General features: G+C 66.9%; 49 protein-coding genes and 1 tRNA gene (1 of these 50 cut by a window edge). 11 read left to right on the plus strand and 39 right to left on the minus strand.

The features are described from left to right. Positions 1 to 276 (minus strand): hypothetical protein (locus tag BN423_RS11775; protein WP_222859241.1); only part of this gene is annotated, 276 nt, incomplete at its 3' end. 253 nt (positions 277 to 529) lie between these two features. Between BN423_RS11775 and yhbY the strand changes: the two genes are divergently transcribed. Next, complete coding sequence (gene yhbY / locus BN423_RS05000; protein ID WP_019239168.1) at positions 530 to 829, plus strand: ribosome assembly RNA-binding protein YhbY; 300 nt, start codon at positions 530 to 532, stop codon at positions 827 to 829. 46 nt (positions 830 to 875) lie between these two features. On the opposite strand, the gene BN423_RS05005 is transcribed toward yhbY, so the two are convergent. The 5 genes from BN423_RS05005 to rplM all read right to left on the minus strand — a co-directional run bounded on the left by BN423_RS05005 (position 876) and on the right by rplM (position 6,825). Then, complete coding sequence (locus BN423_RS05005; RefSeq protein ID WP_019247022.1) at positions 876 to 3,944, minus strand: BTAD domain-containing putative transcriptional regulator; 3,069 nt, start codon at positions 3,942 to 3,944, stop codon at positions 876 to 878. Between the two features lie 574 nt (positions 3,945 to 4,518). Continuing rightward, positions 4,519 to 5,250 carry a glucosamine-6-phosphate deaminase gene (gene nagB / locus BN423_RS05010; RefSeq protein ID WP_019239170.1) on the minus strand — a complete coding sequence of 244 codons (732 nt, stop codon included), beginning with the start codon at positions 5,248 to 5,250 and terminating at the stop codon, positions 4,519 to 4,521. A 57-nt stretch (positions 5,251 to 5,307) separates the two neighbouring features. Further along, complete coding sequence (locus tag BN423_RS05015; RefSeq protein ID WP_019239171.1) at positions 5,308 to 5,802, minus strand: PTS sugar transporter subunit IIA; 495 nt, start codon at positions 5,800 to 5,802, stop codon at positions 5,308 to 5,310. A gap of 180 nt (positions 5,803 to 5,982) precedes the next feature. Beyond that, on the minus strand, positions 5,983 to 6,378 hold the full coding sequence (rpsI, locus tag BN423_RS05020) for a 30S ribosomal protein S9 (protein WP_019239172.1): 396 nt from the start codon (positions 6,376 to 6,378) through the stop codon (positions 5,983 to 5,985). A gap of 3 nt (positions 6,379 to 6,381) precedes the next feature. After that, positions 6,382 to 6,825 (minus strand): 50S ribosomal protein L13, encoded by a 444-nt coding sequence (gene rplM, locus BN423_RS05025; RefSeq protein WP_019239173.1) that lies wholly within the window; start codon positions 6,823 to 6,825, stop codon positions 6,382 to 6,384. A 724-nt stretch (positions 6,826 to 7,549) separates the two neighbouring features. Between rplM and BN423_RS05030 the strand changes: the two genes are divergently transcribed. Further along, positions 7,550 to 8,707: a hypothetical protein gene (locus BN423_RS05030; protein WP_019239174.1), complete on the plus strand. Its 1,158-nt coding sequence runs from the start codon at positions 7,550 to 7,552 to the stop codon at positions 8,705 to 8,707. A 233-nt stretch (positions 8,708 to 8,940) separates the two neighbouring features. Here BN423_RS05030 and BN423_RS05035 read toward each other — a convergent pair whose 3' ends face one another. Both BN423_RS05035 and hisS read right to left on the minus strand, forming a co-directional pair. After that, complete coding sequence (locus BN423_RS05035; RefSeq protein WP_019239175.1) at positions 8,941 to 11,715, minus strand: phosphoenolpyruvate carboxylase; 2,775 nt, start codon at positions 11,713 to 11,715, stop codon at positions 8,941 to 8,943. 40 nt (positions 11,716 to 11,755) lie between these two features. After that, positions 11,756 to 13,078 carry a histidine--tRNA ligase gene (gene hisS / locus BN423_RS05040; protein ID WP_019239176.1) on the minus strand — a complete coding sequence of 441 codons (1,323 nt, stop codon included), beginning with the start codon at positions 13,076 to 13,078 and terminating at the stop codon, positions 11,756 to 11,758. A gap of 123 nt (positions 13,079 to 13,201) precedes the next feature. On the opposite strand from hisS, the gene BN423_RS05045 reads away from it, so the two are divergent. Further along, positions 13,202 to 14,278, plus strand: a complete 1,077-nt coding sequence (locus BN423_RS05045; RefSeq protein WP_019239177.1) for a threonine aldolase family protein — start codon at positions 13,202 to 13,204, stop codon at positions 14,276 to 14,278. 187 nt (positions 14,279 to 14,465) lie between these two features. On the opposite strand, the gene pyk is transcribed toward BN423_RS05045, so the two are convergent. Continuing rightward, a complete protein-coding gene (pyk, locus tag BN423_RS05050) occupies positions 14,466 to 15,926 on the minus strand; it encodes a pyruvate kinase (RefSeq protein ID WP_026089010.1) in 1,461 nt (486 codons plus the stop codon). A gap of 236 nt (positions 15,927 to 16,162) precedes the next feature. Here pyk and BN423_RS05055 point away from each other — a divergent pair, with 236 nt between their 5' ends. After that, positions 16,163 to 16,867, plus strand: coding sequence for a copper homeostasis protein CutC (locus BN423_RS05055; RefSeq protein ID WP_019239179.1), 705 nt, complete (start codon positions 16,163 to 16,165; stop codon positions 16,865 to 16,867). Between the two features lie 253 nt (positions 16,868 to 17,120). On the opposite strand, the gene BN423_RS05060 is transcribed toward BN423_RS05055, so the two are convergent. After that, the gene (locus tag BN423_RS05060) at positions 17,121 to 17,972 is read right to left on the minus strand and encodes a class II fructose-bisphosphate aldolase (RefSeq protein WP_019239180.1); all 852 of its coding nucleotides are present in this window, start codon (positions 17,970 to 17,972) and stop codon (positions 17,121 to 17,123) included. Between the two features lie 417 nt (positions 17,973 to 18,389). On the opposite strand from BN423_RS05060, the gene BN423_RS05065 reads away from it, so the two are divergent. Further along, the gene (locus BN423_RS05065; RefSeq protein ID WP_019239181.1) at positions 18,390 to 19,175 is read left to right on the plus strand and encodes a DeoR/GlpR family DNA-binding transcription regulator; all 786 of its coding nucleotides are present in this window, start codon (positions 18,390 to 18,392) and stop codon (positions 19,173 to 19,175) included. Between the two features lie 55 nt (positions 19,176 to 19,230). Here the strand turns inward: BN423_RS05065 and BN423_RS05070 are convergent, their stop codons facing one another. From BN423_RS05070 to BN423_RS05120, 11 genes are all read right to left on the minus strand, one after another. Beyond that, complete coding sequence (locus BN423_RS05070; RefSeq protein WP_019239182.1) at positions 19,231 to 20,166, minus strand: hexose kinase; 936 nt, start codon at positions 20,164 to 20,166, stop codon at positions 19,231 to 19,233. 75 nt (positions 20,167 to 20,241) lie between these two features. Then, positions 20,242 to 20,955: an SIS domain-containing protein gene (locus BN423_RS05075; protein WP_232385508.1), complete on the minus strand. Its 714-nt coding sequence runs from the start codon at positions 20,953 to 20,955 to the stop codon at positions 20,242 to 20,244. 103 nt (positions 20,956 to 21,058) lie between these two features. Beyond that, complete coding sequence (gene nagA / locus BN423_RS05080) at positions 21,059 to 22,222, minus strand: N-acetylglucosamine-6-phosphate deacetylase (RefSeq protein WP_019239184.1); 1,164 nt, start codon at positions 22,220 to 22,222, stop codon at positions 21,059 to 21,061. A gap of 124 nt (positions 22,223 to 22,346) precedes the next feature. Further along, positions 22,347 to 23,513 (minus strand): SIS domain-containing protein, encoded by a 1,167-nt coding sequence (agaS, locus tag BN423_RS05085; RefSeq protein WP_019239185.1) that lies wholly within the window; start codon positions 23,511 to 23,513, stop codon positions 22,347 to 22,349. A 47-nt stretch (positions 23,514 to 23,560) separates the two neighbouring features. Continuing rightward, a complete protein-coding gene (locus tag BN423_RS05090) occupies positions 23,561 to 24,292 on the minus strand; it encodes a GntR family transcriptional regulator (protein ID WP_019239186.1) in 732 nt (243 codons plus the stop codon). 57 nt (positions 24,293 to 24,349) lie between these two features. Beyond that, positions 24,350 to 24,775 (minus strand): PTS sugar transporter subunit IIA domain-containing protein, encoded by a 426-nt coding sequence (locus BN423_RS05095; RefSeq protein ID WP_019239187.1) that lies wholly within the window; start codon positions 24,773 to 24,775, stop codon positions 24,350 to 24,352. Positions 24,776 to 24,984: 209 nt separating this feature from the next. Next, a complete protein-coding gene (locus BN423_RS05100) occupies positions 24,985 to 25,650 on the minus strand; it encodes a hypothetical protein (protein WP_019239188.1) in 666 nt (221 codons plus the stop codon). 203 nt (positions 25,651 to 25,853) lie between these two features. After that, positions 25,854 to 26,696 carry a PTS system mannose/fructose/sorbose family transporter subunit IID gene (locus tag BN423_RS05105; RefSeq protein WP_019239189.1) on the minus strand — a complete coding sequence of 281 codons (843 nt, stop codon included), beginning with the start codon at positions 26,694 to 26,696 and terminating at the stop codon, positions 25,854 to 25,856. Next, complete coding sequence (locus BN423_RS05110) at positions 26,677 to 27,567, minus strand: PTS mannose/fructose/sorbose/N-acetylgalactosamine transporter subunit IIC (RefSeq protein ID WP_019239190.1); 891 nt, start codon at positions 27,565 to 27,567, stop codon at positions 26,677 to 26,679. Before BN423_RS05110 ends, BN423_RS05105 begins: the two co-directional genes overlap by 20 nt. Positions 27,568 to 27,657: 90 nt before the next feature. Beyond that, complete coding sequence (locus BN423_RS05115; RefSeq protein WP_019239191.1) at positions 27,658 to 28,122, minus strand: PTS sugar transporter subunit IIB; 465 nt, start codon at positions 28,120 to 28,122, stop codon at positions 27,658 to 27,660. Between the two features lies 1 nt (position 28,123). Then, positions 28,124 to 29,926: a glycoside hydrolase family 35 protein gene (locus tag BN423_RS05120; RefSeq protein ID WP_019239192.1), complete on the minus strand. Its 1,803-nt coding sequence runs from the start codon at positions 29,924 to 29,926 to the stop codon at positions 28,124 to 28,126. 443 nt (positions 29,927 to 30,369) lie between these two features. On the opposite strand from BN423_RS05120, the gene BN423_RS05125 reads away from it, so the two are divergent. From BN423_RS05125 to BN423_RS05140, 4 genes are all read left to right on the plus strand, one after another. Then, positions 30,370 to 31,500: an aldose epimerase family protein gene (locus BN423_RS05125; RefSeq protein WP_019239193.1), complete on the plus strand. Its 1,131-nt coding sequence runs from the start codon at positions 30,370 to 30,372 to the stop codon at positions 31,498 to 31,500. 78 nt (positions 31,501 to 31,578) lie between these two features. Continuing rightward, on the plus strand, positions 31,579 to 32,766 hold the full coding sequence (locus BN423_RS05130; RefSeq protein ID WP_019239194.1) for a galactokinase: 1,188 nt from the start codon (positions 31,579 to 31,581) through the stop codon (positions 32,764 to 32,766). A gap of 14 nt (positions 32,767 to 32,780) precedes the next feature. Beyond that, a complete protein-coding gene (locus BN423_RS05135) occupies positions 32,781 to 34,430 on the plus strand; it encodes a UDP-glucose--hexose-1-phosphate uridylyltransferase (protein WP_019239195.1) in 1,650 nt (549 codons plus the stop codon). Between the two features lie 111 nt (positions 34,431 to 34,541). Next, positions 34,542 to 34,617, plus strand: a tRNA-Thr gene (locus BN423_RS05140). A 148-nt stretch (positions 34,618 to 34,765) separates the two neighbouring features. Here the strand turns inward: BN423_RS05140 and BN423_RS05145 are convergent. From BN423_RS05145 to BN423_RS05220, 16 genes are all read right to left on the minus strand, one after another. Next, positions 34,766 to 35,956, minus strand: coding sequence for a SurA N-terminal domain-containing protein (locus tag BN423_RS05145; protein ID WP_019239196.1), 1,191 nt, complete (start codon positions 35,954 to 35,956; stop codon positions 34,766 to 34,768). A gap of 29 nt (positions 35,957 to 35,985) precedes the next feature. Further along, entirely contained in the window at positions 35,986 to 37,068 is a 1,083-nt protein-coding gene (locus tag BN423_RS05150) for an isocitrate/isopropylmalate dehydrogenase family protein (RefSeq protein WP_019239197.1), read from the minus strand. A gap of 3 nt (positions 37,069 to 37,071) precedes the next feature. Continuing rightward, positions 37,072 to 37,770, minus strand: coding sequence for a hypothetical protein (locus BN423_RS05155; RefSeq protein WP_019239198.1), 699 nt, complete (start codon positions 37,768 to 37,770; stop codon positions 37,072 to 37,074). A gap of 61 nt (positions 37,771 to 37,831) precedes the next feature. Then, complete coding sequence (locus BN423_RS05160) at positions 37,832 to 38,929, minus strand: NAD(P)-dependent oxidoreductase (RefSeq protein WP_019239199.1); 1,098 nt, start codon at positions 38,927 to 38,929, stop codon at positions 37,832 to 37,834. A 140-nt stretch (positions 38,930 to 39,069) separates the two neighbouring features. Next, on the minus strand, positions 39,070 to 40,020 hold the full coding sequence (locus tag BN423_RS05165) for a DegV family protein (RefSeq protein WP_019239200.1): 951 nt from the start codon (positions 40,018 to 40,020) through the stop codon (positions 39,070 to 39,072). Positions 40,021 to 40,094: 74 nt separating this feature from the next. After that, complete coding sequence (hpf, locus tag BN423_RS05170) at positions 40,095 to 40,679, minus strand: ribosome hibernation-promoting factor, HPF/YfiA family (RefSeq protein ID WP_019239201.1); 585 nt, start codon at positions 40,677 to 40,679, stop codon at positions 40,095 to 40,097. A gap of 251 nt (positions 40,680 to 40,930) precedes the next feature. Then, positions 40,931 to 41,869: a substrate-binding periplasmic protein gene (locus BN423_RS05175; protein ID WP_232385509.1), complete on the minus strand. Its 939-nt coding sequence runs from the start codon at positions 41,867 to 41,869 to the stop codon at positions 40,931 to 40,933. Between the two features lie 527 nt (positions 41,870 to 42,396). After that, positions 42,397 to 43,236, minus strand: coding sequence for a ComF family protein (locus tag BN423_RS05180; protein WP_019239203.1), 840 nt, complete (start codon positions 43,234 to 43,236; stop codon positions 42,397 to 42,399). 32 nt (positions 43,237 to 43,268) lie between these two features. Beyond that, positions 43,269 to 44,897 carry a PSP1 domain-containing protein gene (ricT, locus tag BN423_RS05185; protein WP_019239204.1) on the minus strand — a complete coding sequence of 543 codons (1,629 nt, stop codon included), beginning with the start codon at positions 44,895 to 44,897 and terminating at the stop codon, positions 43,269 to 43,271. Then, on the minus strand, positions 44,885 to 46,030 hold the full coding sequence (gene holB, locus BN423_RS05190; protein ID WP_019239205.1) for a DNA polymerase III subunit delta': 1,146 nt from the start codon (positions 46,028 to 46,030) through the stop codon (positions 44,885 to 44,887). Before holB ends, ricT begins: the two co-directional genes overlap by 13 nt. A gap of 289 nt (positions 46,031 to 46,319) precedes the next feature. After that, entirely contained in the window at positions 46,320 to 48,047 is a 1,728-nt protein-coding gene (gene ilvD / locus BN423_RS05195; RefSeq protein WP_071784283.1) for a dihydroxy-acid dehydratase, read from the minus strand. Positions 48,048 to 48,133: 86 nt separating this feature from the next. Next, a complete protein-coding gene (locus tag BN423_RS05200) occupies positions 48,134 to 49,204 on the minus strand; it encodes a class I mannose-6-phosphate isomerase (protein ID WP_019239207.1) in 1,071 nt (356 codons plus the stop codon). Between the two features lie 100 nt (positions 49,205 to 49,304). Then, on the minus strand, positions 49,305 to 50,168 hold the full coding sequence (locus BN423_RS05205; protein WP_019239208.1) for a ketose-bisphosphate aldolase: 864 nt from the start codon (positions 50,166 to 50,168) through the stop codon (positions 49,305 to 49,307). Between the two features lie 150 nt (positions 50,169 to 50,318). Continuing rightward, positions 50,319 to 51,449, minus strand: a complete 1,131-nt coding sequence (locus tag BN423_RS05210) for a PTS fructose transporter subunit IIC (protein ID WP_019239209.1) — start codon at positions 51,447 to 51,449, stop codon at positions 50,319 to 50,321. A 20-nt stretch (positions 51,450 to 51,469) separates the two neighbouring features. Then, positions 51,470 to 51,793, minus strand: a complete 324-nt coding sequence (locus BN423_RS05215; protein ID WP_019239210.1) for a PTS fructose transporter subunit IIB — start codon at positions 51,791 to 51,793, stop codon at positions 51,470 to 51,472. Next, positions 51,790 to 52,266 carry a PTS sugar transporter subunit IIA gene (locus BN423_RS05220; RefSeq protein ID WP_019239211.1) on the minus strand — a complete coding sequence of 159 codons (477 nt, stop codon included), beginning with the start codon at positions 52,264 to 52,266 and terminating at the stop codon, positions 51,790 to 51,792. Before BN423_RS05220 ends, BN423_RS05215 begins: the two co-directional genes overlap by 4 nt. Before the next feature lie 204 nt (positions 52,267 to 52,470). On the opposite strand from BN423_RS05220, the gene BN423_RS05225 reads away from it, so the two are divergent. Then, the gene (locus BN423_RS05225) at positions 52,471 to 53,619 is read left to right on the plus strand and encodes an iron-containing alcohol dehydrogenase (protein WP_019239212.1); all 1,149 of its coding nucleotides are present in this window, start codon (positions 52,471 to 52,473) and stop codon (positions 53,617 to 53,619) included. A 229-nt stretch (positions 53,620 to 53,848) separates the two neighbouring features. Then, on the plus strand, positions 53,849 to 54,964 hold the full coding sequence (locus BN423_RS05230; RefSeq protein WP_019239213.1) for a GntR family transcriptional regulator: 1,116 nt from the start codon (positions 53,849 to 53,851) through the stop codon (positions 54,962 to 54,964). 204 nt (positions 54,965 to 55,168) lie between these two features. Here BN423_RS05230 and tmk read toward each other — a convergent pair whose 3' ends face one another. Next, the gene (gene tmk, locus BN423_RS05235) at positions 55,169 to 55,813 is read right to left on the minus strand and encodes a dTMP kinase (RefSeq protein WP_019239214.1); all 645 of its coding nucleotides are present in this window, start codon (positions 55,811 to 55,813) and stop codon (positions 55,169 to 55,171) included. 104 nt (positions 55,814 to 55,917) lie between these two features. After that, positions 55,918 to 57,373: the 3' portion of a zinc-ribbon domain-containing protein gene (locus BN423_RS05240; RefSeq protein WP_020424316.1), read on the minus strand. Its footprint extends 1,325 nt past the window's final position; only the last 1,456 of its 2,781 coding nucleotides appear in the window; its start codon lies off the right edge, out of view; the stop codon is at positions 55,918 to 55,920.

The following is a 57,373-nucleotide window of genomic DNA, read 5'->3' on the forward strand; positions in this document are numbered from 1 at the left end:
CGCTCGCGGGCGGCGCGGGCGCCTGCTCGGGTGCGGGCGCATCCGGTGCGGGCGCCTCGGCCGCATCCGGCACAGGCGGCATCGGCAGCGGCTGCTCCGGCGCGGCGCCTCCGGTACCGGCTCCGGCGCAGGCACCGGCTGCTCGGACACCGGCGGCATCGGCAGCGGCTCGGGTGCGGCCGGCGCTCCCTGCACCTCATCGACCGCGCCGGCGGCGGGCGCATCGGCCTGTGGCTGCGCCGCAGGGGGCACGCCCTGCTGTTCCTGTTCGCTCATGATGGTTCCTCCCCTCCGCGCCAAGGCGCAAAGACACGTTGCGCCCATTATATAGGAGGGGCGGGTACGTTATCCCGCCATCAGCCGCCGCGCTGTTTCCATCTTGTTTCACGCAGCCCGCCCATCCATCGCACCTCCTTCCGTTCGCGTCGCGCCGCCCGGCACCCTTCCCTTGCGAACCCGCGCTCGAATACGGTATCGTGGTCACGTTTCCGATGCCCGGAACCCACGTCGAGAAAGGCAAGCGATCGCCATGGCACTGACCGGTAAGCACGTCCGTCACCTGCGCAGCCTCGCGCACCACCTCAATCCCAGCATCATCATCGGCAAGGCCGATGTGAACGACGGCGTGGTGGAGCAGGCCAACGCGGCGCTCGAGGCCCACGAGCTCATCAAGTGCTCGGTGCTCGACACCTCCGCCCTCGACGTGCGCGAGGCCGCCGAGGAGCTCGCCGAGCGCTGCCACGCCGAGGTCGTCCAGGTAATCGGCCGCAAGTTCTCCCTGTACCGGGAGAGCAAGCGCGACGACATCGAGCACATCAAACTCCCCTAGCCCACCCGCCCCGCGCGGCCACGCGCATCCCGCGCACCTGCGGCCATCACGCCCCGAAGCGCAGCCTCCTGTTCTCGATCTCCCGGTACACCCGCTCCGTCTCGAGCTCGGGCCCCCGGTCCGCGTGCTTGAACAGGTAGTCCCGGTGCATGCGGTACACGTCCTCCACGTCGCCGTACCTGCCCGCCATCTCGTACACCTGGAGGGCGCGGCGCACGACGTCCTCGCGACCCGTCTCGCTGCGGAACGCCGCCTCCACCATCCAGAGCGCCGAGTTCACGTCCTCCTCCTCGATCGCCACGTCGATCCCGCGCAGCATGCAATCGATGAACTTCGCCTGCAGCGTGTGGCGCATATGCTTGAAATAGGGGATGTTGCAGCGGTCCGGGACCACGAGCGGGCCCACATAGAGCCCCTCGACCTTCAGGCAGAGGGCGATGAGCTGCGAGGCGCTCATCTTGAGGTGCCCGAGCAGGATCTCGCGCGCGAGCTCGTTGAACCTCACGACATCCGAATCGACGTACTCGCTATTGAGGCAGAGGCCGTCGCCCTGCGTCATAAGGTATTGCGGGCCGTCGCGGCGCTGCCCGAGGGCGTGCCGCAGCGTCGAGAGCGTCGAGTACAGGTTCTCGCGCGCCCGCGTGTAATCCAAGCCCGGCCAGAGTTCCTCGGTGATGGTGCGGCGCGTGACGAACGACCCGCGCTCGACGGCAAGCCGTGCCGCGAGCACGCCGATCTTGCGCCGGCGCCAAATCGTGTCGGCGAGCACGTGCCCGTTCTTCGTGACGGAGAAGCCGCCCAGCAAGCGGATGGACACCTTCCCCACCTCCTCGGGGTACTCCGGCGGGATGAGCGTGAAGAGCGGCTGCTCCTCGTCTTTCGGCTCGCCCTCCATGATGTAGTACGGCGCGAGGGTGGCGGGCAGCAGGCGGCGCAGGGCATCGGCGCGCGGGCCGAGCACCGAGAGAGCGAGGCGCGCGAACAGCCTGAACGAGGGCTCGAGCAGCGTCTCCTTATGCAGGGAGTACCAGGCCGAGAGCTCCGCGTCGTCGCGCGCGGCGGCGAGGAAGCACGCGCTCACCCATGCCTCGGCGGGCGTCAAGTCCGTGCGCGCGAGGTCGAGCATGCCCGCCTCCTCCCGCACGGCTCCCCGCGACATGCCGTGGAGATGCGAGACGCGCTCGAGGAAGAACGCGAGCTGCTGCAGGTAGGGCTGGTCGTCGTCGACGAGCTTCAGCACCTGCTGCGCGCGGAAGCGGGCGTTGACCGCCTGCCCCTGGACGAGTTCCTGCCAGCCCGCGAAGACCGTGGCGAGCAGCTGGAGCGATAGGTCGGATGCCCGAAGCGCCGCCGTGCCCGCGTCGGTGAAGGCGCGCTCGTCGATGAGCGGGGCGCCCGCGAACAGCCTCCGGGCGGAGCGCACGAGGCGCGCATAGCTCACCACGGGCGCCAGCTTGCGCTCGCGCAGGTCGCGGTCGGCCAGCGCGAGCTCGGCGTCATCCTTCCCGATATGCCCGAGCGACCCCATGAGCGCCTCGGCGAGCAGCACGTCGCAGCGAAGGAGCACCAAGGGGATATCGACGGCGTCGTCCACGCCGCCTGCGTCCCGCACGTGCTCCAGCAAGCGCTCCGCCTCGCCCGTCCAGGTGCCCTGCTCGATGAGCGCGGCACGACAGCGCGCATGGAGCTCGAACGCCTCGAAGTCCACGCCGAGGCTCGTGCCCCCACGGCCCTTCTTGTCGGGGAGCTCGGGCAGGTCGAGCCCGCGCGCGTGCCCCATCGCATGCGCGAGCACCCGCGCGCCCTTCCAGGCACGGCGCTCCGCGGCCGAGGACACCTCGCCGGTACGGCTCCTGAGCTCGCCGCAGACCGCCCGTGCCAGGCGGTAGTCGCCCACCGTGAGGGCGGACGCGTAGACGGCGAGCTCGAGGGGAAGCGATGCCCGGCCGCTCGCCCTCGCCTCCTTGCGGCGCGCGACGACCCCGCTCACGAACGACGCATGCCCGCGCACCGCGAGCAGCAGCGGGGCGGCATCGACGCTCGCGGCGGCATCCTTGGGCGCGAGGCACTCGTCCACGAGCGTCACCGCCTGGTCGCTGCGCCCCGCCCTGAGCAGGGCGCGTGCCACGCGGCGTGCGGTCGCGGGATCCTCCTGCGCCAGGGACTCGCGCATCTTGCGGCGCGCCCCGCCCTCCGTCCCCAGGCAGGCGAACGTCCCCGCCGTGCGGTCCTCGCCGAACACCGGGTAGGCGCGCAGCAGCCCGCGCAGGGCGGGCGCGGTGACGTCGACGCCCGCGCGCGCAAGGTCGCGGAACCTCCCGCTGCCCGCCAGGAGCAGGGCGACCGCGAGCGTATAGCGCTCCTCATCCGTCTCCCGCAGCTCCGCGAGGATGGCGTGGTAGAGGTCGACCGCATATCCCTCGATGGGCTGGGGCAAGGGCACCGTCTGCTCCGTCATGCCCTGGAGTGCGGCGACGAGCACCGGTATGCCCTGCGTCAGGGCATAGACGTCGAGCGCGCCCGAGATGGAGAGGACGCGCGACCACTCCGCATATTCCCGCGGTCGCACGATGAGCTGGCCAGCCCCGAACTTCGCCGCGTCGCCCAGCTTGCGCACCAGACCCTCCGCCGCCGGCGTGCAGGCGATCACGATTTCCACGCCGGATGCCCGCAGCCCCCTGAGCAGCTCTGCGAAGGCCTCCGCGTCGGCATCCGGGAAGGCGGGGACGTTGTCGATCGCGAGCGCCGGACGGACGGCATGCGCGAGCTCCCCGGCGATGCCCTCGAGCTGGATGGAGAGCTCGGAGAGCACGGCGTGGTCCGCATCGACGAGCCGGGCCACACCGCGCTGCGGATCGTTTACGACCTCGTCCACGTATTGGATGAGCAGGGCGGTCTTGCCGAACCCCGGTGGCGCGCACAGCACGGCGATCCCTGCTGACGATGCCTGCTGGGCCAGCTCCTGGATGAGCCGCGTGCGCCTCACCATGAAGCTCGGCCCCGTGGGCAGCTGATGGCCGCTGCGCGATGCGGCACCGTCGCCACCGGGCGCGCGCCTCCCGCCGCCCGGCCGCGTTCCCACCCATGTCGATGCATGCGCTGAAATCGTGATCATCTCGTCCCTCGCAATCATCTCATGCCAAACGATACGAGGGGATCTGCAGGTATGCCGTTACGGGCACCGATATTACCCAGACGGTGCCAGTGCCCTGCAAGGTTTAGGGCAAGGTTTGTGACCATGTGAAAAACCAACTTCTGTCCGCGCATGCGCCTGCGCATCCCCGCAGGATGCGCCCGATACCGGCATGCTGGGCTTGCACGGGGACGTATCAGCCCCACCTTCGTAGGCGTCGCGCGCGATACCGTCCGCGAACGCGATCCCACCGCCTACGGATACGATGGCGCTCCCCGCTAAAAACTAGGATAGGGGACACATTATTTCTTTTGTATCGCCTTATGGCAGAAATCGGTCAGATTTATGCAAGATTGCCGGGTGGTACGTGGAAAGTTTCAACGCGCCCGGCAGCGACGCCGTGCCCCTCCGCGCGCATCCACACCGCTCACCGCGGGCACACCCCGTGCCGAGCCGCCAAACGCAAACGGGCGGACTCCATCCGGAACCCGCCCGCAAGCGCACATCTATGCAGTTGAAAAACCGACGCGCAGCCCGTCATGCCGTGTGCGAAACCCTACTCGCAGAGCGAGAGCGCCTCCGCATCCGCCACCACGACGACGTTCGGGTGCAGCTGCAGGATCGACGCCGGGCACTGCGGCGTCACCGGGCCGAAGCACATGTCGTGCACGGCCTGCGCCTTCGCCGCGCCGTTCGCCACCACGAGGATCATGCGCGCGTACATGATGGTCTGCACGCCCATGGTGTACGCCTGGCGCGGGACGTCCTCCTCGCGCTCGAACAGGCGGCTGTTCGCCTTGATCGTGGACTCGGTGAGGTCGACGCAGTGCGTGCCCTTCGAGAAATGGTCATCGGGCTCGTTGAAGCCGATGTGGCCGTTGTTGCCGATGCCCAGCAGCTGCAGGTCGGGGTAGCCGGCCTCCTCGACCATCTTGTCGTAGGCGCTGCACGCCGCCTCGGCATCGGGGTTCGAACCGTCCGGCACATGCGTGTTCGCCAGGTCAATGTTGATATGGTCGAAGAAGTTGTCGCGCATGAAGTAGTGGTAGCTCTGCGGGTCATCGTGCGTGAGGCCGCGATACTCATCGAGGTTATAGGTGCTGACCTGCGAGAAGTCCACATCGCCCTTGTTGTACCAGTCGATGAGCTGGTGATAGGCGCCAATAGGCGTGCTGCCCGTCGCCAAGCCCAGCACGCAATCGGGCTTGAGGATGACCTGCGCGGAGATGATGTTCGCCGCCTTGCGACTCATATCTGCGTAGTCGCGCGCCTTGACGATCTTGAACATAGGACCCCTTCCAACAACTGTCCGAGCGGGCGGCGCCCGCCTTGCTACCAAGATCCGCTACATGCGAGCGGTGATGAGCTTCTCCAGCTCGCCGACCGTGTTCCCCACCTTGCCCTTGATGCTCGAGAACTCCGCGGCGTTGCACACGAGGATCGGCGCGGTGAGGTCGTAACCCTCGCGCGTGATGGCGTCGCGGTCGAACTCGATGAGCACGTCGCCCTTCCGCACGGTATCGCCCACGGAGGCGTGCACGGTGAAGTACCGCCCCTCGAGCTTCTCCGTATCGAGCCCGATATGCACGAGGACGTCGAGCCCCTCGTTCGTGTGGAGCGCGACGGCATAGCCGCTCGGGAAGATCGCCTTCACCTTCGAATCGGACGGGGCGACCACCTTGCAGCCCGTCGGCTCGATGGCGACGCCCTCGCCCAGCGAACCGGACGAGAAGACCGGGTCGCGGACGTCGGAGAGCGGGATGACCTTTCCGGCGAGGGGCGAGAGCAGCACGCTGCTGCGCCCGTGGATGCCCAATGAGTTGAGAAGCGACTTGATCATGTCTTCCTTACAAGCCAACGTGCTCGACCAGACGATGCACGACGGGACATGCCATGTGGTATATCGTACACCCAAATGCGCCCGGAACGAACGGGGCGCGCGGGTGCGCCGATGCGAGGCCGGTACAAAAAGAGCCCGCCACGAAGGCGGGCTCCAAAGATGCAACTCGTGCAGCAGCGATTAACGCTTGGAGAACTGCGGAGCGCGGCGAGCCTTCTTGAGGCCGTACTTCTTGCGCTCGACCACGCGGGCGTCGCGGGTGAGGTACCCGGCACGCTTGAGGTCGGCGCGGTAGTCGCCGGCGTTCAGCAGGGCGCGCGCGATACCGAGGCGCAGCGCACCGGCCTGGCCGGAGATGCCGCCGCCATCGCAGAGGGCGATGACGTCGAAGGTGCCCATGGTGTCGGTCACCTTGAAGGGGGCGAGGGCGCCATCGAGGAGCTGCTGACGGCCGAAGTACTCGGCGGCGTCGCGCTTGTTGATGGTCACCTTGCCGGTACCGGGAACGAGACGGACACGGGCCACGGCGTTCTTGCGGCGCCCGGTGCCCTGATAGACAACGGTGTTCTCAGCCATAGCTTATGCCTCCAGCTCGATCTTCGTGGGGTTCTGCGCAGCATGCGGATGCTCGGGACCGGCGTAGATCTTCAGCTTGCCGAGCTGCTGGCGGCCGAGCGTGGTCTTCGGCAGCATGCCGCGGACGGCGCGCCGGACGACCTCCTCGGGATGACGCTCCATAGCAGTGCGGAAGCTCTCGGCCTTGAGGCCACCGTTGTACCCGCTGTGGCGATAGTAGGTCTTGTGGTCGGCCTTGTTGCCGGTAAGCTGGACCTTATCGGCGTTGATGACCACCACGAAATCGCCGCAGTCGGAATTCGGCGTGAACTGGGGCTTGTTCTTGCCGCGCAGGATCATGGCGATCTGCGTGGCCAAGCGGCCCAGCACCTTGCCCTCGGCATCGATGAGGACCCAGTTGCGGGCAACCTCACCCTGCTTGGCGTAGTGAGTCGACTTCTGAATCACTTGACTCCTCCATGTACCGTACGTGTCTTACAGAGATTCACGGGGCTCTGCAAATGACTGTAGAAGTATACCGCGTTGAGCTGCGGGGTCAACCGGATTTCTCAGACTCTCCGCATCAGGTGGGACGGGGCGTTCGGGGCGAGCGAATGCGCGGGGTGGCAGGCCGCACGAGGGCGACGCGCCGGCGCTCGCGGCAGGTCGCGTGCACTCGCAGCAGGTCGTGGCAGGTCGTGGCTGCTTGCGTGCACTCGCGGCAGGTCGTGGCCGCTTGAAGGCACTCACGGCGGCTCGCGATCTCCCGCGGGCACTCGCGCGCACGCGCGGCGGCTCGTGGCCGCTTGCAAGCACTTGCAGCAGGCGCTCGCCGCCCCTTCCAGTAATCCCTTCCGGAGCGTTCTCTCCCTTAGGAGCCAAAACCGAGCATGTTTCTCCGCAAAACTTGCTTCTTTTTGGCTCCCAACCCTTCTTTTTGCTTCTTTTTGGCCCCTAACCCTTCTAGCTCCTTCATTTTTGCTCCAGACCCTTCCCGCGGCCGCATGTAGTCAGGCGCGGGTCGATGCCACGGTCCCTCGTTCGCGCGCCTCCCTCATCCCTGCCGGCTCAATCGCAACGCGATGCCGTGGCGCCCTCGCCGGAGCCCTTCCCTCGCCCGCGCGGGCGCGCATGTCCCCTCGGGCGCGTATCATGGATGCACGCGAACACCCTCTGAGCGATCGGGGGCACCATGAGCAAGCGAATCGAGCACCATATCTCGCAGCTTCTCGATGAGGCCGAGCAACGCGGCGCATGCCTCGCGAGCACCGACCCCTCCCTGCGCCGGCACCTCATGAAGCGCGTCAGGCAGCGCGCGCTTATCCGCCCGTTTCGCTCGCTCTACATGCGCGCGGGCACCTGGAAGCAGCTCTCACTCGACGAGCGCGCCCTCCACGTTCTCCGCGGCCTGCAGGCGCTCCATCCCGATTGGGTCTTTTGCCACGATTCCGCCGCCATTGCCTGGGGGCTCCCCCTGCCGGCGGAGCGGACGCGCGCCGTCCACGTCGCCTCGACCACGCATGCCCGGGGCAACACCCCGAAGACGCTCGTATATCACAAGTTCGCTGACGGCATCCCCGTGGCCACGGCGAACGGCATCCGCGTGACACCGTTCATCGAGACGGTCTATGACGTGCTCGCCCGCTCGATCTTCCCGGTGGGCCTCGCCGTCGCCGACCGCGCCCTGCGCCTCTGCGCGCCCACCGCCACGAACGCGTCCACGACGGCGCGGCAACTCAAGGCAGGCTTGCGCGAGCTGGGGACGCGCCATCGAAACGCGCGGCGCGTCGCGGGCGTCATGGGATATGCGAGCCCGCGCAGCGAGAGCTGGGCGGAATCGGTCGCGCGCGCCCTCATGATCATCCACGGCTTCGCGTCTCCCCGGCTGCAGGTCCCGTTCGACAACCCCCTCGAGTCGGGCAAGACGTTCCGCGTCGACATGCTTGTCGACCGCGCGGATGGCACGAACGTCATCATCGAGGTCGACGGCATGCTGAAATACGAGGACAAGCGCCTGCTCCAGGGCGAGACCTCGGCGCGCGTGCTCGCGCGGGAGCAGCACCGCGAGGCGGCGCTCACGCTGTTCCGCATGCCCATCGTCCGGCTCTCCTACCCCGACCTCATGGACAGTGCCCGCTTCATCCGAAAGCTCGAGGCGTACGGCGTGCCCCGAAGCGACGCCGCGGCCCAGGCCGTCAGTGCGCTCGGGCGCTCCGCGCCTGGCACGGCCCTCGGCTTCTGCCTCGTCCACATCTCGGACGATGTGATCGCCCGGCAGCTCGCCCAGCGGGATGCGCGGGCGCCGCGCGGCGATTCCCCCGCGGACGAGCTCAAAGATACGCGCCACTGACGCGAAAGGAGCCAAAAAGAGGCATGTTTCCAAGCGAAAACGTCCTCTTTTTGGCTCCCAAGCTGAAGCATGCGAGCGGGCGATGCAGCTCGCCATGGATGGGAACGGGCGCGGCGGCCCGCCATGCATGCGAACAGGCGCGACCCGCCCCGCACCATGCATGTGCGAGGCCGCGGCGCCCCGCCCGCGACCATAAGCGCAGCCGGGCTCGTCCCACAGCACGACGGCGGGCATCACCCCGTGTTCTGGAGGCCGGCGGAGACGCCGGTCACGGTCGAGAGGATGAGCGCGAGCAGCTCGGCCTTCTGCTCCTCGGCGAGCTCCTCCTGCTGCGCGCGCACCACGCGCAGCGCACGCACCTGCGCGAGCGACAGCGCGTCCACGTAGGGGTTGCGCACGCGCACCGCGCGGCCGAGCACGTGCCGGTGCTCGAGCGGCCAGGCGTCGCCCACGATGGCGAGCGTCCAGCGGCGCGTGAGCTGCATCTCGTCGTAGACCTTGCGCGCGAGGTCCTCGCGGTCACCGAGCGCCAGGTACATCTTGGCGATGCGCCCGTCCGTCTTGGCGATGGACATCTCGATGTTGTCGATGAACGTCGTGAAGAGCGGCCACTCGCGGTACGCCCGCTGCAGGAGCTCCAGGTCGCCCAGGGTCTCGCAGGCCGTGCCCAGGCCGTACCACGCGGCGAGGTTGATGCGCGCCTGCGACCACGAGAACACCCAGGGGATCGTGCGCAGGTCGTCGAGCGACTGCGCGCCCAGGCCGCGCTTGGCGGGACGCGAGCCGATGGGCAGCAGGCCCACCTCGGTGAGCGGCGTCACGGTCGAGAACCAGGGCGCAAAGCCCTTGGTGTTCAGCAGGTCGAGGTAGCGCTCGTGCGAGGCGCGGTTGAGTGTGGAGGCCATGTCCGCGTAGCGCTCCGTGGTCTCGGTGTTCAGGCGCTCCACGGAGGGCGCGGAGTTGAGCAGGGTCGCCGCCGCGACGCTCTCGATGTGCCGGCGCGCCAGCAGCGGGTTGCCGTAGCGCGCGAAGATGACCTCGCCCTGCTCCGTGACCTTGAAGAAGCAGTTCACCGAACCCTTGGGCTGCGCGAGCACCGCGCGGTTCGCGGGGCCGCCGCCGCGGCCGACCGCGCCGCCACGACCGTGCATGAGCACGAGGTCGATGTCGTGCGCCTCCGCCCACGCGGCGATGCGCGCCTGCGCGGAGTGCAGCGCGAGCGTGGCCGTGGTGGGGCCGGCGTCCTTCGAGGAGTCGGAGTAGCCGAGCATGACCTCCATGCGGCGGTTCGTCTGCGCGAGCCGCGCCTGCACGGCGGGCAGCTCGAGCATCTCGTCGAGCACGTCCACGCAGCCCTCGAGGTCCTCGAGCTGCTCGAAGAGCGGGATCACGTCGAGCGCGGGCACGTCCTCCGCATGCGCGAAGGCCAGGTTCGCGAGCTCGTAGACATCGGCCACGTGCTGGGCGCTCTTGGTGAACGAGATGATGTAGCGGTGCGCCATCTTCTCGCCGTAGCGCTTCTGGATGGAGCCGATGGCGCGGAACGTGTCGAGCACCTCGCGCGTCATGGGCGCGAGCTCGCCGTGGATGCCGTGCTCGCGGATGTCTGCCAGGGCGCGCTCGTGCACGAGCGAGTGCTGGCGGAACTCCATCTCCACCATGTGGAAGCCGAAGGTCTCCACCTGCCAGATGAGCGTCTGCACGGGGCCGTACGCGGCACGGGGCGCGCCCGCCTGCGCGAGCGAGCGCTGCACGACGCGCAGGTCGGCCAGGAACTCGTCGGCGCTGCGGTACATGGTGTCGGCGTTGCGGCGCACGGTGGCGGCCAGGCGGTCGGCCATGACGAGCATCACGGCGCGGTGCGGCTCGAGCGCGGAGATGGCGCTCGCGCGTGATGTGAGCACCTCGCTCATCTCGACCTGGTGGTTCCACAGGTTGAGCAGCTCATCCGAGGGCTTGGTGTGCTCCGCCTCGAGCGTGAGGTTGCGGCCCACGCGGCGGCACTTCCGCTCGAGCGCCTGCACCATGTGCGTGGCGAACTTCGCGGCGACCTCGCGCGAGACCTTCGCCGTGACGTTGGGGTTGCCGTCGCGGTCCGAGCCGATCCAGCTGCCGGGGTGGAAGAACGCCGGGCACACGGGCGGCACCGAGCCGGCGTACTCGCCGAGCACCCAGTCGTCGAAGCGGCGGTACACCTCGGGCACGGTGTCGAAGAGCGTATTGTCGAAGATGTCGATGATCGTGTCGGCTTCCTCGATGGGCGTCGGCTTCTTGGGCGCCGTCGGGCTCGTGCGCACGAGGGCGTCGATCTCCTGCAAGAGGTGCCGCTCGTTCTCCACGAGCGCCGAGCCGCCCAGGTTCGCGTGATCGGCGAGCAGCCGCGAGATGCGGCGGATCTTGCCCTCGACCGCGCGGCGGCGCGCCTCGGTGGGATGCGCCGTGAACACGGGGTGGAACTCGAGCGTGGAGAGCAGCTGCGTGGCGGGGCCGCCGCCGAGCTCGCGCACGAGCTGGTCGTAGGCCACGGTGAGCTCGTTGGTGGGATCGACGGCGGCGTCGATCGACACGGCGCGCTCGCGCTCGAGGAGCGTCTCCACGCGGTAGTGCTCCTCCGAGAGGTTCGCGAGGTGGAAGAACGACGTGAACGCGCGCACCACGACCTGCGCATCGTCGAGCGAGAGCCCGTCGATGAGGGCGACGGCGTCGCGGAACGCGGCGGCGCTCGGCCCCGGGCCGGTCGGGATGCCCTGGGCGTCGGTCTCCTCGCCCGCCGCCATGCCGCCGGGATCGCCCTCGTTGGCATGGATCACGCTGTTGAGCAGGCGGTCGAACAGGTCGCAGATATGCGGGTCGTAATCGCGCAGCACCGAGCGCTCCAGGCGCAAGAACAGCGCCAGGCTGTCGCGCAAGCGCTCGGGCAGCTCGATCTCGGCGTAGCTCTGGAATACCGCGTCGGTATCCATCGCGCCGAGCTTGTGCCCCTGATGGCTTGCCTCTCTTTCGGTCATGGTACCTCCTCCATGGGAAATGGTGTCAGTCACCTATCTGTCACGCGGTCTGCAGGCGGGAGCGCACCGCGGCGGCGACCTCGTCGCGCGGCACGAGCGCCTCGTCGTGCGTCGTCATGTCGCGCAGGCGCACGGCGCCCTGGGCGAGCTCGTCGCCGCCCACGACGGCGATGAGCGCGCAGCCGAGCTTGTCGGCCTGCTTGAACTGGCTCTTGAGCGATCGTCCCTGATAGTTCGCCTCGCAGCGGATGCCTTCGGCGCGCAGCTCGTGGGCGATCGAGAACACCGCGTCGCGCGTCTCATCGCCCGCGTTCGCCACGTAGATACTCGGCGCGACCTCGTCGGCCATAGAGACGCCGAACGCCTCGAGGGCGAGCAGGGCGCGCTCGAAGCCCACGGCGAAGCCCACGCCGGGGGTCGGCTTGCCGCCCTCGAGCTCGACGAGGCCGTCATAGCGCCCGCCGCCGCCGATGGAGCCCACGCCGGCGCCCGGCGCCTCGACCTCGAAGACCGTGCGCGTGTAGTAGTCGAGGCCGCGCACGAGCGTCGGGTCCTCCACATAGGCGATGCCGGCGGCGTCCAGGTAGCGCTTGACCTGCTCGTAGTGGTCGCGGCACGCGTCGCACAGCTCGTCGCGCATGAGCGGCGCGCCCTGCATGACCTCGCGGCAGTGCTCGTTCTTGCAGTCGAACGCGCGCAGCGGGTTGAGCTCGGCGCGCTCGCGGCACTCGTCGCACATCTCGTCCGCGTGGTCGAGGATGAACGAGCGCACGCGGTCGCGGTAGGCCGGGCGGCACGCCGGGTCGCCCATGGAGTTGATGAGCAGGCGGAGCTTCGAGAGGTCGAAGCCCATGCGCCGGTAGAGCTCCATGAGCATGATGATGCACTCGGCGTCGGCCGCCGGGTCGGGCGCGCCGAGCCACTCGATGCCCACCTGGTGGAACTGGCGCAGGCGCCCCTTCTGCGGGCGCTCGCCGCGGAACATCGCCTCGGCGTAGTAGAGCTTCACGGGCGAGCCACCCTGCGGCACGAGGTTGTTCTCCACCACGGAGCGCACGACGCCCGCCGTTCCCTCGGGGCGGAGCGCCAGGCGCTGCTTGGGCTTGAGCCCCGCATCCGTCCCCTCGGCGAGCGCGCGCTCGAGGTTCGCGCCGGAGAAGACGCGGAACATCTCCTTGCGCACGACGTCCGTCGACTGGCCGATGCCGTGCACGAACACGTCGAGCTGCTCGATGGCCGGCGTCTCGATGGGCTCGAAGCCGTACGGCTCGAACACCTCCGCCGCGATGCGCTGCATGCGCTGCCAGGCGCGCATCTCGCGCCCCATGAGGTCGCGCGTACCCTCTGCCTTCTGTGCCTGCATAGTGCGCCCTTTCACCTTCTCTGATCCACCCGAATACAATGTAAAATAACCCCTGGGGTAATTTTACACCGAGCGTGGTACCGTTATGCCAGGTGTAAACATACCACGAGCAGAGGAAGCCCCATGCATCAGTTACGCAATGATTACAGCGAGGGCGCGCATCCGCGCATCCTGGACGCGCTCGTGCGCACGAACCTCGAGCAGACCGTGGGCTACGGCGCGGACGAGCACTGCGCGCGGGCGGCGGAGCTCATCCGGGCCGAGATCGGCCAGCCGGATGCGCACGTGAGCTTCGTCCCCGGCGGCACGCCCGCGAACATCCTCGCCATCACGGCGCTCACCGAGGAGTTCGAAGGGCCGCTCTGCGCGGCGGACGCCCACCCCACCGCGCACGAGACGGGCGCCATCGAGGCGCACGGGCGGCGCCTGCTCGCCACGCGCGACCCCTTGGGTCGGCTCACGTGCGCCGGCATGGAGCCCCTGTGGCAGGCGGCCTGCGCGATGGGCGCGGCCACCACGCGCCCCGGCATGCTCTACTTCTCGCACACGAGCGAGCTCGGCTACGTGTACACGCGCGCGGAGTTCGACGCCCTCTGCGACTGGGCGGAGGCGCGCGGGCTCGCGGTCTACGTGGACGGTGCGCGCATGGCGAGCGGCTGCACCGCGCAGGGCGGCGACCTCACCATCCAGCACATCGCCGCGCGCGCCGACGCCTTCACCCTGGGCGGCACGAAGAACGGCATGCTCTTCGGCGAGGCGCTCGTGCTGAACCCCCGCACCGCGCGCGGTCGGCGCGCCATCGAGCGCATCCCCTACCTCACGAAGCGCGCCGGGCAGCTCAGCGCCAAGGGCCGCGTCATGGGCGTGATGTTCGAGGCGGCCTTCGACCCCGCGACGCGCGACGAGACGGGCGCGGCGCTCTACTGGCAGATGGCGCGGCACGCGAACGCCATGGCCTGCCGGCTGGCCGCCGGGCTTACGGCCGCGGGGCTCGAGCCCGTCATCGAGACCACGGGCAACCAGCAGTTCTTCTGGGTCGAGCCCGAGGTGGCCGAGCAGCTCTCTGCCACCCTGGGCTGCGAGCTCATGGCGGGCGACGACCCTGCCGGACGCGGGCGCGTCATCGTGCGCTTCGTGACGAGCTGGGCCACGCCCGAGGCGGGCATCGACGAGGCCATCGCGTTCGCGCAGGGGCTCTAGGAGGCGGGGCGCGGCAGGCGGATGAGCAGCCGGGAAGCACGCCCCGCAGCCGCCGCGCCAGCGCGCACCTCGTCCCGCGCACGCCCTCACGCCGCAAAAAACGAGGCGGAAGCCCACCTGGAGCTTCCGCCTCGTCTGCGTTGCAAACCCTCTGTGCAGCCCGCGGGCACGCCCGGCGCCGCGCGCCTTAGGGCACCTGGGCGACGTACACGACGTTCGTCGAGACTTCCTTGCCGTTGTACTCGACCTTCACCGCCGGGTCGCCGGCCGTCACGACCACGAGGTCGCCCTGCTTGGCGATGCCCGTCATCTTGGCCTCGACCATGGCGTTGTCCACCACGTAGGCGAGGCTGCCCACCGAGCGGCCGGAGAGCATGGGCTCGACGCCCCAGTACACGGTCATCTTCGTCACGGCCCACTCATTCGGCGTCACGGCCTGGATGGGCAGGACGGGGCGGAAGTTCGAGACGAGGCGCGCGGAGCGGCCGGAGTTCGTGGGCGTGAGGATCGCCTTGGCGCCCACGTTGAAGGCCGTGGTCACCGCGGAGAGACCCACGGCGGCGTTCACGAGGTTGCGGCCGGGGACGATCGCCTCGAAGTCGAACGGCTTGTGCTCGGGCATTGTGGCCTCGGTGGTGAGCGCGATCTGCGCCATCATCTTCACGGCCTCGAGCGGGTACTTGCCGGCCGCGGACTCACCGGAGAGCATGGTGGCGTCGGTGCCGTCGTCGATCGCGTTCGCCACGTCCGTGACCTCGGCGCGCGTCGGGCGCGGGTTGCGGATCATGGAATCGAGCATCTGCGTGGCCGTGATGACCGGCTTGCAGGCGGCGTTGCACTTGCGGATGATCTCCTTCTGGATGGTGGGGCACACCTCGGGCGCGACCTCGACGCCCAGGTCGCCGCGGGCCACCATGATGCCGTCGGACTCCTTCAGGATCTCATCGAAGTGGTAGACCGCGAGCGCGCACTCGATCTTCGGGAAGATGTCGACGTGCTTTCCGCCGTTCTCGCGGCAGAGCTTGCGGATCTCGCGCACGCCCTCGGCGTCGCGGATGAACGACGCGGCGATGAAGTCGATGCCCTCCTCGAGGCCGAAGAGGATGTCGGCGCGGTCCTGCTCGGTGATGCTTGGCAGCGACAGGTGCGCGTTCGGGACGTTCACACCCTTCTTCTCGCCCAGGCTGCCGCCGTTCTCGACCGTGCAGTAGATGTCCTGGCCCTCGATCTTGTCGACCGTGAGGCCGATGAGGCCGTCATCGATGAGGATCGTGCCGCCCACGTGCACCTCGCGCGGGAGCTCGAGGTGGTCGAGGTAGAAGTGCTCGGAGGTGCCCAGGAGCTCCTCGCTCGTCTCGGCGGCGGTCACCACGACCTTGGAGCCGGTCTCGAGCTGCACCTTGCCGTGGCCCTCCAGGAAGCCCGTGCGGATCTCGGGGCCCTTCGTGTCGAGGAGGATGCCGACGGGGATGCCGAGCTCGTGCGAGATGCGCTTCACGCGCTCCATGCGCTCGTGGTGCTCCTCGTGGCTCCCGTGGCTGAAGTTGAAGCGGGCGACGTTCATACCCGCGAGGATCATCTCGCGCAGGATGTTCTCGTCATCGCACGCCGGTCCCATCGTGCACACGATCTTGGTGCGTTTGTTCATGCATGCCTCCATCTCGGTCCACCTTCGAAATCGCGCTCCTATACGACACATCGCACTCCAGTCTAGCAAAGGTGTCGGCGAATCGCGGCAACCCCTGACGATTGCCTAACAAAATGCAGCATGAGGGAAACAATATTGCCCTGATGCGGGCATGGAGGGCGGCCATGCGGAGCGTGGTGCCGCGTGATGCGTGGTACCCTAGCACCCGGTATCGGGTTGATAGACGGGGGTATCCAATGGAGCTGCTCAAGGAATTCTGCGCCGAGAACATGGCGCGCGTGCCCGCCGCGATCGAGGCGGGGGCGCGGCGCATCGAGCTCTGCGACAACCTGGCGGTGGGCGGGACCTCGCCGAGCGCGGGCGTCATCGCGGGCGCCGTGGCGTGGTGCCGGCCGCGGAACGTCGCCGTCATGGCGATGGTACGGCCGCGCGGCGGGGATTTCGTCTACACGGGTGCCGAGCGCGACATGATGCGCCTCGATGCGCGCGTGGCACGGGCGCTCGGCGTGACGGGTGTGGTGTTCGGCTGTCTCACGGGCGACGCGGAGACGGGCTACCGGCTCGACGACGCCTTCTGCGCCGAGCTCGTGGCGCTCGCCAAGGCGCCGCTCGCGCAGGCGGACGCGCTCTTCCCGGGAGCAGCGACCGAGCCCGTCGCGGTCACCTTCCACATGGCCTTCGACGAGCTCGACACCGCCGAGCAGCTGCGCGCGATCGACGTCCTGGCGGGCCTGGGGGTGGAGCGCATCCTCACCCACGGCGGACGCGCGGGCACGCCCATCAGCGCGAACTATGCGCGCCTGCGCGAGCTCATCGCGTACGCGGACGGGCGCATCACCATCCTGCCCGGCGCGGGCATCACCTTCGAGAACGTGGACGAGGTGGCGCGCGAGCTCGGCGTGACGGAGTGCCACGGCACGAAGATCGTGCGCATCGGGTAGCGGCGGCGCGCCCCTCATACTGCGGCGGCGAACAACCGCGGCATACAGCAGCAGCCGGGTGGATGCGCGCGATCGGCATCCACCCGGCTGCTTTGCGTTGGCTCTTGGTGCTTGTGGGCCAAAACTGAGCAGTTTTCAGCCTGAAATGTGCTCGCTTTTGGCTCCTAAGGTGCCTGGTGCGGCGTTTCGGCTGCCTGACGCGACCCTTAGGACGCCCGGCACAGGGTTTCGGCCTCCCGTTCCCGTGCCCTGCTTACGCGCGACCCACGGAACCGAGGTTCTCCATGCGGACCTTCACGATGTTCGTGATCTCGGCCATACCCTGCTTGGCGGGCTTCTTCGGGTCGAACACGCCCGGGTTCTCGGCCATGAACGCCATGTAGCCCTTAGTGTAGGCCTGGCGCAGCTCGGTGGCGTAGTTCACCTTGCAGATGCCGTTCTTCACGGCCTCGGCCACCTGCTCGTCCGGCACGCCGGAGGTGCCGTGCAGCACGAGCGGCACGTCCACGGCGGCGCGGATGGCCTTCACCACGTCCTGCTCGATGTGCGGGGTCTCGGTGTAGACGCCGTGCGCGGTGCCCACGCCGATGGCGAGCGAGGTGCAGCCGGTGCGCTCGACGAACTCGCGCGCCTCGTCCGGGTCGGTGTAGGGGTTCTCGCCCTCGACCGCCGGGCCGTCGTCCTCCTTGCCGCCGACCTTGCCGAGCTCGGCCTCCACGGGCACGCCCATGGCGGCGCCCACCGCGGCGACGGACTTGGTGAGGGCGATGTTGTCCTCGAAGGACTCGTGGCTGCCGTCGATCATGACGGAGGTGTAGCCCACGCGCAGCGCCTGCATGCAGCGGTCGAAGCCGTCGCCGTGGTCGAGGTGGAGGGCCACCGGCACGCTCGCGCGCGCGGCCGCGGCGCTCACCATGCCGTAGAAGTAATCGAGGCCGGCGGTCTTGATGGTGCCGGGCGTCGTCTGCATGATCACGGGCGACTTCGTCTCCTCGGCGGCAGCGAGCACCGCCATGACGAACTCGAGGTTCTCGACGTTGAAGGCACCGACGGCGTAGTGGTTCTTCTGCGCGTCGAGCAGCATATCCTTAGTCGTAACGAGCATGGTGTCTCCTCTCCTCTGCCCGCGGTACGCCTGCACCCCGGGCTGACCGATGGCTCTATTTTAGGGGGTTACCTGCATGAATCCAGAGCCGAGTTATCGGCGTGCGGGCGAAAATGGCAAGCAAACGCAGACGATGCGCACGGCCGGATGGGACGCGGCGCGCCCGGGTGCTTCCGCTTTGCAGCGCGGACGTCGGCCGATCGCTCGAAACTTTCCAAAGGAAAGCAAAGACAATGTGCTACCTTATCTTTAACGATAGAAAAGACAACATCGTTTCTTCACATTAGTGGTCGAGGCGACTTGTCGGGACGGCGCCGCTCGCTGCGGCACGCGTCGAAAAGGAGCTGAGCGCGGCGCGCGCCCGGCACCCACCGAAGCCGCCCCCGTACCGCGCCCGCCGAACGCAGAGGAGAATGCATGCCCACCATCCCCCACGCAACGCCCGAGGAGCGCCAGGCCGCCATCCTCTCCATGCTCGCGGAGTCGGCGTCGGTGCAGGTCGCGCAGATCTCGGAGGCCTTCGGCGTGTCCCGCGTCACCGCCCGCGCCGACCTTGACGCCCTCGCCCGCGCCGGTAAGCTCCGCCGCACGCACGGCGGTGCCATCTCGCTTTCCAAGACGCTTACCGTCTCAATCCAGGACAAGCGCGTGAACGTGAACGCCGAGGCGAAGCAGGCCATCGCACGGGCGGCCATCGGCTTCGTAAGCGACGGCGAGTCGGTGCTCGTCGATTCGGGCACCACCGCGCTCGAGTTCGTCCGCGCGCTCGCCGCACAGCATACCGGCGTCACCGTCGTGACCGACGATTTCAGCATCGCGGATTACATCGACCGCTCCGCGCCGTCGCTCGAGGTGATCATCCTGGGCGGTAGCCTGCGCAAAGGGCACCGCTACATCACGGGGCCGCTTACCCTGCGCATGCTCGAGATGCTCCACCCGGACAAAGCGTTCATCACGCCCACCTCGTACGTGCCCGGCCGCGGCCTCATGACGAACAACCAGGAGATGGCCGAGCTCAAGCGCTCGTTTCTCACCTGCGCCAAGGAAACCTATGTGCTCATGGACGCCTCGAAGATCGACGCGCCGGGGCTTCTGTGGTTCGGCACGCTCGAGCAGGTGGATACGATCATCATGGACGCCGACCCGAACGGCATCGTCGCCGCTGAGGCCGAGGAGGCGGGCAGCCGGCTCCTTATCGCATGAGCGGTAACCCGAAGCCCGGCGAAACCTGGCATCGGGCTACCGCCCAGCACAACCGTTAGACCTCGGCGACCTCGACCGAGGCGTAGACCTCGTCCCACTTGTCCATGACGAGGTGGCCGGTCTGCGAGTCCATGGCGTTGAGCTTGCCGCAGGTGTTGCCGCAGGCGAGCACCGCGACGTCGTCCATGCCGGCGGCGATGGCGTGCGCGAAGCCCGCGACCGTCGAGTCGCCGGAACCGGTGGCGTTCACCGCTTGGATGGGCGGCGTGGTGACGCGGTAGCGGTGCCCGTCGTGGAAGGCCACGGAGCCGGCGGCGCCCATGGTCACGACGACCCACGCCACGCCCTGGAAGCGCGGGTCGGCCGCCACGGCATCGCCGAGCGCGGCGGCCTCGTCCGTGGTGAAGACGGTGCCCAGGAGCGCGTTGATCTCGGTGAGGTTCGGCTTCACGAGCGTGGGCTTCACCTCCGCGGCGAGCGCGGCGTCGAGCGCAGCGCCCGAGGTGTCGAGCAGCACGGGCTTGCCGGCGCGCACGGCCGTTTCCACCATGCCCGCATAGCACTCGGCCGGCACGCCCTTGGGCAGGCTGCCCGAGATGGTCACGCAGTCGGCCTGCTGCACGAGCTCGGCATAGTTCGCGAGGAACGCCTCGAGCTCCTCAGTGCTCACGGTAGGGCCGCTCTCCAGAAGCTCCGTCTGGTTGCCGTCGTGCAGCAGCGCGATGCACGTGCGGCTCTCGCCCGCGATGGGCGTGAAGCGGTGCGGGATGCCGTCGGCGTCCATGAGCTCGCCCAGGTACGCGCCCGCGTGCCCGCCCAAAAGCCCCGTCGCCAGCACGTCGTCGCCCAGCTGCACGAGCACACGGCTCACGTTGAGCCCCTTGCCGCCCGCCGTCTTCTGCGGCGTCACGCGGTTCACGTCGTCGATCACCAGGTGCTCGACCTCGTAGCGCGTGTCGATCGACGGGTTCATGGTCACGGTGAGAATCACGGTACCCTTCCTTTCCAAGCGCGCGGGGCGCCCGGCGATGCGCTCGCGCCCGCCGCGCCCCCGCCTCAAACCCCGCTAGTACTCCGCGAGCCTGTCCTTGAACTGATCGAGCAGGCGCTGGTTGAACTCCGGGCCGCCGTCCACGTTCGCGCTCATGTAGAGCGGCGGCACCACGCCGCGCTCGAGCAGGATGTCGAGCGACTCCATCACCACGCAGTCGAGCAGCAAACAGCCGGTGTAGAGTGACGTGCCGCCCACCTTCGTGGGGATGCCCTCGACCTCGAGCGCCGCGTCGCCGAAGGAGCTCTTGTTGTCGAGCACCACGTCGGCGCACTCGAAGAGGCGCTTGCCGCTCTTGCTGCGCGACGTGCCCGCGGCGGAGACCTCGCGCGCCGTCACGGCGATGACGGGGATACCCGCCTCCTGCGCGTGCATCGCGAGCTCCACGGGCAGGGGGTTGCGCCCGGAGTTCGAGATGAGCACGAGGCAGTCCTCCGGGCGCACGTCGAGCTTGAGCCAGAACTGGTCGCCCACGCCGTCGAGCATCTCGTAGATGCCGAGCGCCGGCTCGCGCACGATCTTCGTCTGGATGTAGCCGCCCGCGCGGCCGCAGATCTCGAGCGCGTTGGCATGGCTGTGGCCCGAGCCGAACGCGCGGATGATGCCCCCGCGCTCGATGACATCGGCGAAGATCACGGCGGCCTGGTGGATGGCCTCGTCCTGGCCGTCCGTCACCTCGTCGAGGCGGCGGATGATCTCGGCCTTGAAGCGCTCAGCGGTCTTGAGCACGGTTTCCTCCTTCATAGGGCGGCGGCACGAGAAGCGCTCCTTGTCGCGCCGCCGCTAAGCCTGTCCCCAAATATGGCAAAAGGTAACGTTTTGAACCCGTCCCTTAATGAACCAGGGTGCCGCCGACGTAGGTCGCGGCGAGCGTCATGTCGGCGTTGAAGACCGTGAGGTCGGCGACGCGGCCGGGCTTGATGGAGCCGCACACGTCGTCGATGCGCGCCGAGCGCGCGGCGACCTCGGTGGCCATGCGGATGGCCTGGTCGGCGGTCACGATCTGCCAGTCCACCATGTTCTTCACACCCTTGGCGAGCGTGAGCACCGAGCCCGCGATGGAGCCCGTGGTGCCGTCCTCGTTGAGCAGGTAGCAGAGGCCCCCCTTCATGACCACGGGCAGGCCGCCCGACACGTACTCGCCCTCCGGCATGCCGCCGCAGATGAGGCAGTCCGTGATGGGCACGCAGTGCTGCCAGCCCTTGGCGTCCACGAGCGCCTTCACGGCGGCGGGCACCACATGCTTGCCGTCGACGATGATCTCGGCGTACGTCTCGGGCGTGGTCATGGCGCAGCCCGTCACGCCCGGGTCGCGGTGGTGCAGGCCGCGCTGGCCGTTGTAGGTGTGGACGAAGCACGTGGCGCCGGCGTTCACCGCGGCGAGCGACTCGTCGTAGGTCGCGTCGGAGTGCCCGATCGCGGTCACGACGCCCTTCGCGTCGAGGGCGGCGATGTAGTCGGCCGCGCCCTCCTTCTCGGCCGCGAGCGCGCTCTTCTTGATGCGCCCGCCGGCGGCCTCCTGCCAACGGTCGAACACCTCGACGTCCGGCGCGATGAGGAAGGCAGGGTTCTGCGCGCCCACGTGCGCCTCGGTGAAGAACGGCCCCTCGAGGAAGATGCCGCCGATGCGGGCACCCGGGAAGTCGTCCGCGCGCGCCTCGTCGGCCGCGGCGATGGCGGCGCAGGCGCGCTCGATGTCCTCGGGCGACTCGGTGAAAGTCGTGGGCAGCCACGTGGTGGTGCCGGCCTGAGCGAGCGCGATGCTCGAATCGTCGATGCTCGCGGGGTCGCAGTCCGTGGTGGCATGGTTATGGAAGCCGTGGATGTGCGTGTCCACGAGGCCGGGGGCAACCGTCGCGCCCGGGTACTCGACGATGTCGCATGCGGGGGCCTCGGCCGACCACGAGCCGAACACGCCGTCCTCGATGGTGAGGTACCCGCCCTGCATGGTCGCGCCCGGAAGCACGAACCTATCGGCGGAGATGGCGAACTTCATAGCGAACTCCTCTCGGAAGGTGAAACTCCGGTGATACCTTGGTGCCCGGCACCTCGGCATCGCCCGATGCGCGGTGATAAAAAGGTGTCTGACACCAAATTATCACCGCGGCAACTATGATGCGTTACGCCTCGAACTCGTGGATGATGACGCCCTTCACCACGCGGTTCACGGTGCCGGTGGGGCTCGGCGTGTCGGGGGTGTTGCCCACGCGCACGGAGTTGAGGAGCGAGACGGCCTGGGCCACCATCACGAACGGCAGCGCGAGGTAGGCCTCGGGCAGCGCCTCCTCGCCGGAGAAGGTGAAGGACTCGCCCGCAAAGAGCTCGCCGGCGTCCTGCTGGATGGCGATGGTCTTCTGCGCGATCTCGTCGCCCGCGATCTCGTTCAGGATGTCGAGGTCGTACTTGCGCGTGTAGGGGTCGTTCGACACGAACACGAACACGAGGGTCTTCTCGTCCACGAAGCTCTTCGGCCCGTGGCGGTAGCCCATGCAGCTGTCCCACGAGGTGGCCACGAGGCCGTGCGCGAGCTCGAGGATCTTGAGCTGCGCCTCCTGGGCGAGGCCCACGTAGGAGCCGGAGCCCAGGTACGTCACGCGGTTGAAGTCGCCCGCCAGGAAGGCCGCGACCTCGTCCTCGCGCTCCACGACCGTGCGGCCCAGGCGCGCGGCCTCGCGCACCCACGCGAGCTTCTGCTCGTCGGAGGCGGCGTCGAAGATGAGGGTCGTGAGCAGCGCCATGCAGCTGTAGCTGCCGGTCATGGCGAAGCCCTTGTCGTTCGCGCGCGGGATGAGCAGCGTGAGGGCGTCCGGGTCGCCGGCGCTCTCGACGGCGAGCTTGCCCTCGGGGGCGCAGGTGATGTTCAGGAACTTGATGTTCTTGACGTACTTGCGCGCCACGTCCACGGCGGCAAGGCTCTCGGGGCTGTTGCCGGAGCGGGCGAAGGACACGAGCACGGTGGGCTCGTCGGGGTTCAGGAAGTCGCGCGGGGCGGAGACGATGTCGGTCGTAGCGATGGGCTTGAAGTCGTACGTCGCGACGTCGCCGGCATGGCGGAGGTAGGGCGCCACGGTGTCGCCCACGTAATCCGACGTGCCCGCGCCGGTGAAGATCACCGACGTGCGGCCCTCGGCCATGGCGTTCGCCTCGGCGAGGAACGCCTCGATGGCCTCCTTGTTATCCGCGTAGATCTGGAACGTGTCCTCCCAGAGCTCGGGCTGCTGCTTGATCTCGGCGGTGGTGATGTCCGCCCCGAGCGCCTTCAGCTCCTCCAGGCCTTTCTCGAACATGGTTGGTACCCTTCTATCGTGCGCGCGCCCGGCAGCGAGCGCGCCGCCTACTCACCGCGATGGTGGTAGACCTTGTATTTGAACTGGTCTGCGCGGGCCACCGAGAGCGTGTACTCCACGATCTCGTTGCTCGCGTTATACGTGGTGCGGACGAGGTCGAGCACGGGCGCGCCCTCGTTGATCCCGAGCAGGTGCGCGTCCGCGGAACGCGCGATGCTCGCGAAGAACTCCTCCTCCGCCACCTTGATCTTCTCGTGGTAGACGCCCTCGATGATCTCGTAGAGCGGCATGCTCTCCAGAAGCGGCCGCTTGAGCGTGAGGAACTTGCGCATGGGCAAGTACGTGCGCTCGACCATCATGGGGATGTCGTCTGCGGAACGCAGGCGCTTGAGCTTGAAGAGCTTGTCGTTCTCGCGCACGCCCAGGTGGTCGGCGAGGTTCGCGTCGGCGAGGATCTCGCTGAACTCCAGGATCGTGGTATGCGGGACGCGCCCCATCTCGCGCATCTGCTCGGTGAAGCTGTACGACTGCATAAGGTTCGTCGTCTGCGCCGAGCGATCCGCGACGAAGGTGCCGCGGCCGTGCTGGCGGACGACGAGCCCGAGCTGCTCGAGCTCCTGCAGGGCGAGCCGAACCGTCGTGCGCGAAAGGCCATAGCGTTCCGAGAGCTCGCGCTCGGAGGGCATGAGGTCGCCCGGGCGGTACTCGTACTCGATCTTCTCGGACAAGATGTCGACCAGCTGGTCGTAGAGCGGCTGGCGCCGCATCGTTACCGCCATAGATTCGCCTCCCTCACGCGTGTTCCGAACACACATCGCTCCGATCGCGGAGCGGTCTTACATCTCATCGTCCTCGTCGTCGCCCATGGGCTCGAGCTTCTTGTGGCACACGCCCGCGGTGCCCACCGTGACGGCGGCCTCGGCAGTCTCCTCGGCGGTGGCGTAGGCGCCGCGCATGACGATGAGCTCGATGAGCATGGGCAGGTTCACGCCGGCGACGACCTCGACGTTGTCGATGACCTGGGACGCGAGCATGGACTGGTTGAACGGGGTGCCGCCGAGCAGGTCGCAGAAGACCACGACGCCGTCGCACTCCTCGCGCAGCTCGGAGATGGCGGCGCGCAGGTCGGCCGCATAGGTATCGGTGCTCGTGCCGTCGAAGGGAACGGCCTTGAACGCGGGCGTGTCACCCGCGACCATATCGACGGCGCTCTTCACGCCCAGCGAGAAGTTGCCATGGCCAGTGAGAATGAAACCGATCATGTTCGTGTCCTTTCCTACACACACGATTCCCCGCGGCGACCCCATCTGCTTGCATAGGGCGCGAGTGGTAACTGGTTACTACCAGCTATGCTAAATGGTGAAGGCGAATGGTCCCGCAAGCAGACCTAAGACGCATGCGCCCTCCTTACCGAACTCCGTTCGCCGCGCACCCACCCGGGCATCGCGCCCGCGCGGAACGCGCCGCGAACCTACTTGCCGTCCGCGGTCTCGGACGGCTCGCCGGGCTCCCCCTCCGCCTGCGCATCCTTCGGGCGCGGCATGGAGTTCTCGGCGATGAACTGCTTGAGGAGCCCCTCGTAGTAGCGCGCCTTCTCGCGGTTGCCGGCATTGCGGTACTGCTTCGCGATGAGCATGTACAGCTTCGCCCGCGCTTCCGGAGCGGCGGTATCCACGAGCTCCTCCATGCGCTCGATGCAATCGTGCCGATTGCCGAGCATGATGTCGTACGTGAGCTGCATATCCTTGACGACGGACTCGTCGCAGAGGCCCTTTGCTTGCTGGAGCAGCTCCTTCGCGCGCTTCTTGTCCTCGATGGACACGTAGTAGTTGAACGCGAGCGCCACCGTCTGCGCGAGGCGCTTCTTCGAGGACCGCATGCGCAGCATGAGCTCGATCATGCGGGTCGCCAGCTCGCGCTCGCCGCGCGCGTCATGCACCATGAACCGCCACTGGTACTGCCTGTACGTGGGGAACAGGATGCGCGGCAGCAGCTTGTTGAGCGTGTCGAAGCAATCGTCGAAGAGACCGGTCGCATAGAGCATCTCGACCTTCACCTCGTAGTAGCGGCGCAGAAGCGTCGTCGCCACGAAGTAGACGAGGAGAAAGATGAGAAAGACGATGACTTCTGGTCTCACGATGGAATACCTTCCCTTGCTTCTCGGCGCTCAAAGACGCCTGCCGGCGCAGTGCCATGATAGCGAAAAACGGGCGCGCACCTCTGGGAGAACGCGACGGAGCATATGCCCGCCTTGAGGAGCGCGCCCGTTTGCGACTCACGCAGAGCAAGACCCCGCCCGGCGCCCGGTTGCCCGGGTGCCGGGACGAGAACCTAGACTCCTTAGCCCTTGGCGATCCAGCCGAGGCCGCCGAGGACGATGGCCACGATGAGGACGATGAAGATCGCCTTGGTCGAGGTCATGCCCTTCTTGCCGAGGAGCCAGTACACGAAGCCGACGAGGGCGGCGGGCACGAGCTTCGGGCAGATCATGTTGGCGATGTGCTGGAGGTCGACGGTGACGCCACCCAGATCGATCGGGGCGGAGATCACGATGCCGACGTTGGTGGACACGAGGGCGCCCACCATGAACACGCCCATGACGGTAGCGGCGTCGGTGATGGCGTTGAGCTGGTCGCTCATCGTGGAGACGAGCTTCATGCCCTGGTCGTAGGCGACGTAGGTCTGCTTGCAGCGGAACCAGTCGACCACGATGTTCACGGCGATCCAGATGAAGATGCCGAGCGGGTTGCCGGCGGACGCCATGTTAGCGGCGAGCGCGCCGAAGATCGTCGGCAGCAGCGAGCCGAAGATCGAGTCGCCGATGGAGGCGAGCGGGCCCATGAGGCCGGTCTTCAGGGAAGCGACGGTCTCGAGGCTCTCCATGCCCTCCTCTTCCTCGATCGCCAGGTCGATACCGGTGATGATCGTGTTGAGGAAGTTGGAGGTGTTGAAGAACGGGGCGCAGTGGGTGCGCGCGGCGATCTTCAGCTCTTCGGTGTTGTCCCCGTAGATCTTACGGAGCTGCGGAAGGATGATCCACAGGTAACCGGTGTGCTGCATACGCTCGTAGTTCCAGCCAGCCTGGAAGCCGACGAGGTTGCGACGGTTGATCTGCTGGAAGTCGGCCTTAGTGAGCTTGTAGCCCGTGGTGCCGTTCGGAAGCTTAGAGCTCATCGTCGTCATCTCCCTCCACGGCGGCAGCAGCGGCGGGCGCAGAGGCGGCCGCCTTATTCTGCGTGTAGTAGATGTAGGCAAGCGCGAAGCCGATGAGGGCGATCGTCAGCATGGACAGCGAGTTGTAGTCGCCGCCGGTGATCTCCGCGTCCGTGATGGTAGCCACGGTCGAGAGGTCGCCGCTGATGCCCATGACGCTCGTGAACAGGGTGCCCAGGAGGGCGGCGATCACGAAGCCGAGGATCAGGTAGGCGATGTGCTTCTTGACGGGCAGGTAACGGAGCAGGATGGCGAAGCCCACGGCGGGCAGCGCGGCGCCCGCGACGGTCAGGCCAGCGCCGAGCCAGGCGAAGTCGCCGTTGAGCGCGGTGGTGATGGCCTCAACGACCGGCTGGCCGAAGGCGAGGGCCAGGAACACCGGGATCATGCGGCTGAGGCACCAAGAGACGGCACCGAGCCAGTAGTGGAAGTTGTACGAGTTCCAGTTCATGTTCTCGACGTCGGCATCGCACATGTGGCCGAAGAACGTGTTGGCGAAACGGCCGGCGATGTCGGTGTACACCAGGATGGCAGCCACGGGCACGCCCAGGGTCGCGAGCGCGAGCTCGGGATCCATGTGAGCGCTCACCGCGAACGCGGTCGCGATGAGGGTGCCGGAGTTGGCGTCGATACGGGACGCGCCACCGAAGGTGCCGACGCCCAGGATCGTCAGCTGCATCTGGCCGCCGATCAGAAGACCGGTGGTCATGTCGCCCATGATGAGGCCGGTGATGAAGCCGGAGAACACGGCGGAGCCGGCGCTGGAGTACCAGTGCAGCTCGTCCATGATCTGGAATCCGGCGTACGCCGTGAGCAAAATGATTTGCCACCACTGAATCATGGTTTTCCTCCTTCTACAGATACGAAACGATACGTTCCCACGCTATATACGGCCGCGCATCTCCCCTCGCGGCAGTAGCGCCAAAAGAAATTAGGCCGTGAACTTCTCGGGGTTGTTCTGCGGCGTGAGCTGGATGACCATGGGCACGCCCAGGGCCTCGAGCTCCTTGAGGGCATCGACGTCGTCCTGGCCGCAGTTGATGTTGCGGTTGTAGGACTTGACGATGTCCATGGAGGTGATGTTGCCGAGGATGATCTCGTCGAACTTCACGCCCGCCTTGACCATCTTGACGTAGGTCTCGGGCTTCTTGACGACGATGAACAGGCGCTGGGCGTCGTACTTGCCCGCGAGGATGTTCGCGCAGGCCTTCTCGGTGGAGAGCACCGAGAGCTTGCAGGTCGCCGGGGTAGCCATGCGGAGCACCTGCTTCTGCACGGCGTCCTCGCAGATCTGGTCGTCGACGACCATGAAGCGGCTCACCTGACGAGCGTTGCTCCAGAGGTTGCCGACCTGGCCGTGGATGAGACGGAAATCAACACGTGCGCCAACAATCATGTTACTCAACTCCTTCTTTGTCGAGCAGGTTGATGAGGGGCTCGGAGCGCAGGGAGATCGTGCTCTCGTACACGCCCTCGGTTTCGAACAAAACGAGCTCGTTCACGCCGGCGTGCGTGAAACCGTGCGGGACGAAGAGCGTCATGATGGGACCAACCTCCCAGAAGCGCCCGACGTTCACCCCGTTCACGAACGCGCAGCCCTTGCCGAAGCCCGTCGTGTCGATAAAGGTGTCAGCGGGTTCGTCGAGCGTGAACTCGAAGCGGTGGAAGGCGGGCTGGCCCTCCTCGAACCCGGCGGTGAAATCGATGCCGGAGATGTCGGTGAGCGGCAGGCAGCGCTGCTCCCACCCGGTGATGAAGTGCAGGTCCGCGCACACGCCCGTGCGGATGCCCTTGTGCTGCGTGTCGGCCAGGAGCTTGTGGCCGTAGCCCACGCGCCCCATGTTCTCCATGAGGATGTCCAGGCGGTTGCGCTCGGCGGGCAGGACGCACTTGATGTCCTCGCCGATGTGCTCCTGGTACTGCGTGGCCACGCAGGTGCCCTCCACGTAGACCTTCGCGCGGTCGCGGCCGTCGATGACGCGGATGCGCTCCTCGGCGTCCTCGGCGACGTCGCGCTCGATCGTCGTGGTGTAGAGCGTGTAGCCGTAGCTCTGGCCCAGGTCCTCCATGGTCTGGGGGTACTGGGAGCGCACGGGCTCGGACAGCGCGTCGAGCACGTTGAAGAGGCTCACGCGGCCGGTCGCGGGGATCTCCCCCACGGCGACGGCCTGCTTCACGAGCGGCTCGGCCGTCCAAGCGTCCGGGTAGAGCTCGCGCACCATGTCGCGCAGCTTGTACCACTTCTCGGTGGGGTTGCCCTCCTCGTTGAGCGGGGCGTCGTAGTCGTAGCTCGTGACCTGGTGGATGTCGTGGGTGTGCCGCGCGGAGCACGCGTTCATGAAGCCGAAGTTCGTGCCGCCGTGGAACATGTAGAGGTTCAGGCCGTCGCCGATCTCCAGGCACTCGCGCACGCAGGCCACGAGGTCGTCCGCGTCGCGGCGGATGACGTTCTCGCCCCAGCGGTTGAACCAGCCGTCCCAGAACTCCATGCACATGAGCGGCCAGTTCTTGCCGTGCTCCTCGTGGAAGGCCTTGAGGGCGGCGAGGTTCTCGGCCGAGCGGCTCCCGAAGTTGCCGGTGGCGAGGATGTCGTCGTCGATGAGCGTGCCGGCGCGCAGGCAGCCGCGCCACGGGCCGTCCGAGGTGCACAGCGGCACGTCGACGCCGCGCTCGACCATGAGGTCGCGGATGGCGCGGAGGTAGTCCTTGTCCTCGCAGTACGAGCCGTACTCGTTCTCGATCTGCATCATGATGATGTTGCCACCGTGCGTGATCTGGCGCTCGACGAGGATGGGCATGAGCTGGTCGTAGTAGCGGGCGACGTGCTCGAGGAACTTGGGGTCGCGCGAGCGCGGGCGCATGGTGCGGTCGCGCATGAGCCACGCGGGCAGGCCGCCCCACTCCCACTCGCCGCAGATGTAGGGCGAGGGGCGCGCGATGAACCAGAGGCCGAGCTCGGCGGCCTCGTCGATGAAGGCGGCGATATCGTTAAAACCGGTAAAATCGAAGACACCGGGCTCGGGCTCGATCGTGTTCCACGTAAAATACGCCTCGACCGTGTTGAAGCCCATGGCCTTCAGGTTGTAGAGGGAATGGCGCCAATCGGAGGGGTGCACGCGCACGGGGTGGATGGCACCCGAGAGAATCGTGAACGGCTCACCGTCGAGGTAGAACTTGTCACGTATCTCAAAGGTATGCATGTTCCCCCTAGCATTTGGCATGTTCGGCACTCGAACCCCTCTCTCGTCCTATCGGCATCGAGGGCAGCATCGTGCCTTCGTCGGTATCAGTATACACATCCTCACCACATTTCTCAAAATAATATGAAGTCGTCTGTGAACGGTATGTTTCGAGCCATGAACGGTTTTGTAAACGTTTTCACTGGTAAATCGGTTGTTGATTCAGCGTGATGAGATGATATAGGACAACTTGCGTTTTGAGCTGGCCGTCTAAGTGGTTGTAACCACTTAACCAGTACCTATACCAGCTCACTGGTACGTACCAGTGTTCGATGCGCCCCACGGCGCATCCGTTCGCGCGCAAACATACCCGTTTGCGAGCCATGCGTTCAGCCGCATCAAGCGCGGCCCCGATGTGCGCTATCCTACAGGGAGGCTCATGGATAGCGACGGGAGGCCCAGCCATGGTCGAGAAGAGGTCGTTCGGGTCATTCGGCCCCGAGATACCGCTCGGTACCGGCCGGGGGCAGCTCGCCGCGCATCTTTATATCTTGAGCAACGACGCGCTCACCGTGCGCCTGAGCGACCTGGGCGCCGCAATCGTGGGCATCGATGCCCCGGACGGCGCGGGTGCGGTCGCAGACGTGGTGCTCGGCTTCGACGAGGCCGCCGCGTACTATCCCGACAGCCAGGGAACCTACTTCGGGGCGACCGTGGGCCCGAGCGCGAACCGCGTCGAGGGCGCGGCGGTGGCCATCGAGGGCGCGACCTACCGCCTGCCCGCGAACGAGGGCGCGAACAACCTGCACACGGACGCCGTGCGCGGCCTGCACGCGCAGCTCTGGCACGCGGAGGCGGACGAGGCGCGCGACCGCGTCACCTTCACCCTCGAGCTTGCGCCCGGCGAGCCGGGAAGCGACCTCGAGCTCCCGGGGCGGCGCGCGTTCCGCGTCACCTATGAGCTTCTCGGTAGCTGCCTGCGCATGACGTACGAGGCCGCGACCGACGCCCCCACCTTCATCAACCTCACGAACCATAGCTACGTCAACCTCGCCGGGCAGGCGTCCGGCTCGGTGGCGGCACAGGAGCTCACGGTCTTCGCCGAGCGCTTCCTGCCCATCGACGGCGCCTCCATCCCCACGGGCGAGCTGCGCCCCGTCGCGGGCACGCCGTTCGATTTCCGCGCGCCGAAGGCCATCGGCCGCGACATCGAGACGGCCGACGAGCAGCTCGAGCGGGGTCACGGCTACGACCACTGCTTCTGCATCGACGGCTACGAGCCGGACGACGGCACGGGCGATCTGCCCAAACCGCGCCGGGCTGCGCGCGCCCTCGACCCTGCGAGCGGGCGCGGCATGGAGCTCTGGACGACGCTGCCAGGCCTCCAGCTCTATACCGGGAACTTCATCGGCGGCGTGGCGGGCAAGGCCGGCCATGTGTACGAGGACCGCGGCGGCTTCGCGCTCGAGCCCGAGTTCTACCCCGCCGGCCCCTCGCACCCGGCCTTCCCGTCCGCGATCTTCCGGCCGGGTCACCCCTACCGCGCCGTCACCGAGTACCGCTTCTTCACGACCGAGCCCGTCCCGGGCGCGTGATGGCGCGCTGACCCCCGTCACCGTTGAGCCGGATGGCTCACTGAAACCCGTCCCGAATGCGTCAGGAAAGGAATGCGCATGACAACAGCAACGCCCCTCGTCGACCTCTTCGCCGAACGGTTCGGCACGGCGAAGAGCCCTCTGCTCTCCGTGACCGTCCCGGCACGGTCGGAGATCGCCGGCAACCACACGGACCACGAGGGCGGTGACGTCATCGGCGGCGCGCTCGACGCGAACGTCCAGGCCGTGTGCGCCCTGAACGGCACGGATACCGTGCGCGTGGAGAGCGTGGGCTACGGCGGCTTCGAGATCGACCTCGCCGACCTCGCCGCCCGCGAGGACGAGCGCGAGACCACCGCGTCGCTCGCGCGCGGCATGGCCTCCGAGCTCGCCGCGACCGGCCGCGCGCCCCAGGGCTTCGACCTCATCATGCGGAGCTCCATCCCCGCGGGCAGCGGGCTGTCGTCCTCCGCAGCGGTCGAGCTCGCCTTCGGCCGCGCCATGGAGGCGCTCTGGGAGGGCGAGCCCATCGACGCCACCGCGCTCGCCAAGATGGCGCAGCGCACGGAGAACGTCCACTTCGGCAAGCCCTGCGGCCTGCTCGACCAGCTCGCCGAGGCGCTCGGCGGCCTCGCCCACATGAGCTTCGCCGACCCCGCCGAGCCGGCGTCCGAGAAGCTCGCCTTCGACTTCGAGGACAAGGGCTACGCGCTCGTCCTCGTGAACGTGGGCAGCGACCACAGCGCCCTCACCGGCGAGTACGCCGCCGTGCCGGGCGAGATGAAGGCCGTCGCCGCCGCCCTCGGCAAGGAGCGCCTGTGCGAGGTCGACCCGGCCGCCTTCGATAGCGAGGTCGTGCGCCTGCGCCACGAGCTCGGCGACCGCCCGGTGCTCCGCGCCCTGCACTACTGGAACGAGCAGGACCTCGTCCTCAAGCGCTGGGATGCGCTCAAGGCCGGCGACATCGACGCGTTCCTCGCCCTCACCCGCGCCTCGGGCGCGAGCTCGGCCATGTTCCTGCAGAACGTCTCGGTGGGCGGCGCGAGCGAGCAGTCCGCGATGGTGGCCCTCGGCCTGGCGCAGCGCCTGCTCGAGGGCGAGGGCGCCTGCCGCATCCACGGCGGCGGCTTCGGCGGCTCCATCCAGGCCTTCGTGCCGGTGGATCGCGTGGACGCCTTCATTGCCGGCATGGACGAGTGGTTCGGCGCGGGCGCGTCCCGCCATTACCGCATCGTGAGCGAGGGAGCTGAGTACGCATGGCTGTAGAGAACACCGCAACTATGGACACCCCGGCCGGCGCGCCGCGCGTCGCCGACGACGTCAACGAGCTCGTCTCCTACGCCATCGTGCGCGGCATGCTCGCCCCGGAGGACGCCATCTGGGCATATAACGCCATCCTCGAGCGCATCGGCGAGGACGGCCCCGCGGCGCCGAGCTCGGCCGTGTTCCTCGAGAACGGCTACCAGCTCTCCCCCACGCGCGACCTCGCGGAGGACGAGCCCTCCATCGAGATCGCGTTCACCGACGACGAGGCCGCCGGCTTCGACCTCGAGGACTGCATCGAGCGCATCGCGGCCGTGGGCGTCGCGAACGGCCGCGAGGAGGACACCCCGTCCGGCCGTGACCGCATCGCCACGCGCGTGATGGACATCCTCATGCCGCGCCCCTCCGAGGTGGACGCGATGTTCGCCGAGCTCTATGACGAGGACGGCGCCGAGGCCGCAACCGATTGGTTCTACCGCCTGTGCTGCGACGCGCGCTACGTGCGCACCGCCGCCATCGCGCGGAACATCGGCTGGACCACGCCCACGCGCTGGGGCGACCTCGAGATCACCATCAACCTCTCCAAGCCGGAAAAGGACCCGAAGGCCATCGCCGCCGCCGGCGCCGCGCCCGCGGGCGAGGCGTACCCGGCATGCCAGCTCTGCATGGAGAACGAGGGCTACAGCGGCCGCGGCGCGGGTGCCGCCCACGGCGCGCATCCCGCCCGCCAGAACCTGCGCATCGTCCCCATCACGCTCGGCGACGAGCACTGGGGCCTGCAGTACAGCCCCTACGCGTACTTCTCCGAGCACTGCATCGCCATGAGCGCCGAGCACCGCCTCATGCACGTCGACCGCGAGAACATGGCGCGGCTCGTCGACTTTATCGACCTCTTCCCCCACTACTTCGTGGGCTCCAACGCCGACCTGCCCATCGTGGGCGGCTCGATCCTCTCGCACGACCACTTCCAGGGCGGGCGCCACACGTTCCCCATGATGAAGGCGGCCGTGGAGGAGACGTTCGAGATCCCCGGCGCGCCCGAGGTGCTCGGCGAGGTGCTGCGCTGGCCGCTCTCCGTGCTCAAGCTCAGCGCACGCGACCGCGAGGCGCTGCTCGACGCCGCGGCGCACGTGCTCGACGTGTGGCGCGGCTGGAGCGACGAGGAGCTCGGGATCGTGGCGGAATCGGACGGCGAGCGGCACAACACCATCACGCCGGTCGCCTGCCGCGAGGGCGACGACTACGTGCTCTACCTGGCACTTCGCTGCAACATCGCCACCGATGAGCACCCCTTGGGCGTGTTCCACCCGCATGCCGAGTGGCACCACATCAAGAAGGAGAACATCGGCCTCATCGAGGTCATGGGCCTGGCGATCCTGCCGCCGCGCCTCGTGGAGGAGCTCGCCGCGGTGCGGGGGCACCTGCTGTCGGGAGCCGAGGGCGCGGCGCTCGCCGAAGCGCTCGAGGGCGACCCGCTGTCCACCTCGCACGCCGCGTGGGCGCTCGAGCTGGCCGAGGCGCATCCCGAGCTGACGCCCGAGAACGCCGAGGAGATCATCCGCGCGGGCGTGGGCGAGGTCTTCGGGCACGTGCTCGAGGACGCCGGCGTCTACAAATGGGATCTCGCCGGCCGCGCCGGGCTGCACCGCTTCCTCGCCGCGCTGTAGGAACCGTGAGGCCGCACGTGGAAACGCCCAACTTTTTCATGTGCGGTCTTGCGCTACAGGGCGTTTCCACGTAATATTAACGGTCGCAGGACATAGCGCCTGCCGCTGCATGCCAGCATAGCTCAGTTGGTAGAGCACCGCTCTCGTAAAGCGGGGGTCATGAGTTCGAGTCTCATTGCTGGCTCCAGTCACACGCAACAGCCCAGACGCCGCGCGCGCCTGGGCTGTTTTCGTATGCCTCCCCTATGGAGGGAACCAAACGGAACCGCCCCCGCACGCAGGCAGATGCCGCATGCGGGGGCGGTTTTGAGCTTGCGGGGAGCTACGCGCGGGATTTACGCGTAGAGCCCGTAGATGTCCATGTCGGCATCGGCGAAGAGCGTGTTCGCGAAGTCCGTCCACGCCTGGCTCGACTGCGAGGCCTGGGTCGCGTACTCCTGGTAGGCCACGTAGTAGGCGATGATGGCCTCCTCGTAGGACGCGGAGTCCGCCGTGACGTCCATGCCCTGGAGCGCGGTCGCGTACGGGCCGTCAGTCGAGGCCCACGTGCCCGTCTCGGCATCCCACTCATCGCCGGCGAGGTTGATGATGTAGTCCGCGTACGCCTTCGAGCGCGTGCTCGTGTCGCCATCCGCCGGCTGCTCGGGCTCCTCGGGGAGGGCGACCGTCGACGCGGGGGCAATCTGGTTGTAGAGCTTCTCGATCATCGTGCTGTTCCGCACGATCTCGCGCGCCTGGTCCTCGCTCAGGCCGTACTGGGTCGCGAGCGTCGCGAAGTCGGACGTGCCGTAGGTCTGCTCGGCATAGGCCGTCACCTCGTCGTCCGTGACCTCGATGCCGCGCGCCTCCGCCTCGTTGAGAAGGATCTGCGTGCGCACGTAGGCGACGAGCGTCTCGGCCGAGGGTGCGCGGTACATGCCGTCATCGGTCTTCATGGAGTCGAGGCTGTACTGGCTCTCGATCGCTTCGCGCGCGGTGATGTCGTGCCGCGCGCCCTTGTACGTGTACGAGGCGACGGTGGCGTCGAGCTGGCCTTCAGTGAGCAGTGCCGAGCCCGGGGCGGACGATGCGCCGCCGAAGCCGCCGCGGCCGATGAAATAGCCGCCGACGCCGGCGACGATGATGGCGATGACGAGCACCGCGATGAGGATCGCGCGGTTGGGCTGCTGGGTGGAGCCGTGGTCGGAGGAGGTGGGGCCGAGCGCCGCAGCGGGAGCGGCGTCCTCGTCGGTGTCCTCGTCCGCGTCCTCGGGATCGTCGTCCTCGGCGGCCTCATCGTCAGCGGCGACATCATCATCCGCATCCGCCCCATCGGAGCTCGCGGCATCCGCGCCCGTCTCGTCGGCACCCGCGGCGTCCGCGTCCGTCTCGCCGTCGTCCGGATCGGCGTCCGCATCCTCCCGCTCGATGACCTCGACCTCGGATTCCGGCAGGTCATCGGGGACGTCGGAGCGCTCGATCACCTCGATGCCGTCGATGTAGTCGTGCTCGCCCTCGAGCTCGTCCCGCTTCACCAAGAGCCCCATAGCCCTATCCCTTCGTCTCGTCCCGCGCATCACAGGTGCGCGATGACCGCTTCCGTGTAGGCACGCGTGCCCACGGCACCCTCGGTGCTGCCCGTGAGCGCGCGGCGGATGTCCGCCGTCACCGCGGTGCCTTCGGCGAGCGTCGCGCTCACGGCACGGCGCATGCGCTCGGCGGCCGCATGTTCATCCAGATAATCGAGCATCATCGCGGCGGATAGGAACTCGGCCGTCGGGTTCGCGATGTCGCGCCCCGCGATGTCGGGGGCGGAGCCGTGCGTCGCCTCGAAGATGGCGCAATCGCGGCCGATGTTGGCGCCCGGGGCGAGCCCCAGGCCGCCCACGAGCCCCGCGCACAGGTCAGACACGATGTCGCCGTAGAGGTTCGGCAGCACGAGCACGTCGAAATCCGCCGGGTTCTGGACGAGCCCCATGCACGCCGCGTCCACGATCTTATCCTCGAAGGCGATGTCCGGGTACGCGGAGGCCACCTCCCGCGCCATGCGCAGAAAGAGGCCGTCCGTCTCCTTCATGATGTTCGCCTTGTGCACCGCCGTGACCTTGCGGCGGCCGTTCGCCCGCGCGTAGTCGAACGCCGCGGTCACGATGGCGCGCGACGCGGGCTCGGAGATGGGCTTGAGCGAGAGCGCCGATCCCGGGCGGATCCCGCGCATGCCCGCCGCGCGCACGAGCTCGTCGATCGCGGCAACCTCGGGCGAGCCGGGCGCGAACTCGATGCCCGCATAGAGGTCCTCGGTGTTCTCGCGGAAGATCACGAGGTCGACGTCCGTGTAGCGCGAGCCGTCGCCGGGCAGCGACCGGCACGGGCGCACGCAGGCGTACAGGTCGAACGCGTGCCGGAGCGCCACGTTCACGCTCCTGAAGCCCGTGCCCACCGGTGTGGTCACCGGACCCTTGATCGCCACGCCCACCGCGCGGATGGCCTCGAGGGCGCGCTCGGGCAGCGGCGTCCCCTCGCGCTCCATGACGGCGGCGCCGACGTGGACCTCCTGCCAGGAGATGCCGACGCCCGTGGCATCGACGACCGCGCGCATGGCACGCGTGATCTCCGGGCCGATCCCGTCACCGGGGATGAGGGCGACGCGATGCTCCATGCGCTACTCCTCGTCCTCTTCGACGTCGTCGTCCTTCGCCTGGGCGCGGACGCGCTTCTTGGGCGCATCGAGCTTGAAGCGCTTGACGAGCATGTCGTAGATCTCGCGCGAGCGCGCCTTGAGATAGCTGCCCTTGCCGTTCTCCGCGTCGAACGAGAGGCGGCCGGCGAGCTCCTCGGCCACGTCGCCCGCGATCTTGCCCTGCGCGAACTCATGGAGGTAGCCGAGCATGTCGCGGTACTCGAGGTCGCCGTGATAGCACTGGATGGCCTCGTCGATGATGGGCCACACCTTCTTGGAGCGGCCGCGCTCCGTGGCACCCCAGACGCACAGCAGGTGGAAGGCGGAGAGGCGCAGCGTCGCGGAGAGCTCGTCGAAGAGCGCCGTCTCGGCGCCCTCGAAGGCGGCGCCGATCTCCTTCGCGTGGTCGGGGACGAGCTCGCTCAGGGCGTCGAGCACCTCCCAGCGGGTCTGCGCCTCGGGGCGGTACAGGGCGTCGATGAGGTCGGAGACGTACGGGTCGAGGAGCTTCGGCTCGCGCTGGGCGAGGATCGCCACCACGCGCGCGGAGAACTGCCGCGTGCGCCTGCTCGAGCTGCTCAGGTCCTCGATGAGCGCGGCGAGCGCCGCACCGTCGCGCTCGATCTGCGCGAGCGCCTCGACCTCCTGGGTATCGAGCTCGCGTTCCTTGGTATCTGCCATTGATGCCTACCTCTTCTTGCGATTCGTATACGACTGCACGGGACGCGGGCGCACCGGGCGCTTACTCCCCGTGATGGCGGCAGCCGCACTCATGGCCGTCGCCGTGTCCGTGATGGCGTCCCTCGCCATGGCAGCACTCGTGGCCCTCGCCGTGCTCGTGGCCGTGGCCGTGGCAGCACTCGTGGTCGTCGCCGTGGCCGTGCTCATGGTCGTGGCCGCAGCCGCATGCGTCCTCATCCTGGGTGTAGCGCGACCAGTCGAGGCCGGCCGCCGCAGCGTCCGCTTCCTCCGCGTAGAGCAGGGTGATGGCCTGCGTGCCGAGCTCCGCGCCGCCGATGGCGTCGAGCATGTCGTACAGGGCGTAGGCGGTGTCCGCGCCGGGCAGGGCGATCTCGTACTCCTCCGCCTCCTGGAGCGCCAGGCCAATGTCCTTGATGAAGTGCTTCACCATGAAGCCCGGCTTCCAGTCGCCCTCGAGCGCCTTGGGCGCCAGCTGCTCCATCGCGCCGGACTTGCCCGTGCCGGTGAGGATCATGTCGCGCGTGAGCTCGAGGTCGAGGCCGGCCTGCTGCGCGTAGGAGAGCGCGTCGGCCATGCCCACCATGGACGCGGCAAGCGATACCTGGTTGGCGAGCTTCGCGGCCTGGCCCTTGCCCGCGCCGCCGAAGCAGAAGATGCGCGAGGTGAAGGTGGCGAGCAGCTCGCGGACGGGCTCGATGTCGTGCTCGGTCGCGCCGATGATCGCGGTGAGCGTGCCGGCGATGGCGCCCGCCTGGCCGCCCGTCACGGGGCAGTCGAAGGCGGTGCGCTCGCTCACGGCAGCCGCGCCGGCGATGTCGCGCGCGAGCGAGGGGCTGCTCGTGGTGAGGTCGATGAGGATCGCGCCCGGCTTCGAGGCCGTGAGCAGGCCGTCGCTCGCCAGGTAGAGCTCCTCGACGTCCTCGGGGTAGCCCACCATCGTGAACACCACGTCCGCGCCGGCAGCAGCCTCGGCGGGCGTGGCGGCGAGCTCAGCGCCGCGGTCGACGAGCGGCTGCGCCTTCGCCTGGGTGCGGTTGTAGACCGTGAGCGGGTAGCCCGCGTCGAGGATGTGCCCGGCGATGGGCGCGCCCATGATGCCCGTTCCGATGAACGCGACCTTCAGCTTCTTATCTGCCATTGTGGTATCTCCCTTGTTTGCTTGCCACGTTGTCGATGCGTTGGGGGTGATAATTTGGTGTCAGTCACCTTTTTATCACGTGCTCCGCGGTGATAAAAAGGTGACTGACACCAAATTATCACCCGCGTGTTCGGGCTGGATCAGCCGCGGACCTTGCGCGCGATGCGGTCGGAGAGCGACAGCTTGTCGGCGCGGTTCTTGCCCCAGAAGATGACGGCGACCATGCCCGGCCCCACGTGCGCGCCGATGGTCGGGCCCACGGAGCCGCGGATGATCGTGAGGTCGGAGCAGCCGTCCTCCTTGCGGATGGCGGCCTCGAGCCAATCGCCGTCCTTCTCGGCATCCGCGGTCACGATGGTGAGCGGCATGCTCGGGTCGACGATGTAGTTCTCCTTGAACGCCTTCACGAGGCCCTTGAGCGCCTTCTTGCGCCCGCGGCTCACGCCCGTGAGCGTGAGCGAGCCCGCGAGGTCGAACGAGAGGCTCGCCTTGATGTCGAGCTTGCTCGAGAGCTGCGCGGCCGCCGGCGGGATGCGCCCGCCCGCCGCGAGGGAATCGAGGCTGTCGAGGGTGAAGTAGCCGTGCACGCAGGTCTTCGCCTCGTCCGCCCACTGCGCGAGCTGCTGGGCGGTGAGGCCCGCCGCGCGCTGGCGCACGGCCTCGAGCGCCAGGAGCTCGCCGCACGAGCACGGCAGGGCGTTGTCGACCACGTACAGCTCGAAATCCGGGTACTTCGCGCGGATCTCGTCCGCCGCAATGCACGCGTGCTCGTAGCTCGAGGAAAGCGCCGAGGTGAACGCGAGGTACACCGTGGGCGTGCCCTCCTCGGCGCACTCGGTGAAGTACTCGAGGTAGCGCCCGACGGAGATGGCCGCCGTCGAGGCCTTCACACCCGAGCGGATCTGGTCGTAGAACCACTTCGGCGTCATAGACGCCCAGATGTCATCCGCCCGCTCCTCGCCGTCGAGGATATAGGGGAAGCCAAGGATGTCGACATCGAGCGTCGCGGCGATCTCGGGGGTGAAATCGCAACAGGTATCGACCGCGATGCGGCAGCGGTGCGCGTACCCTTCGGATTGAGCGATGGTCATCTGCTCAGCCTTTCTCAAAAAAGCGGCCATCCGCATGGATGGCCGCTCGCCTACATGCACGCAGTAGACGTATTTTACTCGCCGGGAACCTCGATTTTGGGCTTGATGATGCCATATCCACCATTCTTACGGTGATACACCACATTGATGAGGCCGGTCGTGGCGTTCTCGAACACGTAAAAGTCGTGGCCGAGCAGATCGGTCTGCACGAGCGCCTGCTCCTCGGTCATCGGGGTGATGTCGATGACCTTCTCGCGCACGAGCAGGTTGTCCTCTTCCTCCGGGAGCAGGAGGTCGGCCAGGTCCTCGACGCGCTCGACGGGCGCGACCTCGGCTGCCGACGGCCCCTGCTGGCGATTGTCGACGACCTTCGTCTTGAACTTGCGGAGCTGGCGGGTGACCTTGTCGGCGGCGGTATCGATGGCGGCGTACATATCGGCGCCGTGCTCGGCCACGCGGATCACCGAGCCGCGGGCACGGACGGTGACCTCCACGATCGCCGGTTCGGCGATGGAGGGGTTCTTCTCGTAGCGGAGCACGACATCGCAGGTCATGGGCTCGATATCGAATACCTTGAGCGCCTCTCCGACCTTCTCTTCAACATGCGAGCGCAGGGCATCGGTTACCGTGGTCTTACGTCCGGAAACCTTGATATCCATGAGCACTCCTATCTATCCGGGGACAGTACGTACCGTTTTTGTACCCAAACAGCGGAGGCGCATGACGCGGGGCGACGGTCGGGCCGCGATGCGCCGCTCGTCGGACGATGCGCGCCGCCGACCGAATTCCACCGATTCTGAACGCCAATCCGAGCAAGGGGGTACAAGACCATCATTTCGCAGGTAGATGGCCTTGTCTTGCGTGTTTTTCGCTGTTGCGGGGCACTTGCCGGCGCCTGTCGCGCTGGCTCCTAGAAGTCGTTGATGTCGCTGTGGTCGTCGGAATCCTCGGCGGCCGACGCGTCATCGTCTGCGGCCTCCGGCTCCTCGGTGATCGTGACGCCGGAGAGCACCGCGCTCGAGAGGTTGAGCGGCAGCGACCCGTACCACAGCACGTGGATCGCATCGAGGGTGCCGTCGGCTGAGATCTCGTCGAGCGCCGCGCCCACGGCGTCGGCGAGGTCGGTCGCGGACGACGCGTACGCGATCCCGTAGGAGGTCGACGGGCCGATCGTGCCGGCGAAGAACACGCCCTCATAGGTACGCGCCAGGTAGGCCCCAGCGGTCGCGTCGCACGCCACGTAGTCGACCTCGCCGGCCGCGAGCGCGTCGAAGCACTCGTTCACGTTGTCGTAGACGTTCTCGGTAGTAATGCCCATGCGGGTGAGCGCCTCCTGGGACGCGGAGCCGTCCTGCACGCCCACGGCCGCCCGCGAGAGGTCCTCGGCGGTGACGGTGGCCGGCGCGGAATCCGAGGCCCCGAAGACTGCCGTCGCGTTCTGCAGGTACTCGCCCTGAACCCTGATGTCATCGGACTGGTTGCGCGTCGTCGCTCCCAGATAGATGTCCGCCTCGCCCGCTTCGATGGCATCCTGGGGCGACACGGAGCTCACGAAGGCCACCTTGAGGCCCATCGAATCGGCGAGCGCGAGCGCGACGTCGACCGCATAGCCCTCGTACGTGCCGTCGGAGGTGATCATCACCTGCGGGGCGTCGGTGGTGTCGAGGGCGACGGTGAGGGTGCCGGCCTGTACGAGCTGGGAGTCGTCCACGACCTGGTCGACGGGCTCGTCCTCGGCCTCGGAAAGGGGCGGCGTGGTGAACGAGCATCCGCTGAGCGCCCATGCGAGCGCCACGACCGCGGCGACGAGCGCCCCCCGCTGCAACCAACTTCTCAACCCGTGCGACATGGACAGACCCTACCTCGCTCCACGGCGCCGCGCGGGCGCCTTCCCTGCTCCGCCCCACCGTGCGTGGGCGGTAAATTGTCGATGTCCCCCAGCTGACCTGGTCTTTTCCCCCACACCTGCGCACTGGGGCGTTTGCTCGGCCGCCGCGGCGGCGTCACGACTTGCCCGCTCGCCCGCGGGGCGGAATTACCCCTGGCAACGGACGGTGCGTCTTACCTCTAGGACGCGCCATGATCGCGCATGCGCGCACGCATGCACTTACGTGGGTCCTTTCGACCGCGTCTGTCTTGGACTAGGATGCGCGAGCGCATCGGCAACCACAGCCTGAGGGGACGCGACTAGTATACAACACGCATGAGCTGCGCGGGCGCTGCCCTTTCGCGAGTCATTGGGGAGTCATTGGGGACGGGTTCAATTGACTCACTGAGTCATTGGGGACGGGTTCGATTGACTCACGCCGTACGCGCAAAGCCAGAGCCTGTCCCAAAACGTGAGAAAAGTAACGTTTTGAACCCGTCCCTTTTTGACTACCACACACGGGCGAAGGCGAGGGCGTCGACGTGCGCGGCACCGGCGGCGCGCAGGGCGGTGGCGGCAGCGCGCATGGTGGCGCCCGTCGTGATCACGTCGTCGAGCAGCAGCAGGCGCAGACCGCCCACCGGCGCGACCACCTCGTATGCATCGCGCGAGCGCTCCATGCGCCCCGCCCGGCCGAGCGCGCGCTGGTCGGCCGATCCGTGCTTGGCGAGCGCGTCGACGAGCGGCAGCCCGGAGAGCCCGCTGAAGCTCCGCGCGATGAGCTCCATGTGGTCGAATCCGCGGCGCGCGAAGGCGGCTGCCGTCACCGGGACGAATGCGACCGCGTCGGCATCTCTCAGCAGCCCGCCGTAGCGCTCGGGCACCACCTGCTCCGCATGCTCCGCGGCGTCGAACATGAGCTCGGCGATGAGCGCGCCCAGGCGCCGCTCCCCCGCGTCCTTGTACGTACGGATGATGCGCGGGACGGGATCGGCGAACACCGTCGCGGCCAGGCACCGGTCGACGGCGCGCGCCTCCGGTGCCTCGGGAGCGGCCGCGGCCGCGCTCTCACCCTCACTCGCCTCCTCGCTCGCCACCCCGCACTCCGTGCAGAGCATGTCGCCGAACGGCGCACCGCAGCGCGTGCAAGCGTGCGCCGGATCGATGACCTCGATACGGGAAAGGCATGCTTCGCAGATGAGCGCGCCCGGGCGCTCGCAGCCCGCGCAGCGCGTGGGCGAGAGCACCTCAAGGGCGGCATCGCGCAACCTGCCCATAAGCGAATCGCCGCCGAAAACCGCCGCAGCATCCCCCTCAGATGCGATGGGGATGCTGCGTTCACGCTTCATGTGCGTCTTTTCGCCTGAACCTGACGAGCGTTCTACTCGGCAGATGCCTGAGCATCGCCTGCGGGACCGGAGGCGCCGCCATCACCCGGCTTGCGCCGGCGGGAACGGCGGCGGCGCTTCTTCGCGGGAGCCTCCTCGCCCCCGGCAGCGCCCGTATTGCCCGCGCCGTTGCCGGCCGAGGCCGCGCGCGCACCGCCCCCGTCGCCGGGACGACGACGCACCACCTTCACGTCGCCCTCGGCCACCTGGCTCGCGACCGACGGCGTCTCGGGCTTCTGGGCTGCGGGCTGGGCGGAATGGCGCCGATGCGCGCGCCCCGCGGGCTTCGACGCGGATTTCCCGGAGCCGGTCCCGGCATCCCCCGCCTTGCGGCTCGCCTCGTCGCGGGCAGCCGCGTCCAGGAAGGCGCGGTCGCGCTCCTCGCTCGAGAGGTGCCGGCGACGGCGACGGGTCGGGGTCGCCTCGGCGGCCTGCTCGCGGCCGCGTGCCTGCGCGGACGCCGCGCCATCGCGGCGCGCCTCATCCGAGCCGTTCGAGCGCTTGCGCCGACGGCGCGAAGAGGAAGAGCCACCATCCGAGCCCTCGGCGGGCGCCGCCTTGCCGCCCCGCTGCCCCTTCGCGCGGCCGCGCGAGGCGCCCTCGGAGGGGGCGTTGCCGCGGTCGCGCGAGCGGCGACGGCGCGGCGGATCGATGGAGATGCGGTCGTCGCTCGAGAGGCCGTCGCCCACGTCGACGCCGTTCTCGCGGTCGAGCTCCATGAGGGCGAGCGCGATGTCCGGGCTCTCGAGGCGCTCGAGCACGTCGCGCGTCACGCAGTCCGGGCGGCAAGCGCAGCCCTGCTCCTCGGCGCGCTGGCAGGCGGCGTCGGAGCACGTCATGTCGGACAGGTTGACGCGGAACACCTTGCCGCTCTCGAGGCGCAGCACGAGCTGCTCGCGCGGGGTGTCATACTCCTGGATGCGCGCCTTGCCGAGCGGCGTGTCGATCACGGCCTTCTTCTTGGGCGCGCGGCTCTTGAAGTCCTTGTAGGCCTCGAACTCGTAGCGCAGGCAGCACATGAGGCGGCCGCACATGCCGGAGATCTTGGCCGAGTTGAGCGGCAGGTCCTGCTCCTTCGCCATGCGGATGCTCACCGGCTCGAACTGCCCGCCGAACCGCGTGCAGCACAGCTCCTGACCGCAATGGGCGATGCCGCCCATGAGGCGCGTCTCGTCGCGCACGCCGATCTGGCGCATGTCGACGCGCGTGTGCAGGCGCGAGGAGAGGTCCTTGACGAGCTGGCGGAAGTCGACGCGATCCTCCGCGGCGAAGTAGAACACGGCCTTCTCGCCACCGAACAGGTACTCGACCCCCACGGGCTTCATCTCGAGGCCTTCTTGGCGCACGAGCTCGCGGAAGACGTGCATGGCGTCCTCGCCCTTGCGGGCGAGCTCGTCGGCGCGGTCGAGGTCCTCGTCGGTCGCGATACGCACGACAGGTTTGAGCGGCGCGCGGAGCTCCTTCTTCTCGACCTCGAAGGGGTCGGCCGTGACGAGACCGATCTCGGTGCCGCGCTCCGTGGAGCAGATGGCGTAATCCGCCTCGACAATATCGAGCCCCTGCGGGTCGAACCACAGGTCGCACGAGGCGTACGGGAATTTGACGGGTACTACGACGGGCATGTGAGAGCCTTCCTGATATCGAAGAGCATGACCTCGAAGGCCAGCTGCGGGGTGACGTTGCGCTGGATGGCGCGCTCGGCGGCGGTGACCGCCTCGAGCGCATGCAGGGCGCGGACGGGCGATGCCAGCTCGGTGGCAAGGCGGGCGACGATGTCCTCGACGTCGGCGTTGACGGGTTCGCCGGGGATGCCCTCGAGCTGCACGAGGGCGTCGCGCACGAGCGAGCGGGCGCACGCGAGCACCTCCATGATACCCGAACGCTCGCGCGCGGTGAGTTCGCGCTTGTTGCGGTCCTCGATCTGCTTCAGGGCGCCGCGCGAGAGGAACTCCTCGTCGCGCTTGAGGATGGCTTCCTGGGTGGACTTCACCTCGGCGAGCGGCGCCTTCACGGCGAGCGTGACCGCCTTCGCCTCGCTGAGCACGTCCGCCTCGTCGGCATGGGCGAGCGCGTCGAGGGCGTGGAGCATCGCGCGGCGCGCCTCCGGGCGGCTCACGCTCTTCAGGAACTCCGTCGCGCGTCCGGGGCTGCCCGCCACGGCGACGGCCATGCGGCAGCGCTCGAGCGGCAGGCCGGTCGCGCGCATGACCGCCTGGGACGCCGCCTCGGGCGAGATGAGACGGAACGGCACGCACTGGCAGCGCGAGACGATCGTGGGGAGGATGGTGTCGGCCGAGGTGCCCAGCAGGATGAACGTGACGTTCGCGGGCGGCTCCTCGAGGGTCTTGAGCAGGGCGTTCGCCGTGTTCGCGCGCAGCTGGTCCGCGCGGTCCAGGATGTAGACCTTGCGGCTCGCGCGGACGGGGGCGAGCGAGACCTCCTCGATGAGGTCGCGGATCTGGGCGATGAGGTAGCCCGTGGCGCTCTCGGGCGTAAGGAGGCGGACGTCCGGATGCGTGCGGCGGGCGACGCGCACGCAGGCCTCGCAGGCCCCGCAGCCGCCGTTCTCGCAGATGAGCGACTGCGCGAGCGCCCAGGCGGCATCGAGCTTGCCCGAGCCGGGCGCGCCGAGGAAGAGGTAGGCGTGCGAGGTGCGGTGCGACTCGACGGCGCGCTGCAGGTACGCGCGGACGCGCGGCTGCGTGTCGAGCTGCTCGAGCAGCGAGCGTCCCTGGTTGTCTGCGGCCGGCGGCATGCGCACCCCTCTTCTCATCGAACAGTACGCCTTATCTTACCGCGCGGCGGTATGCGGGATGCGCCCCCGTGCGCGCCCCGACCAAAAACGGGGAAATCGCCAAATGGGTTGGTTGGGGACGTGTTCCTTTCAACCCCTTTTTGAAAAAATGGGTTGGTTGGAACACGTCCCCAACCAACCCATCCAAAAGCGGCCGCGCCGGAGATGCCGACGCGACCGCAAGCGGAGGGAGATGGCGTGCAGAACAGGCTGCCCTCCCCTATTTTGAAACGTCTCAGGTTGAGAGCTGCTATGCCATGTACCCACCATCGATAGCGGAGACCGCGTGCTCCGTGTAGAACTTGAGCACGCCCCGCTGGTACTTCGGCGGTCGCGGCTGCCATGCCGCACGCCGGCTCTCGAGCACGCGCGCAACCTCGTCTTCCGGCAACCGCTCGCCAGCAATTCCCACGATTGCCAAGCGACGACCGGGGATGTCGATCTCGATAAGATCGCCTTCCTCCACGAGAGCGATGGGACCGTCCGCCGCGGCCTCGGGAGATACATGCCCGATAGCAGGCCCCTTCGAAGCGCCTGAGAAGCGGCCATCCGTGATAAGCGCTATCGAAGCGCCGAGTTCCGCATCGGAGGAGATCGCCTCCGTGGTGTAGAACATCTCGGGCATGCCCGAGCCCTTCGGCCCCTCGTAGCGGATGATAACGGCATCCCCCGGCTCGACCCTGTGATGGAGCACGGCGTCGAGTGCTTCCTCCTCGCAGTCGAACGGGCGCGCCCTGAGCACCGCGTGGAACATCTCGCGGGGGACCACCGTATGCTTGACCACGGCACCGTCCGGCGCAAGATTGCCGTGCAGGATGGCGATTGAGCCATCCCGGCCGATGGGATCGTCGGCAGGGCGAATGATGTCCTCGCGCGTGAGCCCCCAGGGCTCGAGCTGCCGCTCGCAGCGCTCGTAGTAGCCGTTCGCGCGCAGCTCGTCGAGGTTCTCGCCGAGCGTCTTGCCCGTCACGGTCATGACATCCAAGTGCAAGCGATCGCGAATCTCTTCCATGATGCGCGGCACGCCACCCGCATAGTGGAAGAACTGCGCCGGCCATTTCCCCGCAGGACGGATGTTCAGCAGGTAAACGGCACCACGATGCAGGCGATCAAAGTCGTCGGCCGTGATCTCGATTCCGAACTCGCGCGCGATAGCCGGGATATGCAGCAGGGAGTTGGTGGAGCCGGAGATGGCAGCATGAACGAGAATGAGGTTCTCAAAGCTCTCGCGCGTGACGATGTCCCGCGGGCACAGGCCCGCCCGGGCAAGCTCGACCGCGCGGCGGCCGGCGGCGCGCGCCTGCTCTTTGAGCTCTGCGCTCGTTGCGGGCAGAAGCGCCGTACCCGGCAGCGCGAGGCCGAGAGCCTCCGCGGTAACCTGCATCGTGGTCGCCGTGCCCATGAACGAGCACGCCCCGCAGCTGGGACAAGCGTTGTGCTTGGCGAACTCGAACTCCTCGAGACCGATTTCACCGCGCTCATACCGCGCCGCATACATGCCGAGCTGCTCAAGCGTGAGTAGATTCGGCCCCGCATCCATCACACCCCCGGGCACCACCACGGAGGGAATGTTCAGCCTGCCCACCGCCATGAGGTGCGCGGGCATACCCTTGTCGCAGCTTGCGACGAACACGCCGGCGTCGAATGGCGTCGCGCTCGCATGGATTTCGATCATGTTGGCGATCGCATCACGCGAAGGCAGCGAGTAGTTGATGCCATCGTGGCCTTGCGCCTCGCCATCGCAGATGTCGGTGGTGAAGTAGCGCGCGCCATGGCCGCCCGCTTCCGAGACGCCGGCACGAACTTCCTCGACCACATCGAGCAAGCCAACCGAGCCGGGATGCGAGTCGCCGAATGTGCTCTCGATGATTACCTGAGGCTTCGACAAATCATCAACCGTCCAGCCCGATCCGAGCCTAAGCGGGTCGAGCTCAGGAGAGAGCACGCGGTACCGTTGGCTCCTTAGTTCCTCCGTCATGCCATCCACCTCTCAAATCGCATGGTATCGCGCGGCTTGGAGCCGGCGACCTCGAGTCTTGTTTGGAATCAGACCCAGTGCAGGCATCACAGCGCGGGACCGCGAAGCTCAAGTACCTCGGCGCCCGCACTCATCGTTACGGCACAACCCCGCGCCGCCGCAGGAACAAACAGCTGGTCGCCAGCTGTGACCTCAACGCGCTCGGTGCCATCACCGGCTGCGACGTATCCGCTCCCCTGCACGATGTATAGGATGCGGAAATCATCCTCATCCGGCAACACCATGGTACCTGACGACGCAAACGAAAGCCGTTCCATCGCGAAGCATGCCGTGCGGCCTGCTCCAACGAGCTCCGTACGCGCGCCCACCTCATCAGAACTCACCTCGCGCGACGGAACAACGCAAAGCTTGCGCGCCTCATCTGCCGTCGTGGTTGTGAAGTCGAAGCATTCGAACATGCGCTCGAAGCCAAGCCCTAGATGGCAAAGTTCATCTGCAACTGCAAAGCCGGAAGGCGTGGTGCGCTCAACACGGATGGTGAGGTCCGTGGGCTCCTGCACCTCGATGAGATAGCACCCTGCACCGATGGCATGCGGACTGCCGCCTTGCACATACACCACCATGCCCGGCTCCACCTCGATGCGATGCATGCAGTCGAGCATGCCGTCGATGTCTTGTAGCCGGAATAGTTCTTCCCAGCGCTCGCGCGTCACGCCCTCCTTGAAGCCGTAGTACACACATGGACGAGACTCCGAGCCTCCATCGCGCTCGCCCCCGTCATCAAGGAAGTACCAGCACTCGGTCTTCCCATAAGGGGAATCGAAGAGCTCGCGCGCACGCGCGGCATCCGGGTGCACCTGAATGGTAAGGCGTTCGCCCGCATCGATGAGCTTCACGAGCACGCCCAGCCCACCGCCCGCTGCAGCACGGCGCGCGCCGAGCATGGCGACCGGATCAGCCTCGATGAGCCCGCGCAACACGGCGCCCGTCGATGCATCGCGACTGAGCCCTTCGCGCTGCCCTGTATCCGGCCGAACCGCCTCCGTCACCGAGGCGATCCATTCCTCCGGGTAATGCGGATCGCTCACGCCGCGCAGCCTTCCGGCATTCACGTACGTCCTCCACACGTGCTGATGGTCGAGCAGCAAAGGACCCATGGCGCGACCCCCTTCACGAGTCGATTAGGGGCCGGGCACACCTCTCCCGCAAACATCATCCAGTTTCACGAGACAGATGAACCCGACCCCGATGTCCCAATTAGCGGTAGCAGGCGGCCTTGCCAACGCTGCCGAAGACGTCCATCTTGTGGGCGATCACCTCGCGCGCGGCCTCGATACCGGGCGTGAGCACCTTCGCGGGAACGATCTCGCCCGTCGCGATCATCTTGCCCACAGCCTGGAAGAAGGCATGCTTGAAGTCGCTCGAGATGTTCACCTTCTGGATGCCGATCTCGCAGGCACGACGCACCTCGTCATCCGGGTTGCCGCTACCGCCATGCAGCACGAGCGGAACCGGGGAGACCTTTACGATCTCCTCGAGAATGTCCAGGCGCAGCTTCGGATCGAAGCCCTTGGGATACAGACCGTGCGCGGTGCCGATTGCCACTGCAAGCGAGTCCGCACCGGTCTTGCCGATGAAGTCAACGACATCCTGCGGGTCGGTATACGTGATGTCCGTCGCACCACCCTCGTCGGAGGAGTTATCGATCTTGCCGATCGTACCGATCTCGGCCTCCACGTCCACGCCCACCATATGGGCAAGCTCTACGACCTGCTTGGTCTGCTCGACGTTCTCGTCATAGGAAAGCATGGAACCGTCGATCATCACGCTCGTGAAGCCGGCGCGCATGACCTGCATGCACTCCTCGAGCGAGTGGCCGTGATCGAGATGGAGCACGAAGGGAACGCGGCTGTTCCCCAGGCGCTCGCGTGCGTACGCGTAGAAGTCGGGGGTCGCGAAGCTGAACTCACCGAACGACACCTCGATGATCGCCGGGGTGTCCGTGGCCTCAGCCTCCTCGACCACCGCGCGCAACAGCTCGCTCTGCGTAGCGTTGAACGCTCCGACGGCAAAGTGATTCTCCTTAGCGACGGTAAGCATCTCTTTCATTCCGATAAGCATCTGGGGACTCCTCTCATGAACGGGTTTGGGACGATGGCATAGAGCCGGCAGGCCTGCTCCCACTACGAAGAGGTCGGCCGGGTCTATCTCATCGGGACGCGCGGGGCGACTTGGGGACATCCGTCGCCCCGCGCTGAAGAAAAGGGGCGATTAGAAGTTCTCGAGCTGGAGGTCGCCGTCCTTGATGCTCGAGGTTGCCTTAGGCTGGTTCTCGGTACCGGCAACAATATCGAGCGGGTTCACCATGTCGGGGTTGGAGCCATCGTCCTTGGGAACCTTCTTGATGATCGAAAGGATCACGCCGGTGATCACACTGCCGATAGCAAGCGCAACCAGGAACATGCCGGGGTTCGTGAACAGCGGCACGGTGAGCAGGCCGCCGTGAGGAACCGGAGCACCCGTACCCCAAATCATGCACAGGCCACCAGCGACGGCGGAACCGCACACGCAAGCGAACACGACGCGCACGAGGTCACGCGCAGCAATGGGAATAACGCCCTCGGTGATCATGCACACGCCCATGGGCACAGCCGCCTTCAGGGTCTCCTTCTCGGCCTTGGTGTACTTCTTAGGCGTGAGCAGAGCGGAGATCGCGATGCCGAACGGCGGAATCATGGAGCCCACGAACTTGACGGACTCCGGGCCGATGATGCCATCAATCATGAGGCCGTTCACGAAGGTGGAGGCGGTCTTGTTCACCGGGCCACCGAAGTCGAAGCAGGCCATACCACCCAGGACGGCGCCGAAGACGAACTTGGAGCCGCTCTGAAGGCTCGTAACCCAATTGGTGAGGAACTCGGACAGCCAGGTGAACGGGATGCCCACAACGGTGAACATGAGCACGGAAGCAACCGCGGTGGTGATGACCGGGATGATCATGACCGGCATGAGACCCTGGACGGCACGCGGCACCTTGAGATAACCCTTGATGCACGTGATGATGAAGCCGATGAGGAAGCCGGCGACGATGCCGCCGATGAAGCCGGCCTTGATCTGCGTGCAGATAAAGCCGACGATGAGGCCGGGAGCGATGCCGGGACGGCTCGCGATGGAATATGCCACGCCCGCTGTGATGACCGGGACGATAGCGGACATACCGTAGTTACCAGCGGTGTAGAGATAGTATCCCAGGCCGGTCGTCGAATTGCGCACATCGCCATCGATGACCTGGCCGAGCGCCATGCACAGACCGGATGCGACCACGAGCGGAATCATGTACCCGATCGCGGTAAGCACGTGGCCCATGAGCTTGTTGGGCTTAAACTTATCAAACACCTGCATGCACCTTCTTCTCTATGTATCTACTGAGCGTTCTTCTTGTCCAGAAGCTCCTGGATCTTGTCCAAGATGCCCCGGGAGTCCTTGATGACCTTGGCGGTGCCCACGCGAACCGTGGGCTTGCCGGCGAAACGCTCTTCGCCGGAGATGGCGACGTCCACAGCAAGCAGCACGACGTCGGCATCGGCGATCTGCTCATCGGTCAGGACGTATTCCGGGCCAATGGTTCCCTGGGTCTCGATGAAGCACGAGTCTCCGCGCTCCTTCGCAGCCTCCAGAATGTGCTCGCGCGCCATATACGTGTGCGCGATGCCTGCGGTGCAGGCGCATACCCCTACGACCTTCATTCGTTGCTCTCCTCTCCACTCAATGCACAACGAATCGTCTTCGGATCATCCGAAGTAAGCAGGGTCTCGACCACCTCCTTATGACAAAGCGCGACCGCCACCTTGGATAGCAGGTGGACTTCCTGGTTCTGATCGTCCGAACGGACGGCGAACATCACGAATGCGCGGCAGGGACCGTCATCGAGCGAGGGCCATTCCACTGCCTCGGGGATGCGGGCAACCGCGAGGGAGGTCTTCGAGACCCCTTCACTTTTGCTATGGGGGATGGCGATGCCGCCTCCGATGCCCGTCGGCCCCTCCCCTTCGCGCCACCAAGCATCCTTGAGGAACTGCGCGCGATCCGAGAGGCAACCCGCCTGCTCGAACATGCCCGCGAACGCTTCGAGAACTTCCTCGCGCGACGTTGCCTTCATAGAGACATCGATGAGTTCGAGCGGGAGCACGTCCTCGATACTCGTTTGGGCGTCAATCATGACTCCTCCTAGCACCGTTGGTGTTTTATGGTGTCCATGTGGACTGTTTTAACACACCTGTTGGGTTTTTTCAATTAAATGGTGTTTTTACCGTTTACCTTGAATAATCTACCGTTTATCCGTGTTTTGCCATTTGACAGCGGTGCTTTATCCACGTACTATCGCAGCTAATTACATACCACCTGTTGGTTTTTGGAGGTAGTTATGAATCCGTTCGACATCGTATTCAACCGACATCTCGTTTTCGGAGCAGGCAAGCTTCGCGAGGTCCCCGGTATGCTCTTGTGGCATAAGGTGAAGAAGGTCTTCCTCACGTCTTTCGACCGCGGCAATCCTAATTTCATCGCATTCACGAGCCTGCTTGACGAAGCGGGTATCCCCTACGTGGTGTACGCCGACATCCAGGGCGAACCCGATGCCCGCTGCATCAACCAGGGGCGCGATCTCTATCTTGAAGAAGGCTGCGACTGCGCCGTGGCTTTCGGTGGTGGCAGCATCATCGATGCGACCAAAGCGATCAACATGCTGGCTGTGAACGGCGGCATGATTGAGCAATACCAGATGGAGGGGCGCGAGGTTCTCACCGCTCCCCCGCTGTTCATCGCCATTCCCACTACGTCGGGAACGGGAGCCGAGGCCACCAAGACCGCCGTGGTGCTCAATAACGACAACGGTCTTAAGAAGAGCCTCTATCACACCACGATGATCGCCGATATCGTGGTGCTCGATCCCGAGCTCACGCTCAGCCTGCCCGCACCCATCACGGCAGCAACCGGCATGGATGCGCTCAGCCATGCGATCGAGTCCTACGTCTCGCTCAACGCGACGCCCATCACCGAGATGTACGGCCTCGCAGCGGTGCGGCTCATCTCTCAAAACCTCGAGCGCGCCGTGCACGAGCCGAGCGATGTGGAGGCGCGCGGGGCGATGATGCTCGCGAGCTACTTCGGCGGCGTCGCGATCACCGCGGGTATCGGCATCGCGCACATCATGGCGCAGCCTCTCGGTGGTACGTTCAAGATCCCCCACGGCGACGCTTGCTCCATCTTCCTGCCCGCTTCCATCGAGCTCAACCGCGCGCACGCCAAGGAGCGCTATGCCCGTCTGGCGGAAGCATTCGGCGTAGATACGCAGGGTCTCGACGCCGATGCGGCAACCGACGCCCTGATCGGAAAGATTCGCGAGCTGCAGGCGGCCATCAGCGCTCCCACGCACCTTACCCCTTACCTCAATCACGAGGTTCCGCTCGACGAACTCATCGATATCGTCAAGCGCACGACCGGACACATCACCTGCAATCCTCGTCCTCTCAACGAAGAGCTTATGCGCGAGGCCTACGAGCTGGCCCTGTAACCGCGATTATGCGTCGGCGCGCCGTTATGTCCCTTCGAAGCGACGCGCCGACGGCGGCTCCAAAACGCGCTGAGGCGTACATGCGAAAAGAACGGGAAACGCGGCGCACCACTGGTGCTTTTTGCTGGTAGCTACCGTACAATACAAGTGTCAGGACATGCTGCTCGCAATACCCCTTCTTAGGCTTCTATGAGCAGGGGGGGGGGTAGCACGAAAGGACCGGCTCGCAATGAAGAAGAAGGCATTTCTTTACCAACGACTTTACGACGATATTCGTCGGAACATCGAGCAGGGTGCCTTCTCCGCCGGTCAGCTCCTCCCCTCCGAGCGCGAGCTAGGTGAGGCGTACGGGGTCGACAGGACAACCGTGCGCCGAGCCCTCCAGATGCTCTCTGATGATCACCTGGTCTCCAAGTTACCCGGTAAGGGTACGATCGTCGCGATGCCAAATGGCAGCACCGCGCAAGAATCGCCCGCAAGCTCCATGGGCGTGCGCTTACCAGACAATCAGATGCGGACCGTTGGGTTCTTCATCCCCCAGAACAAAAAGGTCGCCGACAAGATTATGTTCCCGACCTACACGAGCCTCCTCTACCTCACCGAACAGGAATGTTCCGAGCGCAACATCCGACTCATCTACTCCGCGCTTGACGAGCAGAAGGAACTCGATGACTACCTCTCGACGATGCGCTTTGACGGAATCATCTTCTTGAGCACCATCGCGGACAAGCATCTGGCCCGCGCCCTTGAGCTCGGCATCCCCTCCGTGCTGTTGAATAACCATCGTCCCGAGATCATATCCATCTGCACGGACAACCTTGAGGGCGGCGCATGCGTCGCACGGTACCTCCTCGATCAAGGGCACCGCGATATCATGCTGCTTGCCGGCAACCGCGCCTCGATTAACTGTCGCGAGCGCATCCAAGGCTTCTGCGATGAGCTGACCGTCCATGGGCTGTCATGTTACGGAGTGGTTTTCGGAGGTAGTTCCTGGACGTTCGAGGCAGGATATGAGGAAACGAAGCGCGCGCTCTCAGAGCTTCCCGCACCCCCAACCGCGCTCTTCGCCTGTGGCGATCGCTTGGCGCTCGGAGCGCTCAAGGCGTTTCAGGAGGCTGGACTCGAGGTGCCGCGCGACGTGAGCATCGTCGGGTACGATAATTCCGAGCAGGCGCAGTATGCGAACCCAAAGCTCACATCCGTGGACACGAACCTCAAAGCGCTCAGCGCAACGGCCATGCGAGCACTCCAGGGTATCTTCAATGACCCAACGCTTGCGACCTATCCGCTGAAGGTCATGGTTCCGCCCACGCTCGTTGAGCATGACAGCGTTCTTGCCCGCTAAGAATGGCACGAGCTCGCTTCTAAACGTCCGAAGCGACCTTTATCGATTTCGACAGTGTCGCCCCTCACGGCGCATGCAAGCCCGTCGAAATAGCCAAATGGGTTGGTTGGGGATGGGTTCCTTTCAACCCCTTTTTTGAAAAAATGGGTTGGTTGGAACACGTCCCCAACCAACCCATTTCGAGGCAATCCCCGAGAGTGTGTCTTATTCCAAGGCCGTCCCCAGATGAGCCGTCACGACGCACAGCACGTCCGCGTGGATGGCGTCGACATCGCGTGAGGCGTCGATGAGGTGCACGCGAGCGGGGTCGGCGGCGGCGATCGCGCGGAAGCCCTCTGCCACGCGGTGCTGGTAGGCAAGGCCCTTCGCCTCCATGCGGTCCTCGTCGCGCGCGGCGCGGCGCTCGGCGGCCACCGCGGGGTCGATGTCGAAGACCAGCGTGAGGTCGGGCGCGCACGCGCCCACGGCGAGGGCGTTCGCCTGCGCGACGGCGTCGAGCGGCACCCCGCCGGCATAGCCCTGGTAAGCGGTCGTGGAATCGTAGAAGCGGTCGCACACCACCATGCGGCCCGCCGCGAGCGCGGGCGCGATGACCTCGTGGACGAGCTGGGCGCGCGCGGCCTCGTAGAGCAGGAGCTCGCACGTATCCGACATCTCCGCGTTCGCCGGGTCGAGCAGAAGCGCGCGGATCTTCTCCGAGATGGCGACGCCACCCGGCTCGCGCAGCATGAGCACGTCATAGCCCGCGCGCCCAAGCGCCTCCGCCAACAGGCGCGCCTGCGTCGACTTGCCGCAGCCGTCGATGCCCTCGACCGTGATGAAGCGACCCGCGCGCTCCCCCTCTGCCATATGCTCCCCTTGCGCTAGTGGGCGCGCGGATGGCCATCTTGCCCGCCGTCCGCGCGCCCGCATCCATCAGTTCCAGCCTGCCGCGAACGCGCGGCGTACCTACCTCACGACGCGTCCGATGCGCTTGTTCCCACCAGCGCCGGATCGTTGAACGCGTGAACATAGATGCACTGCGTACCCTCCGAATACGGCGCAATCTCGTAGGGCTGGACGATGATGACGATGCCATCCTTCGTGGCGTAATAGCGCGTCGCGTCCGCCGCCATGCCCTCGATCGAATCCTCGTTCGCTCCGTAGGTGTCCGGGTTCGCATCGATGTAGGCGCTGATCGCGTCGACCGCCTCAGCCTGCAGGTCACTCCACGGCACGCCGAGCGCCTCCTCGATCGAGACCTCTTCACCCGTCGAGAGATCGTAGAACGCTGCCCAGCCCGTCGTGTCCGGATGCGCGCCGCCTGCGAACAGGCTCCGCGCAGAGCGGATGCACACGTACTTCCCATCGAGGTACGTCACGCGGTCGCTATGCAAAAACGTCTGCACGTCGCCCGAGTCAAACGTCCACGCCTGCGTCGCGGCGAGATCGTCCTCGAAGCTCCGGCGGAACTGCTCGTTGAGCGCATCGAGCACGTCGTTCGTCGATCCATCCTCAAGCGTGATGCGCGGGTACACCCAGGTCTGGTTCTCCTCCCAGTCCATGCCGTCGCCCTGCGAGGTGGTGAACGTCACCGCCTCTTCGACGTTTTCGTAGGCATACGAGGCCTCGGACGCGTCGTCTGCATCATCGGCGTCGTCCTCGTCGGGCGCATAGGCTTCGAGCGCCTCGGAGCCGGCCGCCGCCTCGAGAGCGTCGATGGTGTCCTGCGTGCGCTCACCAAGCGCATCGGGCAGCACGGTATCGATCTTGGTCGCAGGGTCGGCGTCGGACTCCGACTGCGCCTCGACATTGCTCGCGGGGAGATTGAACTCGTAGTTCGCCACCTGCTCGAGCGAGGAGACGAAGTCCTTCCAATCGTCCTCGCTCGCCTCCGAGCCGTCGATGGTCACCGTCGTCGTGGTGTCGTGGTCGACATAGCTGCTCTCAATTTGGCATGAGGCCACCGCCTCGAAACCGTCATCGCCGAGCCCGTAGTACTCCGAGCGCGTGACCTCGGTCTCCGGCTCGGTCGGCGCGGGGTAGCTATACACCTCGATAACCGTCTGCGCCGGATCGTCCGCGGCGTCGGCCTCGCGCTCGTACAGGTTCACATAGTAATAGCCGCCGTTGGAATGCGAGGCATCGCCCTCGTAGACCTGCTCGACCGCGCCGTCCGCATAGCGCCACACCGCGACCTGGTAGGTATCGTCCCCATAGAACGAGGTGGTCGTCGCGGGATCCTTCGTGCACACGACGGTGAGCAGCTCGTCGGTGCCGTCGCCGTCGAAATCGATGAGGTCGGCGAGCGCCAAGCCCGACGCCGCGACCTCGCCGCCGCTGTTGCGGTCGGCCGTCGCCGGCGCGCCGTACTCGTCGATGAGGTCCTGGCAGGTGTAGTAGTAGAGCGCCGCGGCAATCTGCTCGTCG

The sequence above is a fragment of the Enorma timonensis genome (genome assembly GCF_000321165.1).
Taxonomy (GTDB): Bacteria; Actinomycetota; Coriobacteriia; order Coriobacteriales; family Coriobacteriaceae; genus Enorma.

What these genes read in the sequence shown, in the direction of transcription:
- yhbY (WP_019239168.1), top strand. Translation starts at nt 530, where the DNA reads ATGGCACTGACCGGTAAGCACGTCCGTCACCTGCGCAGCCTCGCGCAC.
- BN423_RS05005 (WP_019247022.1), bottom strand. Translation starts at nt 3,944, where the DNA reads ATGATCACGATTTCAGCGCATGCATCGACATGGGTGGGAACGCGGCCG.
- nagB (WP_019239170.1), bottom strand. Translation starts at nt 5,250, where the DNA reads ATGTTCAAGATCGTCAAGGCGCGCGACTACGCAGATATGAGTCGCAAG.
- BN423_RS05015 (WP_019239171.1), bottom strand. Translation starts at nt 5,802, where the DNA reads ATGATCAAGTCGCTTCTCAACTCATTGGGCATCCACGGGCGCAGCAGC.
- rpsI (WP_019239172.1), bottom strand. Translation starts at nt 6,378, where the DNA reads ATGGCTGAGAACACCGTTGTCTATCAGGGCACCGGGCGCCGCAAGAAC.
- BN423_RS05030 (WP_019239174.1), top strand. Translation starts at nt 7,550, where the DNA reads ATGAGCAAGCGAATCGAGCACCATATCTCGCAGCTTCTCGATGAGGCC.
- BN423_RS05035 (WP_019239175.1), bottom strand. Translation starts at nt 11,715, where the DNA reads ATGACCGAAAGAGAGGCAAGCCATCAGGGGCACAAGCTCGGCGCGATG.
- hisS (WP_019239176.1), bottom strand. Translation starts at nt 13,078, where the DNA reads ATGCAGGCACAGAAGGCAGAGGGTACGCGCGACCTCATGGGGCGCGAG.
- BN423_RS05045 (WP_019239177.1), top strand. Translation starts at nt 13,202, where the DNA reads ATGCATCAGTTACGCAATGATTACAGCGAGGGCGCGCATCCGCGCATC.
- pyk (WP_026089010.1), bottom strand. Translation starts at nt 15,926, where the DNA reads ATGAACAAACGCACCAAGATCGTGTGCACGATGGGACCGGCGTGCGAT.
- BN423_RS05055 (WP_019239179.1), top strand. Translation starts at nt 16,163, where the DNA reads ATGGAGCTGCTCAAGGAATTCTGCGCCGAGAACATGGCGCGCGTGCCC.
- BN423_RS05060 (WP_019239180.1), bottom strand. Translation starts at nt 17,972, where the DNA reads ATGCTCGTTACGACTAAGGATATGCTGCTCGACGCGCAGAAGAACCAC.
- BN423_RS05065 (WP_019239181.1), top strand. Translation starts at nt 18,390, where the DNA reads ATGCCCACCATCCCCCACGCAACGCCCGAGGAGCGCCAGGCCGCCATC.
- nagA (WP_019239184.1), bottom strand. Translation starts at nt 22,222, where the DNA reads ATGAAGTTCGCCATCTCCGCCGATAGGTTCGTGCTTCCGGGCGCGACC.
- agaS (WP_019239185.1), bottom strand. Translation starts at nt 23,513, where the DNA reads ATGTTCGAGAAAGGCCTGGAGGAGCTGAAGGCGCTCGGGGCGGACATC.
- BN423_RS05090 (WP_019239186.1), bottom strand. Translation starts at nt 24,292, where the DNA reads ATGGCGGTAACGATGCGGCGCCAGCCGCTCTACGACCAGCTGGTCGAC.
- BN423_RS05095 (WP_019239187.1), bottom strand. Translation starts at nt 24,775, where the DNA reads ATGATCGGTTTCATTCTCACTGGCCATGGCAACTTCTCGCTGGGCGTG.
- BN423_RS05105 (WP_019239189.1), bottom strand. Translation starts at nt 26,696, where the DNA reads ATGACGACGATGAGCTCTAAGCTTCCGAACGGCACCACGGGCTACAAG.
- BN423_RS05110 (WP_019239190.1), bottom strand. Translation starts at nt 27,567, where the DNA reads ATGATTCAGTGGTGGCAAATCATTTTGCTCACGGCGTACGCCGGATTC.
- BN423_RS05115 (WP_019239191.1), bottom strand. Translation starts at nt 28,122, where the DNA reads ATGATTGTTGGCGCACGTGTTGATTTCCGTCTCATCCACGGCCAGGTC.
- BN423_RS05120 (WP_019239192.1), bottom strand. Translation starts at nt 29,926, where the DNA reads ATGCATACCTTTGAGATACGTGACAAGTTCTACCTCGACGGTGAGCCG.
- BN423_RS05125 (WP_019239193.1), top strand. Translation starts at nt 30,370, where the DNA reads ATGGTCGAGAAGAGGTCGTTCGGGTCATTCGGCCCCGAGATACCGCTC.
- BN423_RS05130 (WP_019239194.1), top strand. Translation starts at nt 31,579, where the DNA reads ATGACAACAGCAACGCCCCTCGTCGACCTCTTCGCCGAACGGTTCGGC.
- BN423_RS05135 (WP_019239195.1), top strand. Translation starts at nt 32,781, where the DNA reads ATGGACACCCCGGCCGGCGCGCCGCGCGTCGCCGACGACGTCAACGAG.
- BN423_RS05145 (WP_019239196.1), bottom strand. Translation starts at nt 35,956, where the DNA reads ATGGGGCTCTTGGTGAAGCGGGACGAGCTCGAGGGCGAGCACGACTAC.
- BN423_RS05150 (WP_019239197.1), bottom strand. Translation starts at nt 37,068, where the DNA reads ATGGAGCATCGCGTCGCCCTCATCCCCGGTGACGGGATCGGCCCGGAG.
- BN423_RS05155 (WP_019239198.1), bottom strand. Translation starts at nt 37,770, where the DNA reads ATGGCAGATACCAAGGAACGCGAGCTCGATACCCAGGAGGTCGAGGCG.
- BN423_RS05160 (WP_019239199.1), bottom strand. Translation starts at nt 38,929, where the DNA reads ATGGCAGATAAGAAGCTGAAGGTCGCGTTCATCGGAACGGGCATCATG.
- BN423_RS05165 (WP_019239200.1), bottom strand. Translation starts at nt 40,020, where the DNA reads ATGACCATCGCTCAATCCGAAGGGTACGCGCACCGCTGCCGCATCGCG.
- hpf (WP_019239201.1), bottom strand. Translation starts at nt 40,679, where the DNA reads ATGGATATCAAGGTTTCCGGACGTAAGACCACGGTAACCGATGCCCTG.
- BN423_RS05175 (WP_232385509.1), bottom strand. Translation starts at nt 41,869, where the DNA reads ATGTCGCACGGGTTGAGAAGTTGGTTGCAGCGGGGGGCGCTCGTCGCC.
- BN423_RS05180 (WP_019239203.1), bottom strand. Translation starts at nt 43,236, where the DNA reads ATGAAGCGTGAACGCAGCATCCCCATCGCATCTGAGGGGGATGCTGCG.
- ricT (WP_019239204.1), bottom strand. Translation starts at nt 44,897, where the DNA reads ATGCCCGTCGTAGTACCCGTCAAATTCCCGTACGCCTCGTGCGACCTG.
- holB (WP_019239205.1), bottom strand. Translation starts at nt 46,030, where the DNA reads ATGCCGCCGGCCGCAGACAACCAGGGACGCTCGCTGCTCGAGCAGCTC.
- ilvD (WP_071784283.1), bottom strand. Translation starts at nt 48,047, where the DNA reads ATGACGGAGGAACTAAGGAGCCAACGGTACCGCGTGCTCTCTCCTGAG.
- BN423_RS05200 (WP_019239207.1), bottom strand. Translation starts at nt 49,204, where the DNA reads ATGGGTCCTTTGCTGCTCGACCATCAGCACGTGTGGAGGACGTACGTG.
- BN423_RS05205 (WP_019239208.1), bottom strand. Translation starts at nt 50,168, where the DNA reads ATGCTTATCGGAATGAAAGAGATGCTTACCGTCGCTAAGGAGAATCAC.
- BN423_RS05210 (WP_019239209.1), bottom strand. Translation starts at nt 51,449, where the DNA reads ATGCAGGTGTTTGATAAGTTTAAGCCCAACAAGCTCATGGGCCACGTG.
- BN423_RS05215 (WP_019239210.1), bottom strand. Translation starts at nt 51,793, where the DNA reads ATGAAGGTCGTAGGGGTATGCGCCTGCACCGCAGGCATCGCGCACACG.
- BN423_RS05220 (WP_019239211.1), bottom strand. Translation starts at nt 52,266, where the DNA reads ATGATTGACGCCCAAACGAGTATCGAGGACGTGCTCCCGCTCGAACTC.
- BN423_RS05225 (WP_019239212.1), top strand. Translation starts at nt 52,471, where the DNA reads ATGAATCCGTTCGACATCGTATTCAACCGACATCTCGTTTTCGGAGCA.
- BN423_RS05230 (WP_019239213.1), top strand. Translation starts at nt 53,849, where the DNA reads ATGAAGAAGAAGGCATTTCTTTACCAACGACTTTACGACGATATTCGT.
- tmk (WP_019239214.1), bottom strand. Translation starts at nt 55,813, where the DNA reads ATGGCAGAGGGGGAGCGCGCGGGTCGCTTCATCACGGTCGAGGGCATC.